Raw genomic sequence first — 57,671 nt, 5'->3', positions numbered from 1 at the left:
GAGAACTACTACTACACCGAGAAGCTCAACGACCCGGCGCTGGTGAAGCTGGCGCTTAACGATATCCCGGCACTGTCGGCCACCGCGACCGACGTGCGTCCGCTGATCCACCGGCTCGGCGCCTACACCTACCAGAACGGCGCGCTCGCGCTGTCGTCCGCGGCCTACTCCGACCGCCTCGAGGTGTCGCGCAAGACGGTGCCGCACGCCATCGCGATGGTGGTGCGCGTGCTCGACCGCGCGGCGGAGCGTCTATCGCCGTGAAGCCGTCTTCGGCGTTGCGATTCATGGCAGGGCTGTCGACCGCCCTGCTCTTCTGCGCCCCGGGGTTCGCTGCTGCCGGCGTGCCGATCGACGGGACCTTGCCGGAACCGCGCAAGGCGCTGCGGGTGAACGACTGGACCCTGTCCACGACCGCACTGGACGCGCTGCTGCGGGTGGTGCGGGAGCACGAGCCCGGCGTCACGCCTTCGCAGGTCGCGATGGCCGCGGCCGAGGATCGCGTGCTGGGCGGTTATGCGCGACGCCGCTACGACGATGCGCAGTTGTTTGCCGGCCAGCGGGTGCGATTTTCCCCGCAGGCATCGGTCGAAGCGTCGTTGGTGACGACCTTGCAGGCGGCGTTTCGCGAGCCCCTGGCGAAGGCGGTCGGGCCGGCCGAAGCGTATGTCGTCAAACGCCATCCGCTTACCCGCGAGCGCCTCGTCGCCCTGCTGGATAGACGCGGCAAGCTGGGTCTCGACGACCGCCTGCCGGCCGCGCGCATAGCGCAGTTGAAAGACCAGCCCTTGATCGACGGCCGCGTCGGTGCGCAGTCGTATCGCATCAGTCTGTACGACGTCTGGGAACGGCAGGATGTGCAGGGGCGCGATGCCTTGTATCGGTTCGATGCCGCATTCGCGATGCAGCAAGCCGGACAGTTGGCCCGCGACCGTTTCGTGCTGGGCTGGGCCGCTCACAACAGCGGCCTGGGCGCTGCCGGCGTGGAGCAACTGCGGCAACTGGTGGCCGACCGTAACCGCCGCAATGCGCTTGCGCGCCTGTTGGGCAGCGGCGAAGACCCGCATTACAGCAGCCCCGAGGTCGAGCGCTTGCACCGCAACGTCGAGCCCGCGTCCATTCGCAAGTACTACGACGACCACCAGGCCGAGTTCACGCGCACCGACAAGGTGCTGATGCGATCGATGCGCTTCGCCGATGAGGCACAGGCGCGGGCTGTCGCCGCCGAGCTGGGCAAGGGCGCGCGCTTCGAGGACGCGATGCGGCGCCGCGGCGCAGGCGACGGCATCGCACGCTGGCTCGACCGCGATGCCGCCCGCCGTTCCTGGATCGCGCAACTCGCCTTCGCGCAACCGCCCGGACCGGCGTCGCCGCCGATCCGCGAGCCGGAAGCGGGAACCGCCGCGCCGGGCTGGGTCATCGTCAAGGTGGACCAACGCGTGACCGGCCTGCATCCACCCGGCAGCGAAACCGTACGCTTCACCGCCAGCGAGGCGATTGCGCGGCAGCGCGCAGCCTCGAACTACGCCGGCCTGAGGGCACGCCTGTTGTCCGAGGCGCGCATCGAGATCAACCCGGCGGCACTGGGTGTCCGCGCTGCTCCGAAGTCGCTGGAGTCGAGACCATGAAATGGCCGTTGGCGGTTGCGGTGCTGCTGCTGGGCGCGGCGGCGTGGCGGCTGACTACATCAGGCGCACCCGGCGCACGCCAGCCCTCGGCGGAGACGCCTGCAGTGGCCGATCCACTGGGGCATGCGCCTGCTGGCGTTACATCGGCTGCGACGGCGGAGCCGGGCCCCTCGCCCGCCGCTTCGACCCCCTCGCAATCGTCTCCGGCCTGGCAGTCGATGGCCGCATCGCGCGAGCACGGCGATGAGCGTGCGCCGCCGATCGAACGTCCCACGGCGGAATCGCAGGCTCCCGCTGCCAGCGCATGGGAACTCAGCGACCCGGTCCGCTATCGCGAGTACGAGTTGCGCGGTCGACGACGGCTGCACCAGGAGTATCTGATCGCCGCGGAACAGGAACTGCCCAAGTGGAAGGCGTTGCTCGAACGAGCCCGCGCCAGTGGCGCTCCGCCCGCGGTGATCGCCGAAGCGCAGGACAAGATCCGTCGCCTGGAAGCGCGGCAGATCGCGCTGCGCCATGGCGAACCCGCGCAAGCGCGAAAGCGATGATCCGGTCGGGAGGGACGGCGGCGGCGTAGCCGCCGGCGAGCGGGTCTCTATGGTTTGGTATCGACGCAGGCACGCAGTTTGTCGCGCGCAGCGAGTCCTCCGGTCCATTCGAGGATGTACAGCACGTTTTCGTGCTTGCGATCGAAGACTTCGAATCGATGCTGGTCGAGCATCCCATCTAGCAGCGCGTCCACGTTGTCGACCGCCATCAACAGCAGGCCGTCGCCGCCGGTGCCCGCCATCGGCAGGTTGAACACCTCGACGGTCTGACGCTCCTCGCCGGTCTGGTGCAATTGGACGGTCAACTTCTGCGCCGACTTGGGTTTCGGAACGCCACGCCCGTACAACGCCAGATAGGCATAGGGAGAGCCGCCGCCCGGGCCAAGAATCATCATGCTGCTGCCCTCGCGATAGAAACGCGCAGCGCAGTACTGCCCGGGCGCGTTATCCGCAGCGGGCCTGAAGTTCCAGAATCCGTCGAAGAACGCCCGGTAGTCGGGATCGCGCGCCATGCGTTGTTGATGCTTGCGCAGGCTCTCGGCTTGCTCGAGTTTGTCCCGGCGCAGCATCTCCTCCAGCTCCGCGGCGGAGAAGTTGGGCTCGTAGCCTTCCCATCGGTCCTCCTCGTCGCCCCCGTAACAACACGGCGGGGTCGCGGCGATGTCGTTCATCGCTCGCGCATGCGCGGCCATTTCTGCTTGATTGGCTTGGGCCGGACTCATTGCGCAGGCAAGCGCCAATGCGCAGACCAGACTCGCAGCGACCTTGTCCATGGATGCTTTCTCCCGGAGTGAGATGTCGGCGCGTTGCGCACCGCCGGCGTCACGATACTTGTCTTTTTCGGGCAAGGCGACGGCGAAAGGCAAATCCCCCCTTCCCCCCCTTTTACAAGGGGGGGAACGACAAGAGCCTGCCTTTCGAGGTGCAAAGCCCCCCGATGGGAGGGCTTTGTTCGGTGGCCGATGCGGGAGCCCTCCCCTCCTCCCGCCATCCTGGCGGGGCCCCAGGTACTCAGCGCTAAGGCGTTGCTCCGACCTTCGCCGCACCGTCCGCGGTTTCCAGTTTTCCGATGACGGCGGCGACCACGTCGCGGGTGGATTGCCAGTTCATGCCGGTGATCAGCCGGCCATCGACTTCCACGTGCGAGGTGTTGCGGGCGCCGTGGCGGAACAGACCCTTGCGGCTTTGCAAGCGCTGTTCGATCGAGAACGGGAAGCTCTTGTAGTAGGCCGCCTTCTTGTCCTCGAAGGCGTCGGGATAGCCGGTCACGCGCTTGCCGCCGACCAGGGCGGTGCCGTCCGACAACGTCAGGCCCACCAGGCCGGCACTGCCGTGGCATACCGCCGAGACGACGCCACCGTGTTGCTCGTAGACGCGGACGGCCAAGGCCTGCAAGGCCGGGTCGTCGGCGACGCCGAACATCGCCGCGCTGCCGCCGATGTACATCAGCGCGGCGTAGGCGCCGGCGTCGACATCGGCGGGCTTGCGCGTGTTGGCCAGGGCCCACATGAAGTCGTGGTCGTACAGCTTGTCCTTATGCTCGGGGTAGCGGGTGTCGATATAGGCCAGCGGCACCGCGCCGCCTTCGGGGCTGACGAACTGCACGCCGTAGCCGGCCGCACGGAACGCGGCATAGGCATGGATGAGTTCGCTGAAGCTGTTGCCGGCGCTGAGCTCGGTGCCGGGCATGGTGGCGACGTTGGACACGGCCAGCAACACCTGCCGGCCATGCGCCGGCGCGGTTTGGCGGGTGGCGGTCTTGCTGACGATTTGCCAGCGACCGCCGATCTTCTTCAGCAGGAACAGATCGACGAAGCGCGCCTGGTCCTTGGCGATCAGGATCTCGGCCTTCGCGGTCGCGACACCGCCGTCGACCTGGGTGCCGAGCAGGCGACCGACACGGCCGTTGAACTGCCCGGGGTTCTTGCCGAACCAGCCGATGTAGTCGGCGATGCTGACCTCGCGCATGCCGTCGGTTCCCTGGTCCAGGTACAGGCGGGCATTGGGATGGAAGGCGCGGCGGAGTCGATCGGCCTGGCTGTAGGAACTGCCCTGCAGATAGTCCTCGACGGCGGCGGCGACCTGGCGCTCGTCGTGGCTCGATTCGGCATGGGCCGGGGCGCCGAACAGCAGCGCCAATGCGGCGGTTCGAAACAGTCGGACGAGGCTGGCGCGCCGCTTGGGCGCGGCGACGGCGGCGGGCTTGGATCGTGTTGCTGACATGGCGGACTCCAGTGGGTGGATCCACCGAATTCTGCGCGATGCCCTTTTGGATCAATATCTTGGAGCGTGTTTCCGTACTCGCGAAACGCGTTTCAGGAGTCGACGTCCGGCCGCAGTTGGGCCTGCCGCCGGGCGACCGGCGTGGTCCCCGCGACTTCCTGAAGCGGCTGTAGAAAGTGGATATGGACAGGAAGCCGGGGGCCTGCGCGACCTGTTCGATCGGCTCCGGGGCCGGCTCACGCAACAAATTTTGCCGGCCGCTTCGACCCGCAGCGAGGTGCAGCTTGAAGGCGGCCTGGCGCAAGACCGGATGAGCTGGCTCGACGGTTCGGGGCTAGCGAGATTGGTCCGCCCGCCTCTTGCTGCTACGGGCAGGCCCGGAACCTAGCTAACTTGTGACTGCCGACACGCTTGTTGGCGGTCCAGCGCGTCCTGTCGAAACACCGCCGCACGTATCCCCTAGAGCGTCGATCAGTGGAGCGCCCCGTGCACGAGCCCGAAAACGAAACCGAGCAGGAGGTCAGCGCGTTGCTCGACAGTGTCAACGGTATCGGCGCCGACACCATCGAGTACGCCAATCTAAAACAGCTGTTCGCCGACTCTGCGCATCTGCAAAGTCAATTGCGCAGGGCCAAAGCCGAGGGTGGGCTGACCGCGATCGTCCTGTTGCCGGAGACATCGACATTGGGCGGACTGTATACCTATACGGACGGGGTGATATCGCTAAGTCGCGAGACCCTGTCGAAGCCTCCTGCCGAAGGCGGCACCGGAGCGGCTTGGATCGTCGGCCATGAACTCGAACATTGCCTCAGGTCCGCCGAGCTTCGTGCACGTGTCGGCCTCGATATCGGATTCGCGAACGTATTTGCGACAGACAGTACTTACGATTACACCGATGTGGTCGGGTCCTATGTGCAAGCAATGCGCGAGAACGAAGCGTATTCGGAGATCGCGGGCTGGAATGCGCATTTGGACGTCCTCAAGAAAAAAAGCGGCAAGGACATGCCCGACGCCACCGACCTAGTTGTGTCGGTTCCGGGTCGAATAGACCACTACTTCCAGTCCAGCGCCGGCAGCCTGGGTTACGAGTTCAAGCCGGAGATCGAGGCGGTTCTGCACTCCGACCGGAGCATGCCGGCCAGCACCGAAGCCATCGCCAGGATATCGCAGTGCTACTTCGACGCACCGCCGGAGCGTTCGCGCCTGGGCCCGTGGGGTAACTGCGACTATCGGCATTACTACGCGGCCATGGCGATCGAGGAAATCCATCAAACCGCCCCCTCGCAGATCCAGGTGCAACTGTCTGCGCTCCATCTCGATAACGCGACCCTATGGGCCAGCGGGGTAAATCTCAGCCCCTTCGGCATTCCGATCTTCAGCGATGCGTCCGTGCCGGAACCGGCGATCGACCCGGTCGAAACCGCAACGTTGCCCGTTCCAGGCCACTCCGAGCCCAGGCCATTGTTTTACGACCCCTTATGGCAGGGCATGTTCGAGCAGCGTATGGGCGACGAACATGCCGCCAGCAGCGATGCTGTCGACCTCAGTGGCAGCTCACTGCTCGAGACGAGGATGTCGGCCAAGTGGAATCCGGAGGATGAAGTGCCGGTCCCGTTCAACACGCCTCCCGGGTCGCCACCGCTGCCGCCCGTGCCGCAGTCGCCCGAACTGTTGGATCTTTGGATCGCCTCGCTGCTCAACGACGATGGCGGGCCGAGCACAAGCACCGGCAGCGTGCTCGGCAAACGCGAGTTCGACGACGAATCGCCAAGGCAAACCCAGGCAAGTCCGAAGATTCCGCGCGTCGATCCGGACTCGACTCCGCCAGAGCAGCATCGGCTGTATCTGCAAGCCTTGAACGCACTGCAAACTCACTCCGACCCGGAGCTTCGCGACCGCGCGCCGGAAACCCTGCAACGCCTCTCCGCGGGGCTGGCTTACGAGGCGCAGAAGTCCGGCTTTAACCGCATCGATCACGTCGTCGCGTCCAAGCAGAATGAGTATCTGTTCGCGATCCAGGGCGGCATACCGAACGATCCCGCCAATCAGCAGGTGCATATCGAACAACATGTCGCCAGCGCCACGCCGCTGGAACGAACGCTGGCGGAACTCGCCGCGATCACACCGCCCGATGCGGCCCATGCCCTGGACGCACCATCGAAAGCGTCGCAGGATCGCCATCCGCCCGCGCATTGATGGTCCGATTCACCCACGCTTCCGCCGTAGACAGAGCGGGCCCGACACGGAAACGCCCAACCGGGGTTGGGCGTTTCCGTGCGCCGCATCGACCGGACTTTTACTTCTTGCTCTGCGCCGTATGATGCTTGAGCGCCTCGGTCAGACCGGGCACGCCGTCGGCGCCGTGCGGTACGGACAAGCTGGAGCCTTGCAGGTCCTGGCCGATAGGCTCGACGCGTCCGCCCAGGCACTTGCCGAGAAACCCTTCGGTCAGCGCGTTGAAGGCCTTGCGGTTTTCCGGCCGCGCGAAACCATGGCCCTCATCCGCGAACAAGGCGTAGCTCACTGGAATCCCACGCTGATTCATCGCCGCGACCAGATTGTCGCTCTCGGCCTGGGTCACGCGCGGATCGTTGGCGCCTTGGCCGACGAGCAAGGGCTTGCTGATCTTGTCGACCCGACCGATCGGTGAACGTTCGAGCAGGTGCTTACGCCCGGACTCCGTGCGCGGATCCCCTACCCGCTTGTACCAGGTGGCCTCAAGGGTCGGAGCGGCATATGCCGGGAACGATTCGATGAGAGTGACCAGGCTGGAGGGGCCGACGATATCGACGCCGCATTTAAAGGCGTCGGGCGTGAAGCTCAACCCGACCAGGGTGGCATAGCCGCCGTAGCTGCCGCCCATGATCGCGACCTGGTCCTTCGTGGTCACGCCCTGCTTCACCGCCCACGCCACCGCATCGATCAAATCGTCGTGCATCTTGCCGGCGAACTCGCCGTCGGCACGGTTGAGGAAGTTTTTACCGAAGCCGGTGGAACCGCGATAGTTGACGTTGAGCACCGCGTATCCGCGGTTGGCCAGCCACTGCGTAATACCGGCATAGCCATAGGAATCGCGCGCCCAGGGGCCGCCGTGCACATTCAGCACCATGGGCACCGGTCGATCTGGCTTGCCGTCGCCATTGGCATCGGCCTGCGGCGGCAGGGTCAGGTAGCTCACCAAGGTCAGGCCGTCGCGCGAGCGGATTTCCTGTGGCCACATCGGCGCCAACGGCAAGCCCTCCAGCTTCGGCCGCGACGAGAACAACTTGGTCAGCTTGCCCGAGCCACCGTGTCCGCCGCGATCGTAGCGGTAGTACACGCTCGGCGTCTCCGGCGCCGAATACAGGACGATCCAACTGCGATTGTCCAGCGTCTGCGATTGCACCGAGGCTTCACCGGGACCGATTTTCTTCAGCGCGGCCAGGTCGGAGGCTACCTGCGGGTCGATCGCGGTCCACTCCTCGCGCAGGTAGTTGGCGCTCGCGGCCAATATCCGGCCGCTGCCCGGGTCGGTCAGAATTCCGGCGATATCGGCTTTGGCGTTCTCCAGCAGTAGGCGGCGTTTGCCGTCGGCACTCTGCGCGAACAACGCGCCGGTGTCGCGGCCGCGCGAATCCAGCCAATATAAGGTTTGGCCGTCGGCGGTATAGCCCAGGGTTCTGGTGGTCAGGCCGTCTTCGACAGGGATGCGGTCCCAGGGACTCCATTGGCCGCTCTCGTCCAGAGCCAGTATCTCGCGGCTGCCGTCCGGGGCGGGCTTATAGCCCAGGCGCACGCGATAATCCTCGTCGGTGAGAAAGCCGCTGAAGCCTTCGTTTTTCTGCACCAAGGTACGCTCGCCGCTGCCAAGGTCGACGCGATAGAGATCGTGGTATTTCGCATCGCGGTCGTTCATGCCGATCGTTACCGACTCGGGATGGCGCGAACTGATGTTGCCGATGCGGGCGCGGATCTTGGGATAGGGCGACAGGTCGCGCTCGTTGCCGCTCACGATGTCCAACGCGAATACGTGATAGTTCTCATCGCCGCCGCTGTCGCGCACGTACAGCAGCGTGCCGGGTCTGTACGCCCACGTATACCCGGTGATGCCGCGGGTCTTGTCGCGGGTCGCGGGCTTGGCTTTATCGAGTTGGTCCGCAGGCGCGACCCACACATTAAGCACGCCATCCAATGGAGCGACCCAGCCCAAGTACTTTCCGTCGGGACTGATCGAAACGTTGGTGCGTTCCGGATTGCTGAACAACAGATCACGCGAAATGAGCGCCGGAGCAGCGTCGGGCGAAGACGCAGGGACGACCTGCGCGGGTAAAAAGGCCAACGCAGTGGTCAGGCCGGCGGAAAGCAAAGTGATCTTCATGAGCATCCTCGAACGATGGGATCGGGCAAATCGACGGCAGAAAGGAAGCCGTTCGCCATGTTGCTGCCTTGCGGTTCCTGAGCGAACAGCTTGGTCGATGCCAAGTTTCGTCGGGAGCAACAAGCAGCACTTCCAAGGATGCTCGAAGAGCGCGGTTGGTCGCAGCAAGTGCGCTGTTTATCGCATTCAACAAGAGAGATTCATTTACTCTTGCAAGGCGGATCGCACTCTGCTTTCAATCGAATTCCGTGACGCTCGGTTCGGCGCCAAGGCGATGATTTCAAGATGAGCGAAGGCTCATGTCGGTAGCGAATTGTTCGGGCCATGGCCAATCCCCCATGGATGCGGAGATGAACACGCATAGGTCACCCGACGGTTCGAGAGCCGCGACCGGCCCTATCGAGTATTTACGCGTCTGCTGTCGACCCCAGGCATCGAAGGCCGAATCCCAACTGTCGCCCTGGCGTACGCCGCTGGTATCCAGGAACGCGGTAAGCGGCATGACCAGATACCAACTTCCGTCCAGCGCCGGCTTCCAGCGGTCGTCGCGAAACTCATTGAGCCAAGAGAAATTCAAGGACTTGTCCTAACGCTTCGATGCCGTCGCAGCACTCGTTCGGAATGCTTCAGCGCAATACTAGGAGTGCGCGAAATGGCGCAAAATTGGGAAAAGTCTTAGACAGCCGGCGAACGCTCGTTGTCCGGGATGCAGGCACGACGGCGTGCGCGACACGCTTGGAAAACGTGCAGGCAGGCAACCGCGTCAAGGCGATGCCGCCGCGACGGCCACGTCGCTGCGAGCGGCACGGCGTCTGGCCCGCCTTGCCGCTTATGCCCTGCGAAGATTCGGCGCGCTGCCCAGAGGATCCTGAAAGCACCGCTGGCCGCAGCCAAACTCCCTGCCCGGCTTTCGATCATCCGCCGCCCCAGGCCGTCATCGGGCGGTGCACGCCTCAGGCATGCACCGCCCCTACCCTCACCAACGAATCCGCACGCCCAGGTTGGCCTGGCGCTGTTTGACGTCGCTGCCTTCCAGGCTTTCGCCGTAGGACAGCACGCCGAACAGGCTGACCGATTCGTTCAACTCGGCCTCCACGCCGACGTCGACGGTCGCCATCAGGCCCAGTTCGTGATTCGGGAAGGCTTGCGGCTGGGCGCCGGAACCGATCGGCACCACCAGCAGGGCGTCGTCCTTTTCGCCTACGGTGTCCTGCAGGCCCAGCGTCGCCCACGGACGGATCCGTGCGCCGCCGGCGGTCTCGAAGCGCTTCTCGGCGCGCACCGCGGCGCGCACCGTACCCAACAGGTCGTCGTCCATCACCAGTTGTTTGCCGCTCGCATCGCGCTGGTCCTGCCACTGCATCGCGCTGGCGCTGAGCTGCAGTTGCGGCTCGACGGTCCAACCGTTGCTCAGCGGGAAGCGATGGCCGAGCTGTGCGCTCGCGGTCACGCTGCTGCCGCCGATGTCCTGGTTGAAACCGTCGGCGACCGCGACGCGGGCCTCCGGCCGCTGCCCGACCAGGGTCATGTCCAGGTAGGTGCCGCCTTGCCAGCTCACGCTGCCGTACATGCCGACCATCGGCGTATCGACGCGCACATGAGCCTGGCCGATGCCCTGCAGGTCGGTCGAATTGGCGCCGTCGGCCCAGTAATTGCCGTGTTGATAGCCGAGGAATACGCCGCCGCGGAAGCTGCGCGTCTCGCGGTCCTGCAACAGCACGTCCACGCCGAGGTACAGGCCGAGCGTGTTGCCGCTGAAGGCGAAACCCGGGTTGGCGCCCATCTCCAGCTCGCTGCCGCTCGCCGCCACCCAAAGGCCGTGGCAATCGCCGCGTAACGAGGCGTAGGCGCGCTGCGCACCCTCCTCCTCTGCGCCGCAGCGCGGGGTATCGCCGCGCACGCCGCTCATGCGTTCGAACAACAGCCGGTTACTGCTCTGGATGTCGGCGAGGCCGATGTCCGGCAACACGGCGTAGCCGCCGATTTCCGGCAGGATGTCGCTGGCTTCGGTGTTGAGATACCAACCGTCGCCCTGGCGGTCGAAGCTCCACGGGAACACGCTGCCGTTCAAGCGCACCACGCCGTCGCTGGCGCCGGCCGCGGTAAAGCCGCCTGCGGTGGCTGCATTGTCGTTCGGTGCCGAGATCACTCGGATCGAGGCCGGCTGTTGCGGGGTCTCGCTGCCGTCGCTGAGGAAGGTCACCGCCGTGGTGCCGGCGACGTCGCCGCCGATGTCCAGACCGCCCGAGCTCTGGCCGCCCGGCGATACCGTCAGGGCCAGGGAGCCGCCACCGGTGTAATTGCCGCTGATGCCGAAGCGGGCGCCGCCGACGCTGATCAGGCCCGAATTGGCCACGCTGCCGGTCAGTGCGGCGCCGCTCAGGCCGATCAGTTCCGAAGTGCCATCGATCGACAACAGGCCGCCTGCGAGGTTCAACGGTCCGCTCAGCGTCAGTCGCGTGCCGGTGAGCAGGTCCACGCGCTCCCAGTTGGACAGTGCGCTTGCCTGGCTTTGGCCCAGGGTCATGCCGTGGAAGTTCACCCGGTCCTCGGTGCCGGCGCCGCCGTCGAAGCGGGTCAGGCCACTGAGCTCGCCGCCGCGGAAATCGGCGGTATCGTTGCCGGCGCCGAAATCGAAGCGGCCGATCACCGTGCCGGCGGAGCTGAAGCTGTCGTTGCCGGCGGTTCCGCTGTAGAGGCCGGTGGCCTTCAGGGTCGAGCCGGCCGCGACCGTGGTGTTTTGCGCGGCCACGCTGCCGCTGGCGGTGACTTCGAGCAGGCCGCCGATTACATCGACGTCGATGAACTCCGACGGCCCGTTGATCTGCAGCGCACCGGCGCCGGACTTCGCCAGCGATTCGAAGCCGAGCATGCTGCCCAGCGGGACATTGAAGCCGCCACTGATATTGGCTTCGAGGGTGTCGTTGCCGAGGCCGCCTTCGACCGTGCCGATCGCCGCGGTGGTTTCGTGGACGATGAAGCGGTCGTCGCCGGCACCGAGCGCGAACGTACCGCTGCCGGTGTCGAGCGTGCCGGCCAAATCGAACACGTCGTTGCCGTCGCCGAGGTCGCCGGAGGCGAGCAGGCTCGCGCCGGCAGCGACTTCCACCGTGTTGCTGCCGGCGCTGCCGGTCAGCACGGTCTGGCCCGCAGCGAGGCCTTGCACGCGGCCGTCGACCGCCAGGGTGGTGCCGTCGGCCATCGCCAAGGTCGGCGTCTGCAAGGTGCCGGCCACGCTCAGGGTGCCGCCGTTGAGCGTGGTGCCGCCGCTGAAGCTCTGGGTGCCGGTCAGCGTGGCTTCGCCGGCGTTGTCCTTCTGCAGAAACTCGAAGTTGATGGTGTTGCCGGCATCGAAGCTGAAGGCGTTGGCGTTGTCGAGCACCACGGTGTCGCCGGTGCCGTGGCCGCCGCCGCTGACGACGGCGTTGAGCACGGCGCCGTCGCCGAGGGTCAGCACGTCTTCGCCGCCGCACAGGTCGATGGTGCCGCTGCCGGACACGGTGCCCGACACGCTCATCGTGTCGTTGGCGGCGCCGCAACCGAAGCTGCCGTCGACGTTCAAGGTCGCGCCGGCTCCGACCACCGTGGCCAATGAACTGCCCGCGGTCGCCACCACGCTGCCGGCCGGGCCGATGTTCAAGGTGCCGCCGAGCACGCTGACTTCCTGCAGGTCGGTCGCGCTCGGGCCGGTGATGTTGAGCACGCCGGTGCCGGTCTTGGTCACGCCTTCGAAATTGACCAGCGCGCCCAGGTCGGCGCTCAGGTCGATGTCGTAGACGCGTGTATCCAGGCCGGCGCCGCCGTCGACGGTGCCGAGCACGGTGGTGCCGTCGTGGACGACGAAGCTGTCGTCGCCGTCGCCCAAGGCGAACGTACCGCCGAGGGTATCGAGGGTGCCGACCACGTCGAGCACGTCCTCGCCCGCGCCGAGATCGCCGCTGGCCAGGGCGGTGCCGTTGACGGTCACGGTGTTGGCGCCGGCGCTGCCGGTGATCGCGGCGGCCGTGCCCGTTCCTGCATCCAGGTTGCCGTCGACGGTCAGTATGGTGTCGTCGCCCATCGCCACGGTCGGCGTGCTCAGCGCGCCGGCGAGCGCGAGCTCGCCGCCGTTGATCGCGGTGCCGCCGCTGAAGCTCTGGGTGCCGGTCAAGGTCGCGGTGCCGGTGTTGGTCTTGGTCAGGAATTCGAAGTTGACGACGCTGCCGGCGCCGAAGCTCAACGCCCCGGCGTTATCGAGCACGACCGTATCGCCGCCGCCCGCGCCGCCGTCGAGCGCGCCGCCGAAGCCAGTCAGGTCGGCGCCGTCGTTGAGGGTCAGGGTGTCGTCGCCGCCGTCGAAGGCGATCGCGCCGCTGCCGGCGATCGCACCGGACACCGTCATCGTGTCGTCGCCGGCCGAGCCGGCGAAGTGGCCGTCGACGTTCAAGGTGGCACCGTTGGCGACCGTGCTGGTGACCACCCCACTGACGCTGCCGGCGACGCCGATGTCGAGCGTGCCGCCGTCGACGTTGACCGTGGTGAAGTCCGATGCGGCCGGGCCGTCGATGTTCAAAGTGCCCGTGTTGGTCTTGGTCAGGGTCTCGAAGTTAGTGGCGCCGCCCAGGGTCGCGGTGCCGGCGAAGTCGGCGGTCAGAGTGTCGATACCGGCACCGCCGTCGATCGGCGTGGCCAGGCCGCTCATGTCGGCGCCGTCTTGCAGGGTCAGTTGGTCGTCGCCGTCGAGCATGTCGATGACGCTCGAGCCGCTGACGTTGCCGGCCACGGTGAAGCTGTCGGCGCCGGTGGTGAAGCCGAAGGCGCCATCGACGATCAGGCTGGCGCCGTTGGCTACGGTGGCAGTGTTGACGCCGCCGATGCTGCCGCCGGTGCCGATATCGAGGGTGCCGCCGTCGACGTTGACGGTGGTGAAATCCGAGGCGGCCGGGCCGTCGACGTGCAGGGTGCCGGTATTGGCCTTGGTCAGGGTTTCGAAGCCGATCGCCCCGCCCAGGGTCGCCGTGCCGGCCAGATCGGCGACGAAGGTATCGTTGCCGGTGCCGCCGTCGACGGCATTGCTCAGTCCTGAAAGATCCGCGCCGTCCTGGATCGTGAACGTGTCGTCGCCGTCGAGCAGATTCACCGCGCCGCCGCCGGCCACCGTGCCGGCGACGGTGAAGCTGTCGTTACCGGCGGTGCCCGAGTAGCTGCCGTCCAGGTTCAAGGCCGCACCGCTGGCGATCGTGGTGTTCTGCGCGACCACGCTGCCGGCGGCGCCGACGTTCAAGCTGCCGGCGAGCACATCGACGGCGACGAAGTCCGAAGCCGCCGGGCCATTGATGTTCAACGTGCCGACGCCGGTCTTGCTGAGCGTCTCGAAGCCCTGCACCGCGCCGAGATCGGCACTGGTGGCGATGTCGGCGTTCAACAAATCGGTGCCGGCACCGGCGGCGACCGTGCCGACGATGTTGGTGCCGTCGTGGATGCCCAGGGTGTCGTCGCCGGCGCCTAGGTCGAGGACGCCGGCACCGGTGTCGAGGCTGCCGGCGACATCGACGACATCGCTGCCGTCGCCCAGGTCGCCGTTGGCCAACAGGCTCGCGCCTGCCGCTATGTTGACGGTGTTGCTGCCGGCGCTGCCGGTGATGGCCGCTGCGCTGCCCCCCGCGCCTTGCACGCTGCCGTCGACATTGAGCGTGGTCGCATCGGCCATCGTCAGGGTCGGCGTGTCCAGGCTGCCGGCAACGCTGAGCGTGCCGCCGTTCAAGGCGGTGCCGCCGACGAAGCTCTGCGTCCCGGTCAGCGTCGCCTCGCCGATATTGTTCTTCTGCAGCACTTCGAAGCCGCTGGTGTCGGCGGCGTCGAGAGTGAAGGCGCCGGCGTTGTTGAGCACCACCGCATCGCCCGCCCCCGCTCCGCCGCTGATCGCATTGGCCAGGGCCGCCCCGTCGTTCAAGGTCAGGGTGTCGTCGCCGTCGCCCAGGTCGATCGTGCCGCTGCCGCTCACGGTGCCCGCGACGGTGAAGGTATCGGCATTGCTGCCGCCGTTGTAGCTGCCGTCGACGTTCAAGGTCGCGCCGCTGGCGACGTTGGTGGCCAGGCTGCCGCCCGGTGCCGGGGTGACGCTGCCCGACGCGGTCACGTTCAAGATACCGGCCTGTACATCGACGGTGGTGAAGTCTGAGCTGAGCGGGCCGTTGAGGTTGAGAACGCCGGCGCCGCTCTTGCTGAGGGTCTCGAAGCCTTGCACCGCGCCGAGGTCGGCGACGGTGGCGATATTGGTGTTGAAGGTGTCGTTGCCCGCGCCGGCTACGACCGTACCGACGATGCTGGTGCCGTCGTGGATGGTCAGGGTGTCGTCGCCGGTGCCGAGGTCGAACACGCCGGTGCCGGTGTCCAGATTGCCGGCCACATCGAGGATGTCGTTGCCGTCGCCGAGGTCGCCGCTCGCCAGTAGATTGCCGCCGGCGCCGACACTGACGGTGTTCGCGCCGGTGCTGCCGCTGATGGTCGTGGTCGTCGCGCCGGCGGCCTGCAACGAGCCATCGACGTTGAGCACGGTGCCGTCGGCCAAGGTGACCACCGGCGTTTCCAGGGAGCCGTCCACGTCCAGCGTGCCGCCGAGGATGGCGGTACCGGCAACGAAACTCGACGCACCGGTCAGGGTCGCCACGCCGGTGTTGTCCTTTTGCAATACTTCGAAGCCGCTCGTGTTGCCGGCATCCAGGCTCAGTGCGCCGGCGTTCTTCAGCACCAGGGTGTCGCCGGTGCCGGTACCGCCGCTGACGATCGTGCTCAACACCGCGCCGTCGTTGAGCGTCAAGGTGTCGTCGCCGCCGCACAAGTCGATGATGCCGCTGCCCGAGACGGTGCCCGACACGGTCATGCTGTCGTTGTCGGCGCCGCAGCCGTAACTTCCGTCGACGTTCAAGGTCGCGCCTGCGCCGACCGTCGTCGTGAGGACATTGCCCGGGGCCGCGGTGACGCTGCCGCCTGCGCCGATGTTCAAGGTGCCGGCCGATACGTCGACCGTGGTGAAGTCGGAACTCATCGGGCCGTTGACGTTGAGTACGCCGGCGCCGGACTTGCTCAAGGTCTCGAAACCCTGCACCGCGCCGAGATCGGCGACGGTGGAGATGTGGGTGTTGAAGGTGTCGTTGCCGGCCCCGGCCACGATCGTGCCGACGATGCTGGTGCCGTCGTGGATGGTCAACGTGTCGTCGCCGGCGCCCAGGTCGAACGTACCCGCGCCCGTGTCCAGGCTGCCGGCCACATCGAGTACATCGCTACCGTCGCCCAGACTGCCGCTGGCCACCAAGGTGCCGCCCGCGGCGACGAGCACGGTATTCGCACCAGCGCTGCCGGTGATCGCCGTGGCCGCCCCGAGCGCTGCCTGCACCGAGCCTTGGACCGACAGCGTCGTGCCATCGGCCAGGGCCACGGTCGGGGTTTCCAGCGCGCCGGCCACGTTCAACGTACCGCCGTCGATGGCGGTGCCGTCGCTGAAGCTCTGGCTGCCGGTCATCGTGGCGGTGCCGGCATTCTGCTTGGACAGCCGTTCGAACCCGGCGGTGGTGCTGCCGTCGAAGGCCAGATCCAGCGCATTGTCGAGCACCAACAGATCGCTGCCGCCGACACCGCCGTCGACGCCTGCACCGCCGATCACCGCGCCGTCGGTCAAGGTGAAGGTGTCGTCGTCGCCGCCCAGGCTCAATGCGCTCGCGCCGGAATTCAAGGTGCCGCCCAGCGTCACCACGTCGCTGCCCGCGCCGAGGTCGCCGTTGCCGTTCAAGGTCGCGCCGGCATTGATCAGGAGGGTATTGACGCCGGCGCTGCCGGCGATCGCCGTCGTAGCGCCGCCCGCGGCCTGCACGGTGCCGTCCACATTCAAGGTGGTGCCGTCGGACATCGCGACGGTCGGCGTATCCAGCACCCCGTCCACATCGAGGGTGCCGCCTTGGATGGCGGTGCCGGCGCTGAAGGCCTGGTTGTCGGTCAGGGTCAGCACGCCGGTGTTTTGCTTGGTCAACTGTTCGAAACCGGCGACGGTGGCGCCGCTGAAGGTCATCGCCGCCGCGTTGTTGATCACCAGGTTGTCGGTGCTGCCGGTGCCGGCATCGACGCCGGCACCGGCGATCACGGCGCCGTCGTTCAAGGTCAGGGTGTCGTCGCCGGCGCCCAGGTTCAGCGTGCCGGCACCGGTATTCAGGGTGCCGGTCAGGTTGACCGCATCGCTGCCGTCGCCAAGGTCGCCGTTGGCCAGCAAGGTGCCGCCAGTATTGACGTTGACCGTGCTCGCGCCGGCATCGCCGCTCAACTGGGTCGACGTAGCGCCGGCCGCCTGCACGGTACCGTCGACATTGAGCGTGGACGTGCCGCTCATCGCGATCGTGGGCGTGGTCAGGCCACCGTTGATATCGAGCGTGCCGGCGCTGATGGTGGTGGCCCCGACGCTGTTGTTGGCGGAGGTCAAGGTCGCCGTGCCGGTGCCGATCTGCGCCAGGGTGCCGGGGCCGCTCAGCGTACCGGTGAAATTAAAGGTGTCGCTGCGGTTGATCGACAAGGTCGAAGTCGGCGAGTCGATGATCACGTTGCCGGTGCCGGCATTGCCGGTGGTGCCGCCGTTGCCGATCATCAGGTTGCCGTCGTTGATGACGGTATTGCCCGAATAAGTATTGTTTCCGGTCAGGACCCAGGTGCCGCTGTCGTTCTTGGCCAGCGTGGTGGCGCCGGTGCCGTTGTCGCCGATCGCACCGCCCATCGTGTTGTTGCCGGTGTTGGTGCCGCCCAGGGCGATGGTGCGCGGGGTATTGGTGCCGGACAGCGTCACCGCGCCGGTGTTGGAGAAGTTGATCGCCCCCGTGCCGGAAGATTCGATATAGGTGACGCCGGGTGCGAGCGTGAACAGACGGTTGGTACTGTCGCCCGCGCCGGTGTAGCGCAAGGTCGAACCGTTGCCGATCACCAGATTGGAAGCGGCATTGGAGGAGGCACCGATGCTGCTGGCCACGCCACCGTTCGCCAGCTGATCGACGCTGAGCACGCCGCCGCTGATGGTGGTGATGCCGGTGTAGGTGCTGTTGTTGTTGGTCAGGCGCCAGGTGCCGGTGCCGGTCTTGGTCAGCGAGGTGATGCCCGCGCCGTTATTGTTCAGTTGCGCGGACAAGACGTTGTCGCCGGTGTTGGTACCCGTCAAGGTCAGCGTACGGGCGGTGTTTGCGCCGGCCAGGGTCACCAGACCGGTGGAGGTGAACTCCACGATGCCGCTGCCGGAGGCATCGAGCGCGCCGCCGTTGGTGCCGAGGGTGAACTGCCGATCGGAACTGCCGCCCGCGCCGACGTAACGCAGGGTACCGCCGTTGAGCACCAGGTTGGTGGCGCTGGAGGTAGAAGCGCCGAGCGAGCTGTTGACGCCGCCGTTCTGCAGGCAGTCGACCGCCAGCACGCCGGCGTTGATCGTGGTCGTGCCGGTGTAGTTGCTGTTGCAGCCGGACAGCGTCTGGGTGCCGGCGCCGTTCTTGACCAGGTTGCCGCTGCCGCTGATGGCGCCCGCGTACGTCTGGCTGAAGCCGTCCCTGATCGTCAGGGTGCCCGTGCCCAACGCGATGTTCCCGCCCACGGCGCCGCCACCGATAAGGGCGCCCGCATTGGCGTTGAAATTGTTCAGGTCCAGCAAGGCGCCGGCGGTGTTGGCCATGATGAAGGCGTTGGTGGTGCCGAACGCCGTGTTCGAACCTGCACGCAGCGTGCCGCCTCTGACTTGGGTGTTGTTGGTGTAGGTGTTGTTGCCGGACAACACCAGCGTACCGGCGTTGTCTTTGTACAACTCGCCTCCACCGACGACCGGGCCGCTGAAGCCGAGCGTCGTGCCGTTGACCACGTCGATGACGCCGTAGCCGGTAAGAGTGAACCCGCGATCGGTGCTGACGGTGCCGCCGGTGTAGTTGAGGTTGCCGTTAATGAAGACGAGATTGCTGGAAGCGCTGCTGGATGCGCCAATGCCGCTGGCCGCGCCGCCATTGGCCAGGCAGTCGACGCTCAGGGTCGCGCCCTCCAGGGTGGTGGCACCGGTGTAGGTGTTATTGCAGCCAGTGAAAGTCTGGATGCCGCCGTTGGTGCGCCAGACGCCGCCGGTGCCGCTGATCGTGCCCGCATAGGTGCCGTTGCCCCCGCCGATGCGCAGCCTGGCCGAGCCGAGGGTGACGTTGCCGCCGTTGGCGCCGCCGCCGACCAACGGCCCGACGAAGTTATCGAAATTGTTCAGGTCCAGAGTGACGCCGGCGGTATTGGCCAGCGTCATGGTGTTGGCGGTGTTGTATGCGCCGAACGCCTGGGTCGAACCGGCGCGCAATACACCGGCATTGACGGTGTTGCCGCCCACGTAGGTGTTGGTGCCGGACAGCACCAGCGTGCCGGCCCCTTCCTTGATCAGTTTGGTCGTGCCAGAGCCGGCGGCGGTGCCGCTGACGGTCAGGGTCGTGGCGGCATTGCCGACATCGATGGTGCCTTGGGCGGTGCCCAGGGTGAAGCCACGATCGATCGCGGTGGTGGCACCGGTGTACTGCAAACCGCCGCCGTTGAGCACCAGATTGGCCGATGCGCTGTCGGCGGCGCCGATGCCGCTGGCCAGGCCGCCGTTGGTCAAGGTGTCCACCGACAGCCTGCCGCCACTGACGGTGGTGACACCGGTGTAGTCGTTGCCGTCGTTGCTCAAGGTCAGGGTGCCGGCGCCGGCCTTGGTGAAACTGGCGCCGTCGCTGCTGGTGACCAATCCGCTGAAGCTCAGGTTGGCCGCGGCGTTGGTTACTTCGACCCCGCTGCCGAGGATCGCGCCGGATTTGGCGATGGTGAAACCGCGGTCGCTGCTGGTGCTGGTGCCGGTGTAGCGCAAGGTGCTGCCTTCCAGCACCAAGTTCGACGACGCCGCCGACGAGGCGCCGATGCTGCTCGCCACGCCGCCATTGCCGATGTTGTTTACCGACAACATGCCTTGCGCCACCGTAGTGCCGCCGGTGTAACTGTTGGCGGCATTGGTGAGCGTGACCAGGCCGGTGCCGGCCTTGGTGAAGCCCATCGCTGGGCTGTTATCGACAATCTGGGAACCGATGGTGAAGTTGCCGGTGCTGTTCTGCTGGATCGTCAGGTCGCCGCCGTTGGGGCCGGTCAGGCTGCCGCCGGTGATCGTCTGGTTGGTGTTGAGCACCGAGGGCGCGACGATGATCGTGCCGTCCACGCCGAGCGTATTGCCGGCCGACACGGTTACCGTGGTCGACACCGGTCGCGTGTAACGCAGGCCGCCGAGCTGTTTGGTGCCGCTCAGCGTACCGAAGAAGCCGTTGATGTCGGTGATGAACTCGTTGTCCAGCCAGGTGGCCGCGTTGTCTTTGTTGGTGTAGTCGGCAAGAGTGAAAGCGGTGATGTTGCCGCCGACGACCTTGGCGTAGTCGGTGCCGTTGACCGTGGCCCAGCCGCCCAATACGGTGTTGGTGGTGGTGATGTTGCCGCTGGCCGGCAGATTGAAATTGATCAAACCGCCGGTGCGGGTGATGGCGCCCAGGTTGACCGTCATGCTGCCGCCGCTGCCGGAGGTAGCAGTGAGGGTATTGTTGCTGGCGCTGACGTTCAGGCCATTGAAGGTCTGGGTATTGGCCTCGCCTGCCGCGCCGGTGACGTTGAGCGTACCGCCCATCATGTTGAGCGTGGAGGCGCTGGAGATGATGTTGCCGACCGGGCCGCCGGCGGCGCTGAAATTCAGATTGAGCGTGCCGCCGCCGATCGCGGTGGCACCGGTAAAGGTATTGGCGCCGGTCAGCGTCTGGGTGCTGCCGCCCAGCTTGGTCAAGCCGCCGCTGCCGGCGATGTTGCCGGCGTAGGTGGCGGTGGTACCGGTCGGTGCATCCAGGGTCAACATGGCGCTGCCCAGGTTCACGGTGCCGCCGGTGCCGGACAGGGTGCTGAAGGTCCGGCTGAAGCCGTTGAGGTCCAGGGTGCCGCCGTTGACCTGGGCGGTGGTGGACGCGCCGAAGGCCGTGGCGGTGCCTGCGCGCAGTACGCCTTTGTCGACGATGGTGCTGCCGGTGTAGGTATTGGCGCCGGTCAGCACCCAGGTGGCGTTGCCGCCGCTGCGCAGGTTGCCAGTGCCGGAAATGACGCCGGTGGCGATGTTGTCTGCGCCGGTATAGCTGCCGCCCAGGGTCGCGGTGAGCCCACTAGTGAGGGCCATGGCCCCGCTCAAGGTCAGGGCGCCGCTGCCATCGTTATTGAGGGTGCCGCCGTCTATCTGCCAATCGCGATTACTGCCGGCGCCGGTGCCGGTATAACTCAGGGTGCCGCTTGCACTGAGGTTGACGATGCTGCCGGTCCCCAGCGAACTGGCGACGCCACTGTCGGCGATAGTGCCAGCCTCCACCCGTCCCGCGCCGCGGATTACGGCGCGACCGGTGAAGGTGTTGGCGTTGCCGAGGCGGACGGTCCGCCCGGCGCTGGGTACAAACCAGGCGTCGCGGCCGTTGTTGCTGCTGATCACGCCCAGCAGTTCCATGTCGGCGTTGACCGCGTCGAATTCAGCGCGATTCCCCGAACCTCCACCCAATGCGATATTGCCGGTCAGGGTCAGGGTGCCGGTACCCCAATTGCGCAGATACGCTGCCTCGCCGCTTGGCCCCGCAGGCGGATTTATCTGCCAATTGCGGTTGGAGGTATCGCCATCGCCCACATAGTCAAGAACGGCGTTGGTCTGGCCGGAAGAGCCGATAGTGATCGTGCCATTTGCGACGGTGGTGGGCGCTCCCAAAGAGCTGGCCATGCCCAAGTCGGCGATGGAGGTGAAGCTGGAGGCCGCTCCGCCAAAGAAGGTGGTCGGGCCGGTGTAGTTGTTGAGGTTGTTGCTTACCGCCACCCCGCTAAAAGTAGGGTTGCCGCTGCCGGTAAAGAAGCCGCTGCCGACACCGGCGCCGAAGAGGCTGACAGTGCCGGTGAGCGACACCGTCCGCCCTGCCAGGCCGCCGCCGGTCGAGCCGACATCCAGTCGGGTGCCGTTCGCCATATTGACGGTATTGGCGATGTTGCCGAGGGCCGCGTTGCCGTTGACGGCCAGCCTGCCGGCGTTGACGTTGACGGCTCCGGTAAAGGTGTTGACGCCGTTAAGGAACAGGTTGCCGGTGCTCGCCTTGGTCAGCCCCGCCGAGCCGGCGATGACCGAATTGATCGTCGCCGACACGCCGGTGCCGCCATTGACCGTAATGGTCGGCGTGGCCCCCGCCAGGGTCAGGGTGCTGCTATTGAGGATGTAGCCGTTGACGTCGAAAGTGAGGTTGTGCGCGGTGATCGGTACGCCCAAGGTCACCGTGCCGGCGGTGCCGCCGAAGAAGGCGTCGTCCAGTGCGGCGTTGTTCCAGGCGCTGTAGGGGCCGCTGACCCCGTCGCCGTTCGGGCTCCAGAACGCGCTGCTGGTGTTCCAGGTGCCGGTGCCGCCGCGGTTGACCGCAGTACCGTTGGGGTCCCAGAACCGGTTCGCCGCCTGCGCCGGCGCGTATAGCGACAGCAGCGCCAGGAACATGCCCACTTGCAGCAGGCCCACTTGCAGCAGACCCAACTGCAGCGGCCGGCTGTGCACGGGCGGAGAGCCTTCGACCTGGTCGCGGTCGAGCGGCAGCGCGAGTACGCGCCGGCGCTTGTCGACCCCTCCCCCGCTCTTGCCGCGGGACGCGGCGAGTTCGGAAACGACTACCCACGCGTTCAACGCCTGCGACCAGAGAATGCGGAAGATGCGGTTCATGTGTTTCTCCGTGTGAGTCGCGCGTGCGTGACGGACGAGGCTCCGTCGGCTACGTCGGTGACCGTCTTTCAGATACGAATAAATCGATGGCTGGATGAAGCTGGCACGGTTGCGTGCAGGAAATCGGCGAAGTACGGCCAAGTACGACTGGCTATTGCGATGCGCTGGAGAACGCCTTCGCAAAACGAACACGACAGCGGCTTGAGCGGGAAAGGTTGCGAAGAAAGGCGCGGATCGCGGCATCGCAACGGCGCTGGCCTCCCCGGCCACGCGCTATCGACTGATGTCGTCGCGATTTTCTACACCCGCAAATAGCGAAGCCGCAAGCGAATTCCCCGGGTCGTGCCGCACTTGATCAACGACGATCGGAAAAAGCGAAGCCGATCGCCGAATGCCCACCGTGCGAGCCGATCGTCGCAGTGAGAAAGCGTTACTTTCGGTGAGCGTCGGATAGCGACACGTCCGACGCTGCAACGAGATCGTGCAGAACTGCGATTCGTGCCGCTTCCCTCATCTCGCTCCATGCCCGATGAAGCCGCGATGCGGTTTCAATGCTCGAAATCTTCGGTGTGGCTCAACAGCGTAGCGATGACCGGCCGATGCCGGGAATACGCAGCGACGAAGCGTTCGCCCGCGACCTGGCGCAGTTCCGCGGCGACGTTTGCGCCGTCGTGTTCGGACAACTGCAGGCAGACGGTCTGGATGCGCTGCGACAACTCGCTGACGACCTGCCATTCGTTGGCGGCGGCGGCACCCTCCAGCCGCCGCAGATCGGCGGCGACGCCGCGATAGAACACCCGCGCGACCCTCCGGACCTTGTCCGGGTCGTGCTCCAGCAATTCGCAGAATTCGGAAATCTGTGCGGACATCCCTACCCCCGACGCGATCAAATTCGTGCTTTCGATCACATTCTAGGCAAGCGGTCGACGACCTCGGAATAGGGAAAAGTCTTAGAGCCGGGGTCTCGGACCCGTCGGAAAAAAGCTGGCGCGGCGCCATCGAAGACACCCACCTCGCCCGGCCTTGCCCTGATCGCCGCGGACGGCGCCGGCACCGGCAAAAATCGAACGCATCGGGTTCGCTGCCCCGCCCGCCGCGGCGCCTTAGCCAGCCGGGGTTCTACGGACGCGGGTCAGTGCCTGACGGTGCCGACCCCGGTCGAATCGGGCGGCGACTTCCGCTCGGCGATGCCGCGTCCGACGAATTCCTCCGCGCGGTCCAGGGTCTGCACGATCCGCGGTCGCCATTGGCGATAAGCATCGGCGAAGCACTCGCCCGCAGTGCGGGTCAGGCCGGCCGCGGCTTCCGCCGCATCGTGCTCGCCTACCTGCAGGCAGCTGACCTGAATTCGCCATGCCAGTGCGCGAACGGTCGACCACTCGTTCGCGGCCGCCGCCTGCTCCAGGCGGTGCAGATCCTTGATCGCCGACCGATAGAACTCCCAGATCACCCGCCGCACTTTGTGCTGGTCGTTCTTCAGCAATCGGGCGAGCTCGGGAAAATGGACAGTCATCGCCTGCTCCTGAGGGACATGAGTGGGCCTGCGTTCGCTGCCGTAGAGCCTGGTGGCCCGGACGAGTCCTTCGTCCGGCCGGCCAGGCACCCGAAGCATGATGAATGCAGGGCCCGGCGGCGGGAATTAGGAAAAATCTTAGTGCCGCGCAATGCCGGGCAGTCGCGCACGGACTTCAAGAACGTACGACGCGGCCACACGGCATCGGCGCTGGCGTTGCGCGAGTTCCGGCCGATCGCGGCCATCTCTATGACCGGGCGATTTCTATAACAGGTAGTCGAGCCCGTGTTGCTCGAGATAGTGGCCGAGCTCGTCCTTGGATCTCAAGCCCAGCTTGCGCAACGCGTTGTACTTGTGCGTCGTCACGGTTTTGTAGCTGCGATTGCTGTCGATGGCGATGGCCTGCAGGTTCTCGCCCCGCGCCAGGGCGATCATCACCGTGCGCTCCCCCGAGGTGAGCTGGTGCCAAGGATGCTTACGCGCGGCATCGAGATCGACCAGTGGATCGACGTAACTGTTTCCCGCCACGACCGCGCCGATGGCGTCGATCGCCACTTGCGGGCCGCTGGCCTTGGAAACGAAGGCGCGGGCGCCGAGATCCAGCAGCGCCTGGGCCAAGCAGGGATGCTCCTCTCCGGTGTAGATCACCACTTGCAGCGAAGGCTGTGCGGCCAGGATCGCCTGCAACAGCGGAGCGCTGTTCAATCGACCGGGCATGCGCAGGTCCAGGACCAGATATTCCCAGGACTCGGCCTGCAAGCGGGAAAGCAGGCTGTCGCTGTCGGTGACCGAATCGACCAGAACGCGGCTCTGGCCGAGCGCGGTCTTCAGCATCTCCGCAAGCGCGACGATGATGATCGGGTGATCGTCGGCGATCAGTATCCTTGCCGGCAACGTATTCGCATTCATTCTTCACCCGCCTCATGCCGATGCGTCAGGTACGCGAGGACGCGCATCATCACCCCATCCAGTTCGTCCCGCGTGGCTGCGAATGTCTGTGCGAGGGTGTCGCCCGGAGAGCCGGCGGACAGTTCCCTTTCGATAGCGGCCAGCCCCTCCGCCGCCGACTTCTCGCCGATCTGCAGGCAGCCGGACTTCATCTTGTGCGCCAGCGCCCCGAGCGTCGCCCAGTCGCGGCTCGCCCAGGCCTGGTCCAACTGCTGCAGATCCTCCCGGGTGCAGCGAGCGAAAACATCCAGCACCCTGCGCACCCGCGCGGCATCGCCTCGCAACAGACGGCTCAAGGGCTCGAAATCGGAGGTCTTCATCGAGGTCCGAATCCGCCTCCCGCCCAGGTTGAGAACGGTGCATGATATAGGCAAGTCGTCCGTTCTTTGATCGCTGCGCGCATATGCTGGCGTTCTAAGACAACTCGTCGCGATTGTCCATGACGGAGACCACGTTTGCCCAACTCGCCGTACCCGGTCGGATTGAGGACGCTGGTCGTCGACGACGATCCGGTGATGCTGGAGGTCATCTCGGCGTTGCTCAGCGACGCCGGACTGCGGCCTCCAGAAACCGCGGACAAGGGCGAACTGGCCCTCGAACGGCTGGCCGCCCGCCCCTTCGACCTGCTGGTATGCGACCTCAACATGCCGGGCATGGACGGGATCCGTTTGCTGAGCCATGTCGCGGCACTGTCCCGCCACCCCGCGGTCATCCTGCTCAGCGGCGAGGATTCCCGCGTGCTGGACGTCAGCCGGCAGTTCGCCGAAGCCAAGGGCCTGACCATACTCGGGGTGCTGGGAAAACCGGTGGATCTGCAATCCCTGACCGCGGTGCTGGCGCGGTATCGCCCGGCGCAAGACCGGTCGTTGCAGGACGCGCCCGACGTGGCGATCGACGGCGACGGTATCCGCGGCGGCATCGACAGCGGCGCGCTGCACCTGGCCTACCAACCCAAGCTCGAACTGGCCAAGCGCTCGTTCGTCGGTGCCGAAGCGCTGTTGCGCTGGCAAGACCCGCAACTCGGTGCGGTCCCGCCCTCGGACGTGGTGCGGGCCGCGGAGAACGCCGGCCTGGTCGATCTGCTCACCCTGGCCGTCCTTACCCAGGCCGTGGCCGATCGCGCCACATTGATGCGCAACGGCATCGACATCAATCTCGCCTTCAACGTATCGATGCACAACCTGCACAACCTGTCCATCATCGACCGGATGTCGGCGATCGTCGCCGCCGCCGACGATCGGCCGGATCGCTACACCCTGGAAGTGACCGAGACGCACCTCATGAAGGAACCGGTGCACGTGATCGAGGCCTTGATCCGCTCCCGCCTGCGCGGCTTCAAGGTCGCCATCGACGATTACGGCACCGGCGCGGCGACGATGCAGTTCCTGATGCAGTTGCCGAGCACCGAGCTGAAGATCGATCGCAGCTTCGTCGCCGCCGGGCCGCGCAGCGAGCATGGGCGCGTCCTGCTGCAATCGGCGATCGAACTGGGCCTCAGCCTCGGTCAAACCGTTACCGTCGAAGGCGTGGAGACCGATCGGGAGGACAGTCTGGCGCGCGAGCTCGGCGGCCATCTCGGCCAAGGTTACTTGTATGGGCGTCCGATGGAGCTGGGCGAACTGATCGCATGGGCATGCACGCATCCGGTCGGCGTTCCTGCGAGCCCGGGCTAGGTCTTGGCACCGCCCGCGCCTGGATCGATGAGGGTATCTGCGCAGACTTGAGCGAGACGGAACGGGGCGTCCATACGGACATCACCCGCCCGTCTGCTCACCGAGCGTCATCACGACGGGCGCTGGCCACGCACGAATCCTTCGACGCAGCCAGTGCACTCGATGCCTGCAGAGGAGTCCGAATCAGGAGCAGTCGTCGCCGGGGGCATGGCAAGGACTGCTCATCGAGTGCGGGGCCAGTCTAGGTGGCGATCGCAGCCGCAGATAGCCCTGCATCGACAACATCGGGTTGACGATTCGCGAACGCTCGCCGCATGCAAACGTGTTCGCGCCGAACGAGCGACCGGCTCGGTCTTGCGATCGATTGCGGTGTTTCGCCGCGCTTGCGCTATGCGCACGCGATCGGCTCGCGAACGAAGCCGTGGTGGGCGATCCGCTCGCTGAGAAACCCGATCAGCGCTTGCACCTTTCGCGACGATCGTCTGCTGGAGGGATACACCAACGACACCGGGCCGGCGGGCGGCGCACAGTCGGCCATGACGAGCTTCAATTGGCCGCTGGCGATCGCATCGGCGATCACGTAGTCGGGCAGCAAAGCCAAACCCAGGCCGGAACGCGCGGCCTGCAAGAGTTGGAAACAACAGGCGCTGCGGATGCGTTCGCGAACGCGGGCCGTCCTCAGCTCGCCATCGACCAACAACGGCCATCCCGCGGGCGTCCCGTTGCCCGAATTGACCAGGCAGTCGTGATGGGCCAGTTCGCCGGGGCGTGTCGGGGTGCCTCTGGCGGCCAGGTACTCGGGGCTGGCGCATATCCACGAGCGCGTCGCGCCCAAGCGCTTGGCGAGCAGGCTGGAGTTCGCGAGGTGACCGATGCGTACCGACAGGTCGTAGTTCGTGTCGTTGCTGCCCGCGTCGCACTCTTCAAGGCCCAGATCGATCCTGAGGCCGGGATACATATTGGCGAATTCGTTGAACAGCGGCGCCAACACCTGCGCGCCATAGAAATGAGGCACCGAGATCCGCAGGGTGCCGTGGATGCCTCCGTTGAAGCCGGCGGCCAGATCGTTGGCGGCCTCCACCGATTCGATGATCGATACGCAACGCTCGTAGTAGGCATTGCCGACGTCGGTAACGCTGATCCTGCTGCCGCTGCGGTCGATCAGTTGGGTGCCGAGCTGCAGCTCGATCTCGCTGATGCGGCGGCTGATCACGGATTTCGAAGTGCCGAGCTGGCGCGCAGCGCCGGTGAAGCTGGTTGCGTTCACGACCGCGACGAACGCGAGCATCTCGGAGAAGCTGATCAGCGCAGGGTTTCTGCGGGGGGGGATCTCGTAGTTCACGTTCATTGCAGCATCCATCGAATGAGCGCAAGCCGTTGCAGCCCTGCCCGGCCTTTCGCTGCGGCGATGCTTCTCGTTCTTTACAGAAGCAGCAGGCAGAGCGGAACGCTCGCGCACGAACGACGAATCGTCGCGACCGACTCCAATCGGATCGAGTGCCCCGCATCGCCTTCAACGGTGGCGGCGGTCGGCTTCAGTCCGATCCGTCTCTCACCGAATTCTTAACTCGCTCGGATAGTAATGCGATGAGGATCACGATTTGAATTGGGAAAGTTCTTAGGCGATCCCTGCCGCCCATGCCGTCGATGCGCCTGCGCTTGGCCGCGCCGAGGTTGCGAATTCGGCAACCGGGTGTTCGCGGTTTTTGGCTATGCAGCTCCCGATCGGTATCGCAGCGTAGACCCCGGCCCAGGGGCAAACCGGCTTTAAGCAAACAAACCGGCTTTAAGCAGACCGGCTTTAGACAAGACTCGCTTTAGACAAGACCGGCGTTGGACAGACCGTTCCCAACTCTTCCGCAGTCGCATCGGCGCTCCCGGCTCGCATCGTTCCGGCCCCGTCCGGACAGACCGATTCATGCAGTCCCATCGGTGTATCCACGCAGAGGATTACTCGCATGTCCATCGTGAACCGCCGGCGCCCGCGCGCCCACCTCCTGGCCGTCGCTACCGCGATGGCGTTGTCCGCCACCGCAGCCCCGGCATTCGCGGGCAAGGTGAGTATCGCAGGCCTGACGGCACCGGAAGGCTACGACGGCTTTATCGTCAAGTACCGCGAAGGTTCGGCGGAGCGTCGCGATGCCGTCAACGTCAAGGGTTCGCTCAATCGCGTGGCCAAGGCAGGGATCGCCGGCAAGGCCCGCGCCCTCGGCCATGTCCGCCGCCTCGCGATCGGTTCGGACCTGGTCAGCGCCGGCAAGCTGGACCGCATCGAAGCCGAAACGATCATGCGCGAACTCGCCGCCGATCCGAACGTGGAATACGTCGAGGTGAACCGTCGGATGATGCCGACCCTGACGCCCAACGACACCCGTTACAACGAGCAGTGGCACTACTTCGGCGCCAACGGCCTGCGCGCGAACACCGCCTGGGACCGGTCGACCGGAGCCGGCACCGTGGTGGCGGTGCTGGATACCGGCATCACACCGCACACCGAACTCAATGCCAACGTGCTGCCGGGTTACGACTTCATCAGCAATGCCGCCAGTGCGCGCGACAACGATGGGCGCGACAACAATCCCAACGACCAGGGCGATTGGTACCTCGCGGGCGAATGCGGCCAACCCCGCGCCTCCAATTCCAGTTGGCACGGCAGCCATGTCGCCGGCACCGTCGCGGCGGTGACCAACAACGCCGCCGGCGTGGCCGGCGTAGCCTACGGCGCCCGCATCGTTCCGGTGCGCGTACTCGGCAAATGCGGTGGCACGACCGCCGACATCGCCGACGCGATCGTATGGGCGTCCGGCGGCGCGGTGGCGGGGGTTCCGGCCAATGCGAACCCCGCCGAAGTGATCAACATGAGTCTGGGCGGCGACGGCGCATGTTCCGCGACCTACCAGAATGCGATCAATGCCGCGGTCAATCGGGGCACCACGGTAGTGATCGCGGCCGGCAACGACAACGACGATGTAGCGAATCATACGCCGGGCAACTGCAACAACGTGGTCTCGGTTGCGGCCTCGGACGACAACGACGATCGCGCTTTCTACTCCAACTACGGCGCGAGGATCGACGTGGCCGCTCCGGGCGGCGAGACCTGTTCGCCGAACCTTCGCTTCCTGGCGCTGGGCGAAGAGCCCTACTGCGACGTCAACCATGCCGCGCGAGGCATCCTTTCGACCGTGAACACCGGCGCTCAGGCGCAAGTCGCGCAAGGCTACAAATTCAGCCAGGGCACCTCGATGGCCACGCCGCACGTGGCCGGCGTGGTGGCGCTGATGCAGTCGGCGGTCGCGGCTCCATTGACGCCGGCGCAGGTGGAGCAGGCGCTCAAGGACTCCGCGCGCGCCTTCGCCGCCGGCGCCTGCCCGGGCGGCTGCGGCAGCGGCATGGTCGACGCCGACGCAGCGGTCGTCGAGGCGATCCGTGTCGCCGGCGGCGATGGAGGGGGCGGAGGCGGTGTCGACAATGCCGTGAAGGCCTACAGCAACACCACCGACGTCGCGATCAACGACCTGTACTACAGCTACAGCTCGATCGCGGTCGCCGGACGCACCGGCAATGCGCCGAGCAATGCATCGGTATCCGTCGACATCGTCCACTCCTACCGCGGCGACTTGTCGGTCGCGCTGATCGCGCCGGACGGCTCGATGTACATGCTGAAGAACTACAACGGCCAGGACGGCGCGGCCAACGTCAAGGCGACCTATACCGTCAATCTGTCGGGCGAGGCCCTGGACGGTACCTGGAAGTTGCGTGTGGGCGACCACTACCAGGGCGATACCGGCTACATCAACAGTTGGAGCGTCACTTTCTGATCGTGTCGTCCGGCAAAGGCCGGCACGACGAGCGCTGACGCAATCCCGGCTCCGGCCGGGGTTGCTGCTTGCGGGTGCGAATGGGCGATCGTCGCCCCGGCCGTGCACTCAGGTGCGACCGCCCTGCCGGCCGATCCAGTCGGCCAACAGGTCCAGCAATTCGTCGGGATCGATCGGTTTGGCGACGAAGTCGTCCATGCCCGCATCGGCGCAGCGTTTGCGGTCTTCCTGCATCACATTGGCCGTCATCGCCAGGATCGGGACTCGCGGCACCGGCATCAGCCGGCGGATTTCCCGGGTTGCCGTCAGCCCATCCATCACCGGCATCTGCATGTCCATCAGAATGATGTCGTAAACCTGTGCCTGAGCCATGGCGACCGCGATGGCGCCGTCGTCGGCCACGTCGACCTGCAATCCGGCGTCGCTCAGGACCGCTCGCGCCACTTCCTGGTTGAAATCGTTGTCTTCGACCAGCAGCACGCGCTTGCCGATGAGCGCGCCGTGGCCGCCCTGCTCTGGCGTCGGACTCGCGAGAGGCGCTTCGGAAGCTCCGATCATGCCGATCACCGAATCGACCATTTTCGAAGGTTCGATCGGTTTGACCAGCCGTACGCCGCCCACGTCTCCCGCCTGCGCTATCGACTCCATGCGCTTGGCGCTCGCGACCGCGATGAGACGGATCTCCCGCGACGGTGCGTACGCTCTGATGCGCTCCACCACCGATGGCCCGTCCAGGCGCGGGATATCCAGATCCAGGACCACCACATCGAACGGCCTTTCGGATTCCAGCGACGACTTGAACGCGGCCAGTACGCTCCTGCCGTCGCAGACGGTCGCGACCGTGAACCCCATGCCGGTCAGCATCCTCGACAGTTCGCCGTGGCATTCGGCGACCAGGATGCGCCGGCCCCGCACTGTGGCAGGCAGGTCCTCGGCGTTGAGCTGCAACTCGCCGCGGCCGAGTCGGGCCGTGAACCAGAAGGTGCTGCCGCGGCCGAGCTCGCTGTCGACCCCGACCTCGCCGCCCATCAGCTCCACCAGGCTCTTGCAGATCGCCAGGCCCAATCCGGCCCCCTCGTACTTGCGCGTGGTGGAGCTGTCGCCCTGCTGAAACGCTTCGAATATCAAGCCGGCCTGGTCGAGATCGAGGCCGATGCCGGTATCGCGCACGGTGAAGCGCAGCACCATGTCGCGCTCATCGCGCTGATCGACTCCGACCGAAATCCGGATCCCGCCACGGTCGGTGAATTTGACCGCGTTGGTGGCGTAGTTGATCAATACCTGGCCCAGGCGCAAGCGGTCGCCCATCAGCGCCGCAGGCACGTCCGACGCGACATCGAACTGGATCTGCAGGCCCTTTTCTTCGACTTTGTCCCCGACCACGCTGGCGACGTCGCCCAACAGCTGCGAGAGCGTGAAGTACGATTGCTCGATGGTCAGCTTGCCGGCCTCGACCTTGGAGATATCCAGGATGTCGCTGATGATGCTGAGCAGGTGTTGGCCGGCACGCTGGATCTTGTCGAGGTAGGCGCGCTGCGCCGGGTCGGCGCTGTCTTTCAGCGCGAGATGCGACATGCCCAGAATGGCGTTCATGGGCGTGCGGATCTCGTGGCTCATGTTGGCGAGGAACTGGCTCTTGGCCGCATTGGCCGCATCGGCCATGGCCTTGGCCTGACTCAGATCCTCCTTCGCCTGCATCAGCGCGGTGACATCCTGGGTAGTGCCGCTGACATGCAGAGGAATGCCATCGGCGTCGAAATAGAGGCGCCCGCGCGTTGCCAGCCAGCGCGTCTCGCCATTCGGCAAGAACACCCGATACTCGGCCGAGAGCCGCCCCGTCCGCCTGGCTTCCTGGACCGCGGCTTCCCAGTGCGCACGGTCTTTACGGTGCACCAGTTTGTAGAATCCCTCGATCGAAATAGGCGAATCGCCGGGAATGCCGAACATTGCGAAGTTACGATCCGAACCGATCAACTTCGCGGTCTTCATATCGTACCGCCAGGTCGCCAGATCGCCACCCTCGATGGCAAGGCTCAGACGCTCCTCGCTCTCGCGCAGCGCAGCTTCGGCACGCCGGCTCTCGGTGATGTCGTCCAGCGTAAACTGCAGTATCTGTCTGCCACGGTGGCTGAAGGCCATCAGGTGGACCATCGCATCCCAGGTCTCGCCGTTCGGCCGCCGGTGCCGCCACTGGAAGCTCTCCATCCCCTTCGCTAACGCGTCCTGGTCGTGGCGCTTCATCGCAGTCGGAGAGTCGGTGCCGTCGTACTGGACCGGCGCCGAAACGTCGAGCGGCGTCTTGCCCAGGACTTCTTCGCGGCTGGCATAGCCGTACACCCTCAACGCGGCCTCGTTGCAATCGATGAAACCCGCGCCTTCGGGGTCGTAGACCACCATGGCCCGGTGCGAGCCCTGAAACAGCAGCTTGTTGAAGGCCTCGCTCTCTTTCAGCGAATCTTCGGCGAGTTTTCGCCGGGTTACGTCGCGCACGATCGCCAACACGCCGTCCTGATTGCGCAGTTGGATTCCGTGCATCACGATTTCGGCGAAGAACGGCGTCCTGCCGCCGCGCAGATGCTGCCATTGCACGTGCACCACATCGCCTTCGACGTGCGCGGTCAGCCCTTCCGGCAGCGGTGGATCGCCCCCGCCCACCAGCCGCCCCAACACGAAGGCTCGCGTCCTGTTGCCCAACTCGATGCTGTCCTGTCCGCCCGGCTGGGTCGCTGGCGTGATCAACGGATCCGACAGGCGACGACCGATCAGGTCCGCCTTCGACGACACGCCGTACAATTTCACCGCCGCTTCGTTCGCATCGACGATGCCTTCGTGGGTGATGAACAGATAGCAGTCGGGCGACCGGTCCCATAGCGCGCGCAATTGCTCGGTGGCTTTATCGGCGCACTTCTCGGCTTCGCGGCGATCGGTAATGTCGACCGCGATGCCGCAGATCGAATGAGGGATTCCCGCATCGTCGGCCAGCGGAAACTTGGTGCTCTGGAAGATGCGCAGCCCCTCCGCCCCGAGCACTTCTTCCTCGACTTCCTTGACCTGGCCGGTCGACAGCACTTCGGCGTCGTTGGCGCGCACCCGCAGGGCGGCGTCGTGCGGAATGATATCGAAGTCGGTCTTCCCGAGCGCCGCGCCACGAGCAAGGGCGAAGAATCGTTCATAGGCGCGGTTGGTGAGGATCAAGCGGCCGAGCGTGTCCTTGACGAAGACGATGGCCGGATACTCGTCGATCACCCCCTGGATCAGGCGCTGCGAAAGGCGTTGCTTGCGCAAGGCTCGCATCAGCAGCCACGACAGCATCATGCCGACCAACAGACACGCGAGGATCGAGATCGTAATGACCGCGACGACTACGGCGAAGTCCTGCTGCGCCGCCTGTTGCTGTTGCTTGGCGACCCGCGGTTGCAGCTCGATCAAACGATGCAGGTCGGCGATGAGCGCATCCAGGGGTGCACCGAACCTGGTCGTTTCGGAGTCCGGCTCGCTTGGTCGGGGCTCGCTTGGTCCCGGCTTGCTTCCTCCGGGCTCGCTTGGTCCGGGCTCGCCCCGCCGCTGGCCGGCAAGGACGACTGCGCCGGCGTTCTGCACCAACACGGCGACGTGCCGATCGGCCTGATCGGCCAGTCCGCGCTCTTCCGCGGTCATGCGGGTCGCCATATAGGAACGCCAACGTCCGCTGGGCAAACCGAAGGAGGCCCCCGCCTTCGAGGAGGACTCGAATGCGGGCAGCTCGCCGTGGAGGTGCACCCTCAGCGCCTGGGCGCTTTCCAGCACCGCGGACAGGTGCCCCAGGGCCAGCGTCCGGTCTTCGTAGACGGTGTCCAGGCGCTGCATCACGCTGCGCAGCCCCAAGATGCCCGCGGCGCCCGCGACCATGACGAACAGACACGAGACCGCGACCAGCAACCTGAGCCTTGTGTCGATCTTCAACTGATTCAAGCGACCCCCTTGGTCGGGACATCGTCGCGCCCGCTCGCGATCGGGGGCATCGGCACCCTACTTGGTTCAGGTAGCGGTAGCCCAGCACCTACCGTCCCCTCATATGGCAAACCATCGCAATTGTCCAGGCTGGATGCCCCACGGCGGTTCGCTTCGCCGGCGCCGGCCCGGCACCGCAGCGGCCATGAATCGCTCGCGCTTTGCCAGGGGCGGTATCGACACGACCGCTATGGCGAGGTTGTCGAGCGGCCCATGGCCCGAAGCGGGTGCTGCCCGACGATCCGCGCCGGCGGCCTGTAGTAGCCTAACGCGATGCGCCTGCTCGTCCTCGAAGATCAAGCCGATTTGCGCCGGGCCGTCGCTGCCCGGCTGCGCTCGCACGGGCATGCGGCGGGATCCGGCGCTCGCGTCGGGCGAGCGTCGCTCATTCTTCCATTGTAGGAGCGGCGTGAGTCACGACCGCGGGACGCGCAGAGGCGATAACGCCGACGTCGCTCATCGAAGCGGCGTATTTCCGCGGGGTAGGAGCGACGCAAGTCGCGACCGCGCTGCGATGGTCTTGCGACGCATCGCTCAATCAAGCGAGATCAAGATCAAACGCCAAAAGCTTCCGCCACTAAAGCGGCGGGTTACTTTCTTTTGTCTAAAGCAACAAAAGAAAGGTAACCAAAGAAGTTGCTTTGCTTTGCATCACAGGCCCGCGCGAGCGAAGCCGACGCAGGGATATACATACGGGACATCCCTGTCCCGATGAAAAACGGCGCGCATCCCTGCGCCGCCCTTCGGGTCTTCAATCGCCTTCGCGAGTGCGACAGTGCGCACAGCAACAGCAAGATCCTTGCCTCAACCGCACTCCCTCGGCATGCCGCTTCTGGGTAGGAGCGGCGCAAGCCGCGACCGCGCTGCAACAGCCTCGCGGCGGCCCTGCCATTGCCGATATCCCTGGCTTTCCGCCTTTCCGCTTGCCGGTCAAATGAAGACCCGTAGGGCGGCCCGCAGGGATGCGGGCCGTGCGCAAGCAGGCCATGGATGGCCTGTCTGGAGCATCCCTGCGTCGGCTTCGATCGTGCGGGCTTGTGCCCTTGCAAGGAGAGCCCTTTTCTTTGGTTAGCTTTGACCGAAGGAACTCCCTGTGGGACTTTTGGGCTTAGCAAAAGAAAGTAACCCGGCCGCGTCAGCGGACGGAAGCTTTGCTCTTGCTTGAGGCAAGATCTCCACGGCAGAAACAACAGCAGCAGCCCCCTCGGAGTCCGGCGCCCTGAGTCCAGGGTTCGCACAGACTGCGGTCGGGACCTCCAAGGAGTCGCCCAGCGCACCGGGCGACTCCAACTCTCCTGGATACTTCCCCGTGTATGCCGCCGCTTACATCACGCAGCCGGCATACACCTTGGACTTGTTGGTGACCACGCCCCAACCCGGATCGCCGCAGCTGGCGGGCTGGCGTATGCCGACGACCGTGCCGGCATCGTTGTAGTAGACGACCGAACAGAAGCAACCGGCGGAACTGCTGGCGGTACCGGCCGACATCGCCAACAAGGTTCCCAATACGATCAACTTGAAACGATGCATCGCGATCCTCCCTTTGAGCTTTGCGGCAGGTTGCCGCGCTCGGAAGATACAACGCGGCAAGCGCACGGCGATTGCGGACCACGCCAAGGCCCGATTACGCGATTGTCGACGCACCTGAATTGTGAGCGCGATCATGAAGCCGCACGATGCGCTGCAGCAACGGTTTACCCACTCTCGTCTCGTTGGCCGATAGCCGGGCTTTCGCGTCGGCCCATCGAGGACGAACGCCCTGCCCCGACCGCCGCAGAGTGGTCAGCCCTTGCGTTGCAGATACAACTGGACCGGCGTGTCCGGCGCCCGCTGGATGACGCCCTTGGCTTCGAGGTCGAGCTGCACCGCCTTGAGCCACCAGCCCGCGGTCTTGCCTTGTGGGAACAACTCGTCGGGCAACTGCGGCAGCAGCGCCTGCTTCGCGTCCGCGACCTTCAGGCCGGGCGGCTTGCTCGGCAATACGGCCAGCAGCGCCTTGCGCATGGCCAGGTATTTGGCGCGATCGACCCGGGTGGTGCGACCGGGGCTGGCGATGTTCTCGATTTCGATCTTGTCGTCAGGCATCGAGCTTCTCCTTCACTTCGATCTTCGGGTTGCGCAATCCCATCGCGATCCAGGCGCCGAACAGCTTGGCGTAGAAGGACAGCGACTGGCTGTTCAAGTTCGCAATGTCGTCCGGCAGATACGAGGCATCGGCCAGGTCGCCGACCATCGTGCGCATCTGCGCTTTGGGCCGCGTCTGCTGCGGCCACAGATGCAGGTACATGCTGAGCCAGTGCGCGCCCTTGAGTTCGAGGAACACCGGCGTGTTGCAGCAGGTGGCGACGACGCGGCGGGTGCCCGCATCGGGGGACAGGCGGAACTCGGCGAGATGCTCGGTACCGGACACGAACCGGACCCGGTCCTTGCGGTATTCCGCGCACGCGGTCGCGCCATGCGCGGTGCGGATATCGCGGGCGCCTGGCAGCGCGGCGAGGCGCTTCGCCGCGGCTTTGCAAGAGTCGCACAGGCACTCCGACACCAGGATCGGCGCACCGACCGCTTCGAGCCGGGTGCGTCCGCAGGCGCATCCGATCGCCGCGCTGCCTGGCGTGGTCGCTGTCGTGGTTGCGCTCATAAGGGCGGTTCCTGGGTGAGGCGAAACAGATGTCGGATATAGCGGTCGAGATGGTCGAGGCTTTCGCGCGCGAGCCGCGGGTCGTTGCCCGCCTTGGCGAGGACGAATCCGCCCTGGATGACGGTCTGGGTATGCCGCGCGAGGCTCGCCGCGGTCCAGTCGTCGGCGATGCCGCGATCGCGCCGCGCGGTTTCGATGTCGGCCTCAAGCGTGGCCGCATGGCCGAAGATGCTGCGGCCGCAGGCATCGCGGATGTCCGGCGAAGTCGCGTGGACCTCCTGGGCCATGGTGCCGACCAGGCAACTGAATTCGTCGATCTCGCCCACGATGATCGCCTTGCGGAAGGCGACGTAGGCCAGGACCCGTTGCAGTGCGTCGGCCGGCTGGTGGTACGGCGCAGCGGCGAAGAATTCGCTGGTGGTCTCGGCCCAGAATTCGGCCGCGGCGAGGCCCAGCGCGTCCTTGCTGGCGAAGTGATGGAAGAACGCGCCCTTGGTGACGTCGGCCGCCCGGCAGATGTCGTCCACGGTGGTGGCGGCGAAACCCTTCGTACGGATCACGTCGCGGGCCGCCTCCAGCAGGCGGGTCCGGGCGTTGCCGCGTTCGGGCGATTGTTTGGTCGGCCTGGCCATAGCACGAACATACCATATGGTCGGTATGTGTCAACCGGGACCTTCCAGCCCCCGTAATTCAGCGCTAAATCCCCCACTTGGGAACCTAGAAGCTCGCGCTGAGATTGAAGCCCAGAGTGATGTCGGCGGTCGGATAGCCGCGCGGCTTGGAGATAGGTGCACCGGCGAACAGGTCGTAGCTCAAACGCTTCCAACCGCCGCGTGCGCCGACCACGCCGCCGGCGAGGTCGCGGCCGATCAGCTCGGCGACCGAGCGGCCGCCGACGCGTCCGTAATCGATACCGACATACAGTTCGGTGCCGCCCTGCCCCGGGACCCAGCCGAGGTCGTTGCGGATCAGCCAGCCGCGGTCGCTGACCAGGCTGGTTTCGCCGTCGAAGCCGCGCACCGAATAGCGCCCGCCGATCGCGAACCGATCCTGCGGGGTCAGCGGCGTGCGGTTCCATTGCGCACGTACCAAGCCGACATAGCGTAGCCGGCGCTCGCTGCCGGCGAGCTTGAGCTTGAACGGTGCGGTGAGGCTGACTTCGGCGGTGTATAGCTTCATGCGCGACGTGCCTTCGCCGAAGCTCTGTTCGGGAGAGACGATGGAACCGAAGGCGCCGGTGCCGCGCTTGTGGGCGACGGTGGCTTCCAGAGTCGCGCTGCCGACGAACTCCTTGTGGTTGAGGCTCAGCTCCCAGCCCCCGACCACGCGGTGCTGCACTTCGATCTCGGTGTCGTCGACGAAGTTGCGCGAGGATCGACGAAAGGCCTTGAGCGCCATCGCGGTCTTGCGGTGCTGGTCGCGGTACAGCAGACGCGAGAGCTTGATCTCGCCGTTGCCGCTCTCGCCCGAATAGACATAGGCCTGGTTGAGGCCGGCGACTCGCTGGTGGTATTCGCTCTGCGATGCGGTCAGGGCCAGCGCCCAATAGCCGTACGGCAAGGAGTAATGCGCGGTCTGGCTCTCGTTGCCCTTGGCGGCGCCGTGGAACAAGGGGCTGGCGACGCCGTGGTTGGCGCTGACGTAGAACAGGTCGTTGAGCCCGAAGGGATTGTCCAGCGACAAGGTCGCGCCGCCCTGGTTGCGGCCGGTCGAATCGGTGCCGCTGTCGTCGAGGTTCAGGCTCACCCGCCAGTGACGCGGTTGCACGTACTTGACCACCAGGTCGCTGTCGCCGGGCTTGGCGTCCTTGGCGCTGGACGGCTCGATCTTGATGTCGGCGTCGGCGGTGGGCGCGCGCTTGAGGTTCTCCAGGCCCTGTTCGATGTCGCGCAGATTCAGCAGATCGCCGACGCGGGCCGGAATCGCGCCGAGCAACAGCGCCGAACTGCCGAGCAGCGGCGACACCGAGTCGGCGCCGAGCCGGATCGCAGCGATGCGCCCGGGCAGCAAGGTCAATGTCAGCGTCCCTTTCGACAGGTCCTGCGGCGCGGCGAGCACGCGCGTAGTCACCCAGCCCTTGGCGATCACCGCGGCCTGGACGCGTTCCATGACCACGTTGACGCCGTCGGTGCCGAGGCAACGGCCCAGCGCCGGGTCGTCGCCGTCCGGGCCGTCGAGACGATCGAGCGCCCACTGGAAGGACTCGGCGCGATCGCCGACCAGCACTACCCGGTCGATGCGGAAACACGGCGACTCGGAGGCGGGAATGCGCTGGGTCGGCGCCGCCACCGCGGTCGGCAGGCGCTCGTCGATGCTGCGCTCGTTCTGCTCGCGCAGGGCCCGCTCGCGCTCCTGTTGGCGCTGCTGCTCGATGATCGGCTGCGGGGTGGTGGCGACCTGGGCCGAGGCGAGCGTCGGCACCGACACCGCGCAGGCCATGAGCGTCGCGCGGGTGGTGGCTCGCATCGAGCCGCGAATGAATCCGTTCAAGAACTTCTCCTGACCGCCCGCGAGCAGTGCAGCCGGGTGTGCGATGGATGAACTGGCTGGCAGCGAGCGCGAGCTAGGCCTGGGCGATGTCCAGGGCACGCCGGAGCGCCGAGGCCAGTTCGAGGTCGGAGGCATCGGGCGCGACCTGCAACGGCGGCGGGTCCTTGATCCACGGCGCGTCCGCCACGGTGTTGTCGCCGGAGCGAAACTCGATGCGGTCGGCATAGACATCGACCGATACGATCCGGGTGCCTTTGAAGAAGGCCTTGTCCGACTCGACCCCGCGGTCCTTGCGGTACTCGGCCATGACCGCCTGGAAGGCTTCCTTCTCCCGATGCATATGCGGGTGATGAAAGCCCGGCTTCCTGTCTTCGAGGCGCGCCCGCAGCGCGGCGCCGAGCGCCTCGTCGGTGGCGTCGACCTGCAGCTTGGCGAATGTTCCGTGCCCGCCGAGCAAGCCGTTGGAGGCGCGCGACTGCGCCAGTATCAGCAACTGCCCGCTGCGCCGCAGATACACCGCGGCGCCTTGTTCACATCGTTCCATGGTTCATTTTGCCCTGAAGACTCGGATCACCACACCATTGTCGCGCCCGTACTGCAAGGCCCGGTTGATAGCGGCCATCTGCTGCGGCGTGCCGCCCTCGGAGGGCAGGACGAGCTCGAACGCCTTGCGCTTGATGTCGGTGGCTTCGATCTTGAAGGCCTTGTTGCCGACCAGCCCTTTGCTTCCGGTGCCTTCGTAGTCGATCAACTGCTGGATCTGCCCCTTGATCGTCGACTCGGCGGCGTTCGGGTTGTTGATGCGCGAGGCGGTATTCCAATCATAGCTTTTGATGCTGACCGCATCGCCCAGGATCTCGTCGAAGACGTCGACCACCCGCTCGTTGTTGTGCAGGCCCATGCCGCGTTCGTTGCGATCCAGCACTTCTTCGGCCAGCGCGCCGCGCTTTTTGTTGTCCGGCGACCAGATGCTGCCGTCCTTGTGCGACAGGACCGGCGCATCGCGAACCGTATCGCCGGTCCGCTGGGTAGGCAGGTTCCACTGCAGGTCCTTCGACGAGGGGATGTGCCCGGCGGCGATTTCGTTGCCTGCGGCATCCTTGTAGGTCGTGGCGGTATAGGTCTTGATGGATCCGCTGTAGTTCGGCAGATCGTTCAAGGTTTCCTTGACCGTCTTGATCTCGCCCGCGCCCGGCAGCGATTCGACGATCTCCTGGACCTTCTTGGCGCTGCCGGCACCGGCGCCGGCTCCCAACAACGGCCCCACGCTGGCGACATCGCCCAGGCTGGTGCCTACCGGGTTGCGCGGCGGCTGGCCGGTGCCCCAGGCGTTGGCGATGTCGTTGCCGGACCTGACGCTGTCGTATTGCTTGAAGATCGCCCAGTACAGGTTGTCGCTGTCGCCGCGCGACAGTTGGTAAGCCCAATCGGCGACCGGCGCGGCGATATCGCGGACTTCGAGATTGCTCTTGTCGATGTAGTCCTTGTAGTCCTTGCCGGTGATCAAACCGTTGATGTAGGCGTTGCGCATCGCCGACTGCTGCTCTTGGATCTGCTCGTAGGCGGCGGTGGCCTCGCCGATCTTGGAGCGGCACTGCGGCGAATCGGGCGAAGCGCAGGCGACGTTCAGCTCAGCCTGGCGGCCGGCGTCGAGCTTGTTGAGGTCGTCGCGCGCCCGGCATGCGGCGGCATCGCCGGTCTTGCAGGCGTTGTTGCTCTTGATCCACTGCTGGATCTCGGGGTGCTTGAGGTAATTGTTCGAGGTCGCCGCATTGGCCACGTTCGCGCCCAGGGCGGTATCGCCGCCGGAGGCACCGATGGCGGCGCCGAGCATGGTCGAGCCGGCGAGCAACAGGTCGTCGTACTCGGCCTTGATGCGCTTCTTGTCGGCTTCGCTGAGCCCGGCGGCGTTGTAGTCGTAGCCGTTTTCCTTGAGGAACTTGGCCATCACCGGCAACAGCGCTTCATTGACGGCACCGGCCGCGGCACCGATGGCCGCGTTACCGTCGCCGAGCTTGGCCCGCACCAGGCCGGCCAGACCGTGCAGCACGATCTTCTGCGGGCTGCCCTCCTTCCATTCGTACTTGCTGGCGACATCGCCGATCACGCTGGTGATCACGCCGCCGACCATCTCGGCGATGCGCTGCCGGTCCTTGACCTCCTGCTGCCGCTTCGGAATCTCCTCAGCCTGCTGCAGGGTCAGGGTATTGACCAGGGCCCCGTTGGCGGTTTCCGGGTCGCGGACGGTCAAGGTGGCGACGTTGTCGCGGCTCTTGTCGTCGATCTCGGCATTGCCGGTGCCGGTGATCTTGATGGTGCCGGGGCTGATGACGCTGAGGGTCTGGCTGGTCTCGTCGTTCTTGGCCGGCAGGCCGGCACCGCCGTTGATGTTCGCCAACGCCGTGCTCATCACGCTGGAGCGGACGTTGCTGGCCAGGCTGGTGCCCTGCGAATACGCGTTAGCCCCCGAGCTGAAACTCATGTTCAGACTGGAACTGGACGAGTTGGTCTGCTGCTGGTTGGTCAGGTCGCTGGTGGTCAGGCTGGCGGTGGTCAGGCTGTTTTTGTCCGGCGCCGCGGTGCTGGTGATGGCGCCGCCCTTGAGGTCGGTGTTGCCGCGCACGACGATGTCGTAGCCGCCCTTGCCGGCGCTGATGCCGCTTTGGCCGGTCGCGCTCTGGTAGAGGTGGTTGACGCGATCGCTCGAGGCGTTGACCGAACCCGACACGTACTCGCCGTAGCAGATCGGCGGGATGCACAGGCTGAGGCTGAAACCGCTGCTGCTTTCGCGGCTGACGTAACTGGTGACGTCCTGCAGGGTCTCGATGTTGAGATTACGGCCGACGTTCATCTCGACGCTGTCGCCGGCCAACTGCGCGCCGCGCAGATTGGTGTCGCGGCCGCTCTTGACCTTGAGCGAGTCGGTCGCGGTGACCAGGGTGTTGTCGTGGCTGACCTCGAAACCGGTCTGGCGGCCCGACTTGGCGCCCGCCTCGACCTGGATACTGAAGCCGTTCTGCGAGCCGAAACCGAAGGTGACGCCGCCGCCCAGGTTGCTGCCCGAACTCGTGCCGAGGGTCGCGGCGGTGTTGCGCGCGGCGTACAGGTTGATGTCGCGCTTGGCGTCCAGGACGATGTCGCGCGCCTGCAGCTTGCCGCCTTCGATGTTGATGTCGGATTCGCGGGCGGTGATGTCGATGCTGCCGGCCTGGATGTTGGTGCCGCGCTGGCTGGTGCTGACCTTGGCCGTGTCGGAACGCTCGCGGGTGCGGCTTTCGCTGACCGCGATGCCGAACGCCGCGCCGGACGGGTTGTTGGCCAGGGCGGCCTCGCTGCTGCCGGCGGCGACCGCGGAGGCGACCTTGCTCGGGTCCTGGCCCTGGCCGAAGCTGTTGACCCCGTTGGCGATCTTGTCGCCGCTGGCCAGCTTGTAGGCGTCGTAGCCGGACTTCAGCACCAACGCGCCGCGCAGGCGGTCGTCGCTGGTGGTGCGCGCCGATTCGACCCGCTTGTACAGGCTGGTGATGGCGCCGCCGACATAGCCGGTGAGTTCGGCGCCGATGGTGTGGCCGCTGCTCTCCTTGTGCTTCTTGCTGACCTCACTCGAAGTCGCGGCCATCAGGTTGACCGCGTTGCCGGAAATGCTGACCCGGTTCCTGGCCAGCAGGTTGGCGCCCTCGGTGGTCACATTGCCCTGCCCGGTGCCCGCGTACTTGGGGTCGGCGCCGGCATACAGGCTCAGGTTGCCGTTGTTGGCGCTGATCAGGCTGGTGACCGCGGTGCTGGACTGGCCGGTGCCGTCCTCGCCCTTGCGGGTGCGGCTGTACAAGGTCTGCTTGGGCGCGTAGCCGACCCGCAGATTGAGGGTGCGGTCGTTCTTGTCGCTGGCCGAGATCGTGTTGCTGGTGTCCTGCGCGGCGAGGATGTCGATGTTGCGGCCGGCAGTGATGCCGACGTTGCGGTCGGCGATGACGTTGCTGGCGATGATCTGGGCATCGCGGCCGGCTTCGATGCTGACGTTGCCGCCGCTGATGCTGCTGCCGACCTGTTCGGTACTGCTGCCGATCTCGAACTCGCTGCGCGAGCTCTTGTTGTAGGTCAGGCCGTCGGTCAGGTTGCGCTTGAAGCCGCTGTTCTTGCTGGAGGCGAAGCTCGCCGACTGCGAATGCTCCTGTGCGCTTTCGATGCGCACGTCGCGTCCGGCGCTGAGCACCGCCTGGTTGACGGCGGCGACCTCGCTGCCGCGCACGACCAGGTCGTTGCCGGCCGACATCACCACGTTGTCGCCGCTGAAGCTGCTGCCGATGACCCGGGTTTCGTTTTCGCCGTCGAGCTTGTCGCTGCTGCTGCGCGAGAGCAGCTTCTTGCTCGAGCTGTGGCTGACCGCGAGCATCGCGCTCGCGGACTGGCCGGCGTCGATGCGGATGTCGTTCTCGGCGCTGACCGCGAGAGTGCCGCCGGCCGCTACCTGGGCCGCACGCGCCTGCACGTCGTGGCCGGCGCTGATCGCGACGCTGCCGCCGCCGATGATTTGCGAACCGACTTCGCGGCTGTGCGCGGCGATGCCGCTGGCGGTGGTGTCGCCGCTGCCGCCGCTGACATGGGCCGAGGTGGACAGCGCGACCGTGCCGAGATTGACGTCGCGGCCGGCGTGGGCCAAGGTGCGGCTGCCCTGGCCGACGTTGGCCAGGATCGCGCCGGTCAGGTTGAGGTCGCGTTCGGCCGAGGCCAGCAGCACGCCGCCCGGGTCGGTGACATAGACGCCGGCGACGCGGTCGATGTTGCTGCCGGTCAGCAGACCGGTCGAGTTCTGGGTGGTGGTGCGGATGTTGATGTCGCGGCCGGCGGTCAGCACCGCCGAGTCGCGTGCGGTGATGCTGCCGCCGAGGTTGTTGAGGTCGTTGCGCGCGTCGATCGCCACGTTGGCGCCGGCGATGCGGCCGCCGAGATTGTTGACGTTTTCGGCGGTGATCGACACCAGCGCGCGGCCGGCGATGGTGCCGGTGTTGACCACGTCGCCGGCGCTGCCGATGCGCACCGCATTGCCGGCGAGCAAGGCACCGGAGCCGTCGATGTCGCCGGGACGCACGCGCACGTACACCTGCGGCACCAGCACGCGCTGGCTGCCGCCGTCGGGCAGACTGACGGTCTGTTCGACCAGCCAGACGATGTCGCTGGTCAACTGCGCCATCTGCGCCGCGGTCAGGGCCACGCCCGGGCGCAGGCCGAATTGCTGGGCGAAGGTCGCACCGGCGTTCATCAGCGCGGTGTATTGGCTTTCGTCGCTGCCGAAACCGTCGAGATAGCGATAGCCGGTGAGCTGGGCGACCTGCTCGCGGATCAGTTTTTGTTCGTAGAAGCCGTCGCCGAGGCGCTTGAGCAGGTGCTCGGGCTGGAAGCCCATGCGGCTCAACAGATAGTCGCTGCTCAACCATTGGCGATGATTGGCGAAGCGCGGATCGGTCTCGATCAGATAACGGCTGCCGGCATCCGGACGCAGGCCGAACAGGCTGGCGCGCGGCACTGTCGCATTGGGCAGGCTGGTGCGCACGACCATCGGGATGTTCTCGTTGCGTCCGGTGCCGTCGGCGCCATTCGCACCGCCGGCGGTGCCGGCGCTGGCGCCCGAGGCGCGGATTACCGCACCGACCTGGGCCGGTACCTCGACCACTGCGCCCGGACCGGCGCCGCCGTTGACTCCGCCAGCCCCGCCGCCGCGTGCGTCGACGTTGGCCGTACCGGCCGCGCCCGGGTTGTAGCCCTGCACCGCGTTGACGTTCTGCAGCGGGGTGTACTTCTCCAGGTCGATGGTTTCGTTGATGTCGGGGTGGCTGACGCTGCCCTGGAACTCGCCCTTGTGGTTCATGACGATCGTCGAGCTGACGATGCGGCGGTTGCCGGTCAAACCTTCGTTGGTGACGTCGCTGGCGGTCAGGGTGCCGCCGGCGATGATCTTGCTGCTCTTGTTGTGCACGGCGCCGGACAGCGCCATGTCGCCGCCGGCGACGATGCGCGAGGGGTAGACGTCGGTCGCAGTGTCTTCGGTGACCGCATACGAGGTCGTCCACAGGCCGAAGCCTTCAACCGTCAGCAATTGCCCCGCAGTGCCATCGGGGTTGCGCAGATACACGATCGGCGAGCCCATGACGAAGATGACCTGGTCGAGGGTGTAGAAGCCACTGCCGCCGATCGGCGCGAGCAGTACCGTCGGCGCCTTCGCCGGCGTTGCCTGCGGGCCCTTGCGGATATGCACGTCCCAGTTGTTGATCCGTCCCATCGCGATCGACAGGTCGCCGAGGGACTCGATGTCGGCACTGAAGTTGTTGAGCGTGCCGCCCTGCCCGGTCGCCTCGCGCTCGCCGTTGAGCGCGCCGCCGATGAACAGGTCGCCGCCGCTGAAGATCAGCGCGTGCTCGCGGTTGTTGACGGTGCCCGCGCCGATGTCGAGGCTGTTGCGCGCGGCGATGGTGCCGGCCTTGATCGTGCCGCCGACGCTTTCGGCATCGTTGTTGACGGTGCCGGCGCCGATCGAAACCACGTCGCCGTAGATGCGGCCGGTGCCGATGTTGCTGACGGTGCCGGCGTCGAGGCGGGTGTCGTGGCCGTCGATCAGGCCGCGGTTGCTCAGGGTGTCGGCGGCGCGGACGATGGTGGTCTGGCCGGCGATCTCGGCGCCGGCGTTGTTGGCGACGTTGCGGCCGGCCACGGTCAGGGTCGCACCGGCAACGAGCTTGCCGTTGTTGGTGAAGTCGCCGGTGGTGGTGTAACTGACGTTGCCGTTGGCGCCGACCTCGCCGTGGTTCACCACGTCCTGGGTCAGGGCGATGCTGAGGTCCTTGCCGGACACCGCACGGCCATCGCCGCTGAAGCGCGCGGCGTCGATCTTGAGCAATTTGTCGGCGACCAGGGTGCCGTTGCCGTTGATCAGGTTGAGCGTCTTCGCCGCCGGGTTGGCGGCGTTGGGATCGACGATCGCGACGGTATCGCCGGCCGAGATCAGCCCGCCGCGATTGTCGACAGTGCTGCCGCTGGCGATGGTGACGTTGGCATCGGCGCGGATCGCACCGGAAGTGTTGTCGAGGCCGCCGCTGTTGATCGCGACGTTGCGGCCTTCGATGCCCTGGTTCGCGCCCGAGCTGCCGGCGTTGATCAGATTCCCGCTGTTGAGCGTGGTCGTGCCGAGCGAACGGATCAGCGCGCCGATGTTGTCGATCGCGCCGGCGCTGAGGGTCAGATCGCCCTTGGCCTGGGTCTGGCCGCCGCGGTTGTCGTAGGTCGCGCCATGGGTGTCGATGCGGATGCTGCTTTCGCCCAGCACCGTGCCGCCGCTGTTGCCGACCGCGCCGGTGTTCGCGACCAGCGCCTGCTTGGCGCCGATGAAGCCGGCGTTGTTGTTCACCGCGCCGGCGTTGAGGGTCAGAGTGTCGGCGCTGCTGATGCCGCCCCGGCCGTTGCTGGCGCCGGCAGCGTTGGTGTTGATCAGGGCCTGGCCGCCGGTGTCGATGCTCATCGCCTTGCCGGACTGGATCACGCCGCTGTCGTTGTTCAAGGCGCCGGATTTCAGCGCGACGGTGTTGGTCGCCGCGAGCGCCCCCTTGCCGCTGTTGTCGAGCGCGTTGCCGCGGGTGTCGACCGACAGGCTGTCGCCGAACACCTTGCCGCCGCGATTGCTCAAGCCGCCGTTGGCGAGCGTGGTGCTGGCGCCGGCCTGCAGGCTGCCGCCGTCGTTGCGGGTCAGGCCGGCAGTGGCGATGTCGAGATGGCCGCGCACCGCGGCGACGGTGCCGCCGCTGTTGTCGAGGCTGGCGGCCTGGAGGCGGGTGTTGCCGTTGCCGGCGATGGTGCCGCCGAGATTGGTGGCGGCGCCGTTGCGCGCATCGACGGCGACATCGCCGACCGAAGTGATGCGGCCGCTGTCGTTGTTCAAACCTCCCGCCTGCACGTCGACCTTGCCACCGGCGCCGATCTCGCCCTTGAGGCTGTTGTCGAGCAAGCCGTCGACGCTGAGGCTGAGCGCCGAGCCTTCGGCCGCACGCAGAGTGCCGGCCCGGTTGTTGAGGCTACCGGCGGCGACTAGGGTCTGGCCGTTGCTGGCGAGGATGCCGCCGCTGTTGTCGAGCGCGCCGCGCACGCCGATGTGGGTCGTGCCGGTGCCGGTCTGGACGATCTGCCCGCCGCGATTGCTCAGCGCGCCGGCGTCGATGACGATCTGCTTGGCGCTGGTCTTGCCGCCGTCCTGATTGAAGGCGCCGGCCAGCTCGATGAGCAAGCCGCCGTTGCCGGTGATCTGCCCATTGTCGCCGTCGAAACGGCCGCCGGCGATCTTCAGCGCGCCGCTGCCGGCGTGTTCGATCTTGCCGCCGCGATTGCTGATGGCTGCGCCCTGCAGCGCCAGATCCTGCCCGTTGCTGGCGATGCGGCCGCCGTCGTTGTTCAGCGTGCCGCTCACCGCGAGCGTGCTGGCCGCTGTACCGGTCTGGACGATCTCGCCGCCCTGGGTGTTGGCGATATTGGCGGCGCGGAGGTCGAGTTCGCCGGCATGGAGCTTGCCGGCTTGGTTGATCACGGTTTGCGCAGCGTTGGCGTTGGCGACGACGCTCAAGCGGCCGGCGGTGGCGACGGTGGCGCGGCTGGTGTCGACGTTGCCTTGAGTAGCGGTCAGCGCGATCTCGGCGGCACTGGTCTGGCCCGCGGAAACATCGACGCTCGCGCCCTGCAGGCTCGCCTTGCCGGCGGCGAGCTGGGTGCCGTGGGCGACCAGGGCGCCGCGGGTGGTGACCTGCAATTCGCCGGCGCCGGCGAGTTTGCCGTCGGCCTGGATGCCGGCGCCGAGCACGCCGGTGCTTCCGCCTTGCAGACTGCCGGCGGCGACGCTGGCGTTGCGGCCGGCGGTGAGGCTGCCGTCGTTATTGAAGACGCCGCCGCTGACCACGGTGACGTCGCGGGCACCGCGCAGGCTGCCGCTGTTGGCCAGGCTGCCGGCCTGCAACTGCAGGTCGCCGGCCGCGCCGATCTGGCCCTGGGCGTTGCTCAGGGCACCGACCACGTTCAAGCGCGTGTCCGCCTGCGCCGACTGGATGCTGCCCTTGGTGTTGTCGAGCGCGGCGGCGCTCAGGCCGATATCGCGATTGGCGATCAAGGTGCCCGCGTTGTTGATCGCCGCGCCGGTCACCGCTGCGCTCAGCGCGCCGGTCGCGGCGATGGTGCCGCCGCTGTTGTCGAGTGTTCCGCCGACCGAGAGCTGGGCGTCGCTGGCGCTGGTCAGCGTGCCGTCGCGATTGAGCAAGTCGCCGCTCGCGGCGATGTTCAAGCGGCCGGCATTGAGCTTGCCGCCGCTGTTGTCGAATTGCTCGACCTGGGCGTTGAAGACGTTGCTGATGTTGAGCGTGCCGCCGCGGTTGTCGAAACGCGGCTGGCTGATCGTCATGTCGGCCAGACTGAGAGTGCCGCCCTGGTTGTCCAGGTTTGCGCTCTGCAGCGAGATCGCACCGCCGGCATGGATGCGCCCGCCGTCGTTGCGCAAGGTGCCGGCCGTGGCGATCACCCCCGGCGACGGCGGCTGGTACGGCGGCGGCACGACGCCACCGCCCTCACCGGTGCCAGGAGTACCGCCACCGTTGCCGGGTGTGGTCGGCGGCGTACCGCCGCCATGGCCAGGCCCGGTGCCCGGCGTGGGTGTCTGTGCGATCGGTTCCAGGCCGATGCTGCCGCCGCGGTTGCTCAGGCTCGGCGCATTCAAGGCCAATGCCGCAGCGCTGGTCTGGCGCAAGGTGCCGCCGCGGTTATCGAGATCGCCCGCGCTGTTCAACTCCAGACGCGAGCCTTCGAGCGTGCCGCCCCGCTCGCCGATGCGGTTGTTGAGGGCGCCCTGGGTCGCAATCTTGAGGTTCGCGCCGCTGGACACGCGGCCACTGTTGTCGAACGTCGATGCGCTCAGGCTCGCGTCGGTCGTGGCCTGCAGGCTGCCGATGTTTTCCAGGCGTCCGGCGCTGGTGACGACGAGTTGGCCGGCGCCGGCGAGTGGCGTCGCCGAGGTCGAGGCCGCCTGCACGGTGCCGGCGTTGCGCACGCCGAGTCCGGCTTCGGTGCCGACCAGCACGATCTTGCCGGCGTACATGCCGCCCAACGCGGCGACGTCCAAGGCATAGGTCGGCGCGTTGCCGGAGGTGTCCGCCGCGGCGATCTGGGCGTGATCGGCGGAGATCCGATTCGCGCCGGTAACGAGCTTGAGCTCGCTGGCCCAGATGCCGGCATTGGCCTGCACCGCGCGGGCGAGGATCGCGGCGTAGTCGGTCTTGCTGGCGTCCAGGCCCTTGCCGTCGATGGTGATGGTGCCGCCGCGGACCAGGAAGCTGTCGAGGCCGCCGAACGAGTTGAACTGCGGTGTGCCGGTAGTCAGGGTGGCGCGGCTGGCGTTGATGAAACCGCCGCCGTCGACGGCGATGCCGGCCGGGTTGGCGATGATCACCTCAGCGCGCTGGCCGCCGACTTCGAGATAGCCGCGCAGGCGGCTCGCATCGCCGCCGTTGACCTCGTTGAGGATGATCCGCGCCGGCCCGGTGGCGAGGTTGGGATTGCCCTGCACCCAGCCGCCGAGTTGGGTCTGCACATTGCCGCGGCTGTTATTGAGGATCGCGCCTTCGGGGCCGACATTGAACTGCTGGTAGACGTTGCGGCTGACACCGGCCGCCGACGGTGTCTGGATGTTGACCAGGGGCACGCCGTTGGGTGCGGTCAGCAACACCGGGCGCTGTGTCGCGGGCGCTTCCGGCGCCGCGATGATTTGTCCCTGGCTCGGCGAAGCCGAAAGTGCGGCCACCAGTACCACCGCCGCGGTCAACGGCGCGGTGGCGCGGTGCGCGCACGCGCCCTCGCCGTCCTTGGCGAGTGCCGGCTTCGTCCCGGAAGCCGACGCGTTCGGTTGCGTGCCGTGAGCACGCGCACGGGCGATGCGAGGCGGAAGGCGGGTCATGGTCTGTCGTCCTTGAAAGAATGGCGCTCGTCGCCGTCGGCATCGCACCCCGCAGGGCATGAGCTAGCGTTCCTCTATAGAGACGAGGCAGCAGCGCCGATCCCTACCCCGTCCGCTGCAATCGTCCCGACAAGTGACGCAGGTCACCTTTACGGGCGGTAACGGCGTGACGCCGCGGGCCGGTCGCCCTGCCTTTCCAGTCTTGCGGTCGGCTTGAGCCAGCCGTGCGAGCGCCATCGCGACCCGACGACTGTGCCGTTATCCGCATCCGGAGCGCGTAAGCGACACAAGCCGCGTCGGCGCGCGGGTCCGACCATGGCCCGGTCGTGTCGGGAGGCGCCATGTCCGTCGAAATCGAAAGCCGTTTGCCCTCGCGTTTGCCATCGCTGGCCGGGGCGTCGTCATGAACCGTCCGAGCCTCGAGGTCGCGGTACTTTGGACGGCCCTGGCCTTGCTCGCATTGGCCTATGCCTGGCGTTGGTACGGTCTGGAACGCGACCGCCGCAAGCGCGACCCGGCAGCCGGCGAATCGCCGCGGCCCCGACCCGGCGATTGGTCGACCGGCCTGGTCGCGAACTTCTTCGACACCCTCGGCATCGGTTCCTTCGCCACCACCACCGCGATCTTCAAACTGCGCGGCCGGGTCGCCGACGATCGCATTCCCGGCACCTTGAACGTCGGCCATGCCTTGCCGACCATCGCCCAGGCCCTGATCTTCATCGCCGTGGTCAGCGTCGACTTCGTCACTCTGGCCGGGATGATCGCTGCCGCGGTGTTGGGCGCCTGGGCCGGCGTGCGGGTGGTGGCGCGGCTGCCGAAGCGCGCGATCCAGATCGGCATGGGCATCGCCCTACTGGTCTCGGCGTTGTTGTTTCTCGCCACCAACCTGCAATGGCTGCCCGGCGGCGGCGAAGCGCTGGGCCTGTCCGGCGCGACGCTCGCTTTCGCCATCGCCGCGAGCTTCGTCTTGGGTGCCTTGATGATGCTCGGCATCGGCCTGTACGCGCCGTGCCTGATCCTGGTCAGCCTGCTGGGCATGAACCCGCTTGCGGCCTTCCCGATCATGATGGGCGCCTGCGCCTTCCTGATGCCGGTGGGCGGCGCGGCCTTCGTGCGCAGCGGCCGTTACGATCTGCGCGCCGCCTTGGGCCTGGCCCTGGGCGGCATCCCCGGGGTGTTGATCGCCGCGTTCCTGGTCAAGTCGTTGCCGCTGGAATGGCTGCGCTGGCTGGTGCTGGCAGTGACCTTGTACGCCGCCGCGCAGATGCTGATCTCGGCGCGGCGGGCGCGCACGAACCCGACCGCTGCATTGGAAGCCGATCGCGCCTGAGTCGCGGCCTGAGTCGCAGACGGCTTCACTCGCCCGGCTCGGCCCACGGCGCCTTCTCGAATTTGCGCGCCAGGTAATCGATCAGGACCTGCACGCGCGTCGGGCGCATGCGGCCCGGCGGCGTGACCACGTGCAAGGCGATCGGCGGCGGCGCCCACTCCGGCATCACCACTTCGAGCTTGCCGTTGCGCAGTTCGCGCCAGACCAGGAACTCGGGCTGCAGCGCCAGGCCCTGCCCTGCCAGCAGCGCGGGATTCAATGCCTCGGCGTTGTTCACGCGCAGCGGCGTCGCCACGCTGATCGAGAAATCGCCGTGGCGCTTGTGGTTGAAACGCCAGGCATTACCGAAGCGCGAATAGGTATAGAACAACGCGTCGTGATCGGCCAGTTGCCGCGGATGTTTCGGCCGCCCGCGTCGCTGCAGATACGCCGGCGAAGCGACCAACAGAATGCGCACGCCGCACAAGCGCCGCGCCAACAGGCTCGAATCGGCCAGGGTCGAGATCCGCAGAGCCAGGTCGTAGCCGCCGCCGATGAGGTCGGTGACGCCGTCGTCGAACACGATTTCCAGGGCGATGTCGGGATAGCGCGCCATGAACTCCGGCAGCAAGGGCGACAGATGGGCGATGCCGAACGACATCGGCGCGGCGATCCGCACCTGGCCGCGCGGGCTCGCGGCCTGGGCGGTGATCTCGGCCTCCACCGCCTCGCCCTCGGCGAGGATGCGGCTGGCGCGTTCGAGCGCGCCGCGGCCGCTCTCGGTCAGCGACATCTTGCGCGAGGTGCGGTGGAACAACACCGTCTTCAGGCGCGTTTCCAGGCGCGTGACCGCCTTGGACACGGTCGCCTGCGCCAGGCCGAACTCGGCGGCGGTGCGGGCGAAGGATCCGGTTTCGGCGACCTTGGCGAAGATCGCCCAGGCTTCCAGGTCGGGCAGTTTCTGCATCGCGAGTGTCCATGTCTTTTTTGGAAAGAATGACTTTCCATCGGTTCCATTCTAAACCTGATCGCATCGGCCTATCGTTCTCCTCAAGCCGCACGGCATCCACTCCACGAGGACACGGACATGATCGAACTTCGCCCCTTTGATAGCCTCGGCGGCGCCGACCACGGTTGGCTCGACGCCAAGCATCACTTCTCGTTCTCCGGTTACCGCGATCCCGAGCGCATGGGCTGGGGCGCGCTGCGGGTCTGGAACGACGACACCATCCAGGCCAATACCGGCTTTCCGCCGCATTCGCACGCCGACATGGAGATCATCACCTACGTCCGCGACGGCGCCATCACCCACCAGGACAACCTCGGCAACCGCGGCCGCACCGAAGCCGGCGACGTGCAGGTCATGAGCGCAGGCACCGGCATCCAGCACGCCGAGTACAACCTCGAATCCGGCACCACCCGGATCTTCCAGATCTGGATCATTCCCGATCAGCGCGGCGGCGCGCCGACCTGGGGCAGCAAGCCCTTTCCGAAGGGCGACCGCGCCGGTCATTTCGTCATCCTGGCCAGCGGCATCGAAGGCGACGAAGACAGCTTGCCGATCCGCGCCGATGCGCGCGTGCTCGGCCTGACCCTCGCCGCCGGCGAATCGGCGGAATACGTCTTCGCCGGCGAGCGCTACGGCTATCTGGTGCCGGCCAAAGGCAGCGTCGAAGTCAACGGCGTGCGCCTGCAGGTTCGCGACGGTGCGGCGATCCGCAACGAAGGCGCGATCCGCGTCGTCGCGATCGACGATGCCGAACTGGTGCTCGTCGATACCGCGCCCTGATTTCATCTTTCGCAGTTGACGCTACGAGTTCAAAGCGAGTCCCTGCGACGCCGGTCAACGCCGGTGTCGCCCGCATCGACCACACTTCCCTATTCCCCACCGCACAGGAGCGACACCATGGGCACTTTCACCACCAAAGACGGCGTGCAGATCTATTACAAGGACTGGGGCCCGCGCGACGGCGAGCCGGTGGTCTTCAGCCACGGCTGGCCGCTGAGCGCCGACAGTTGGGAAGCGCAGATGCTGTTTCTCGCCGATCACGGCTATCGCACCATCGCCCATGACCGTCGCGGCCACGGCCGCTCCAGCCAGCCCTGGGACGGCAACGACATGGACCACTACGCCGACGACCTGGCCCAGTTGCTCGAACATCTCGACATCCAGGGTGCGACCCTGTTCGGCTTCTCCACCGGCGGCGGCGAAGTCGCGCGCTACATCGGCCGTCACGGCACCCAGCGGGTCAAGAAGGCCGGCCTGATCTCGGCGGTGCCGCCGCTGATGCTCAAGACCGACGCCAACCCCGGCGGCCTGCCGAAGGAAGTGTTCGACGGCCTGCGCGCAGGCTCCATCGCCGACCGCTCGCAGTTGTACCAGGACCTCGCCGGCGGCCCGTTCTTCGGCTTCAACCGTCCCGGCGCGAAGCAATCGCAGGGCATGATCGATTCGTTCTGGGTCCAGGGCATGCAGGGCGGCCACAAGAACACCTACGACAGCATCAAGGCGTTCTCGGAAACCGACTTCACCGAAGACCTGAAGAAGTTCGACGTGCCGACCCTGATCCTGCACGGCGACGACGACCAGGTCGTGCCGATCGATGCGGCCGCACGCGCCTCGGCCAAACTGGTCAAGAACAGCAAACTGGTGGTCTACCCCGGCGCTCCGCACGGCCTGACCGACACCCACAAGGAAAAACTCAACCAGGACTTGCTGGAGTTCCTGAAGTCCTGATCGTATGCGCCGCACCGGAGTCCGGTGCGGCGCGGGCCGATTCGATACAGGCGGGGCATCGGCACGGCCTCAACGGATAGGCCCGGCTTCCTGGCCGGGCCTATCCGGTTGTTCAAGCGTCGTCGGACTGCGAATCGAGCCCTAAACCGCCATGCGGCCGATGCCACTGGCATCGATGTACGCCAGGCTGTTGGCTTGCCACATGCCGGCCGATGCCGTCTGCACATCCTTGACGGGCGCGATGGATCCGGCGCCATTGCCATAGCTGCCCATCGCCGCGATCAGTGCCTGCAGCTCCGAACGGGTCGTCGCCCCGCTCTGCGGCGAACGAGTCGACGGCGACGCCGGGCCGGACGGCAAAACACCAGTGGAACGATGTTCGGACAAATCCGAGCGCGGCGGTGCGTCCTGCGCCGCGATCGACGGCGAAATCTCGGCCGATCGCACGAAATCGGTCGGTACCGGCGGCTCGCTCGGCAGCATCGCCAAGACCGCTTGCACATCCCAGACCGTGCCGTCGGCGAAGCGGATTTCCTCGACCCGTCCGTCCCAATCCGAACTCGACGGATCGTCGGCGAAGTACCCGACGATCTGCAGAATATCGTCGGTGCCGACGATACCGATATGCAGGTCGTTGAAGGAGCGCTGCAGACTGACGTCGCTGGTCGCGATGCCTTCGCCCAGTTGCACCGCATCGACGGTCTCCGGGACGTCCTCGGTGAACTCGGCGGTCCGGGAGAGTTCAACGATCGCCTCGGGAGTGGGGCCGGTCGGTCCGATCGGTCGGCCCAGCTCGTAGATCGCATCGCTTCCGTCGCCTCGGCCGAAGCGGTAGATGTCCCCGCCCGTGCCGCCGGACAACACGTCGCTGCCGCCTCGTCCATGCAGGATGTCGTTGCCGCCGGCGCCGACGATCTCGTCGTCGCCGTCCCCGCCCAGCAGGAGGTCGTCGCCTTCCATGCCCGACAAGAACTGCGGCGCACCGGGCGTCAGAGCGAACACGTCCTCGGCGCTGAGCGAAGTGCCGTCGGCAAACTCGAAGCGATCGACTTCGAACCCAGCGCTGGCCGATCCCGCGAAGAAGTTGAAGACCTGCGCAATACGATTGCCCTGCGTGTCGCTGATGTCCAGGTGCTTGCCGTCGGCCGAGAACGCAACGTCCGGGCGCTGCCAGGCTGCGCCGAACTTGATCACGTCCGTCTCAGAAAGATTGTCGTTGCGAGTGTCGAAAATCGTCCGGCCCGATGCCAATCCGCTCAACACGTAGATGTCGTCGCCGGCGCCGCCGCTGAGAATGTCGTCGCCGCCGTTCGCACCCACGCGGTCGGCACCGTCGCCGCCGAATATCGCTTCCGCTCCGGCGCTGCCGTCGAGCACATCGTTGCCAACGAAGCCGATATGACGGACACGGTTACCGATGAGGACCTGGCTCAGGAAATCGTCGTCCTGTCCGTAAAGCAGGGGCTCGTCGATCGTCCACGACGAGCCGTCGGCCAGTTCGACTCGATAGTTCCCGCCGCCGTCGAACCGGATCGAATCGTTGCTGCCGGCGACATGCAGGGTGCTCAGCCGACCAATCTGTCCGCCTTCGCCATCGTCTTCGCCGGGCTGCACCACCAGATACAGGCTGCTCGGGTCGGTCAAGTGCGCGAAACGCAAAGTGGACGTGGTGAAGCCGTTGCCGGTAGCGAAACGGTCGTTGCCGAACTGCGCGTCGAAACGGTAGACACCACTGCTTTGGTGCAGCACATCGTCGCCAAGCCCACCTTCGATCAGGCTTCCGCCGAAAATGGTGTCGTTGCCGTCGCCGCCGATGGCAGTATCGCCGTAGGCAGCCTCCAAGGTGTCGTCTCCGATGCCCCCGTCCAAGGTAACTCCCGAACCGTTGCTCCAGAGCCGGTCGTCGCCACTACCGCCGAACAGTCGGTCCTCACCATTGCCCGAGAGGATGTCGTTGCCGTCGCCGCCGTAAAGCTTGTCGACGCCGTCCACATCGGCAGCGGAATAAAGTACGTCATCGCCTGCTTCGCCATGCAACTCGTCCGAGCCATTCTGACCATCGAGCCAATCGCGTCCGCTACCGCCTCGAATAATGTCGTCGCCGCTGCCGCCGGCGATCCGGTCGTTGCCGTCCGCCCCGTCGATGATTTCCGACTCGTTGCCGCCGATGCGGTAGATATTGACCGGGACTTCGTACTGGCTGCCATCAGCGAACTGTATCTGACGGATACTGAAATTCGAGTTGAAGTAGTCGTGAAGGGTCAGCACATCGTCGGTTCCGATGCTCAAGACCAGGTTATCGCCGACGCGCTCGGCGACGATATCCTCCTTGCGGATTCCGGCGCCAAAGCGAACGGTATCCAACTGCTCGTAGTCTTCGGCGGCGCTGCTCCAGATCTGGTCGCGCCCGAAACCTTGCTCGAATACATAGATGTCGGCGCCGGACGATCCCATCAGGCTGTCGTTACCGCTTCCGCCATCCAGCCAGTCGTCGCCGCCATCGCCCTGTAACACATCGTTGCCGACGCCTCCCTGCAAACGGTCGTGCCCCGCGCCGCCGGCAAGACTGTCGCCGCCTTCGCCGCCATCGAGTTGGTCGTTACCCCATTCCCCTTCGAGCAGATCCGTACCCGCCCCACCGAGCAAGCGATCGATACCGTCGCCGCCCTTCAATTGATCGTTGCCGTCCTCACCGAGCAAGGTATCGTCGCCGCCACCGCCCAGAACGGTATCGTTGCCCGATCCGCCGAGGATGATGTCGTTGCCGGACTGAAACCAGTTCCCACCGAATCGCCAGTACTCGCCATCGCCGCTCAAGATGTCGTCGCCGCCATAGCCATAAAGGATGTCGTCGCCGGCACCTCCGTACACCTGGTCGCGACCGTCGCCACCGCCGATCAGGTCGTTGCCTTCGGTGCCCAGCACGTCGGTTCCGGTGGAAGGAACGTTTTCAGGCATGGAAACGTGGGCCAGGATGTCCGCCGCATTCCATTGGGAGCCATCGGAGAAACGGAACTGGTGCTGCCCCGGTGCCGTGTAGTAGCCGCGCAAGGTGACGCGGTCGCTGCTGCCGG

29 protein-coding genes (2 of these 29 cut by a window edge) are annotated in these 57,671 nt (G+C 66.3%); 9 read left to right on the top strand and 20 right to left on the bottom strand.

What is annotated here, in order from left to right:
* The 3 genes in view from ACTOWK_RS04415 to ACTOWK_RS04405 are tightly spaced (at most 23 nt apart) and all read left to right on the top strand, a layout consistent with a single transcriptional unit that may run on beyond the window.
* Positions 1 to 264, top strand: the final stretch of a protein-coding gene (locus tag ACTOWK_RS04415) for a hypothetical protein (RefSeq protein WP_441328977.1). Its footprint begins 780 nt before the window's first position; 264 of the gene's 1,044 nt are visible here — the last part of the coding sequence; its start codon lies beyond the left edge, outside the window; it ends in the stop codon at positions 262 to 264.
* Positions 265 to 287: 23 nt separating this feature from the next.
* Positions 288 to 1,628: a peptidyl-prolyl cis-trans isomerase gene (locus tag ACTOWK_RS04410; RefSeq protein WP_441328976.1), complete on the top strand. Its 1,341-nt coding sequence runs from the start codon at positions 288 to 290 to the stop codon at positions 1,626 to 1,628.
* Positions 1,625 to 2,176 (top strand): hypothetical protein, encoded by a 552-nt coding sequence (locus ACTOWK_RS04405; RefSeq protein WP_441328975.1) that lies wholly within the window; start codon positions 1,625 to 1,627, stop codon positions 2,174 to 2,176. Before ACTOWK_RS04410 ends, ACTOWK_RS04405 begins: the two co-directional genes overlap by 4 nt.
* Positions 2,177 to 2,223: 47 nt before the next feature.
* Here the strand turns inward: ACTOWK_RS04405 and ACTOWK_RS04400 are convergent, their stop codons facing one another.
* Together ACTOWK_RS04400 and ACTOWK_RS04395 are read right to left on the bottom strand one after the other, a co-directional pair.
* Entirely contained in the window at positions 2,224 to 3,042 is an 819-nt protein-coding gene (locus ACTOWK_RS04400; protein ID WP_441328974.1) for a hypothetical protein, read from the bottom strand.
* Positions 3,043 to 3,193: 151 nt separating this feature from the next.
* On the bottom strand, positions 3,194 to 4,399 hold the full coding sequence (locus tag ACTOWK_RS04395; protein ID WP_441328973.1) for a nuclear transport factor 2 family protein: 1,206 nt from the start codon (positions 4,397 to 4,399) through the stop codon (positions 3,194 to 3,196).
* A gap of 486 nt (positions 4,400 to 4,885) precedes the next feature.
* On the opposite strand from ACTOWK_RS04395, the gene ACTOWK_RS04390 reads away from it, so the two are divergent.
* On the top strand, positions 4,886 to 6,595 hold the full coding sequence (locus tag ACTOWK_RS04390; RefSeq protein WP_441328972.1) for an XVIPCD domain-containing protein: 1,710 nt from the start codon (positions 4,886 to 4,888) through the stop codon (positions 6,593 to 6,595).
* A 100-nt stretch (positions 6,596 to 6,695) separates the two neighbouring features.
* On the opposite strand, the gene ACTOWK_RS04385 is transcribed toward ACTOWK_RS04390, so the two are convergent.
* The 7 genes from ACTOWK_RS04385 to ACTOWK_RS04355 all read right to left on the bottom strand — a co-directional run bounded on the left by ACTOWK_RS04385 (position 6,696) and on the right by ACTOWK_RS04355 (position 25,290).
* Positions 6,696 to 8,762: a prolyl oligopeptidase family serine peptidase gene (locus ACTOWK_RS04385; protein ID WP_441329118.1), complete on the bottom strand. Its 2,067-nt coding sequence runs from the start codon at positions 8,760 to 8,762 to the stop codon at positions 6,696 to 6,698.
* A 274-nt stretch (positions 8,763 to 9,036) separates the two neighbouring features.
* A complete protein-coding gene (locus ACTOWK_RS04380; protein WP_441328971.1) occupies positions 9,037 to 9,333 on the bottom strand; it encodes a hypothetical protein in 297 nt (98 codons plus the stop codon).
* Positions 9,334 to 9,732: 399 nt separating this feature from the next.
* Positions 9,733 to 22,509 carry an autotransporter-associated beta strand repeat-containing protein gene (locus ACTOWK_RS04375; protein WP_441328970.1) on the bottom strand — a complete coding sequence of 4,259 codons (12,777 nt, stop codon included), beginning with the start codon at positions 22,507 to 22,509 and terminating at the stop codon, positions 9,733 to 9,735.
* Between the two features lie 548 nt (positions 22,510 to 23,057).
* Positions 23,058 to 23,378 carry a hypothetical protein gene (locus ACTOWK_RS04370; protein ID WP_441328969.1) on the bottom strand — a complete coding sequence of 107 codons (321 nt, stop codon included), beginning with the start codon at positions 23,376 to 23,378 and terminating at the stop codon, positions 23,058 to 23,060.
* 263 nt (positions 23,379 to 23,641) lie between these two features.
* Positions 23,642 to 24,022, bottom strand: coding sequence for a hypothetical protein (locus tag ACTOWK_RS04365; protein WP_441328968.1), 381 nt, complete (start codon positions 24,020 to 24,022; stop codon positions 23,642 to 23,644).
* A gap of 264 nt (positions 24,023 to 24,286) precedes the next feature.
* On the bottom strand, positions 24,287 to 24,931 hold the full coding sequence (locus ACTOWK_RS04360; RefSeq protein WP_441328967.1) for a response regulator: 645 nt from the start codon (positions 24,929 to 24,931) through the stop codon (positions 24,287 to 24,289).
* Positions 24,928 to 25,290 (bottom strand): Hpt domain-containing protein, encoded by a 363-nt coding sequence (locus ACTOWK_RS04355; RefSeq protein WP_441328966.1) that lies wholly within the window; start codon positions 25,288 to 25,290, stop codon positions 24,928 to 24,930. Before ACTOWK_RS04355 ends, ACTOWK_RS04360 begins: the two co-directional genes overlap by 4 nt.
* Before the next feature lie 135 nt (positions 25,291 to 25,425).
* Between ACTOWK_RS04355 and ACTOWK_RS04350 the strand changes: the two genes are divergently transcribed.
* Positions 25,426 to 26,643 carry an EAL domain-containing response regulator gene (locus tag ACTOWK_RS04350; RefSeq protein WP_441328965.1) on the top strand — a complete coding sequence of 406 codons (1,218 nt, stop codon included), beginning with the start codon at positions 25,426 to 25,428 and terminating at the stop codon, positions 26,641 to 26,643.
* A gap of 388 nt (positions 26,644 to 27,031) precedes the next feature.
* Here ACTOWK_RS04350 and ACTOWK_RS04345 read toward each other — a convergent pair whose 3' ends face one another.
* Positions 27,032 to 28,102: a LysR family transcriptional regulator gene (locus ACTOWK_RS04345; protein ID WP_441328964.1), complete on the bottom strand. Its 1,071-nt coding sequence runs from the start codon at positions 28,100 to 28,102 to the stop codon at positions 27,032 to 27,034.
* A 499-nt stretch (positions 28,103 to 28,601) separates the two neighbouring features.
* On the opposite strand from ACTOWK_RS04345, the gene ACTOWK_RS04340 reads away from it, so the two are divergent.
* On the top strand, positions 28,602 to 30,461 hold the full coding sequence (locus ACTOWK_RS04340; protein WP_441328963.1) for a S8 family peptidase: 1,860 nt from the start codon (positions 28,602 to 28,604) through the stop codon (positions 30,459 to 30,461).
* Positions 30,462 to 30,569: 108 nt separating this feature from the next.
* Here ACTOWK_RS04340 and ACTOWK_RS04335 read toward each other — a convergent pair whose 3' ends face one another.
* The 8 genes from ACTOWK_RS04335 to ACTOWK_RS04300 form a co-directional block, all read right to left on the bottom strand.
* Positions 30,570 to 34,412, bottom strand: a complete 3,843-nt coding sequence (locus ACTOWK_RS04335; RefSeq protein ID WP_441328962.1) for a response regulator — start codon at positions 34,410 to 34,412, stop codon at positions 30,570 to 30,572.
* Between the two features lie 1,362 nt (positions 34,413 to 35,774).
* Complete coding sequence (locus ACTOWK_RS04330) at positions 35,775 to 35,981, bottom strand: DUF6289 family protein (protein WP_441328961.1); 207 nt, start codon at positions 35,979 to 35,981, stop codon at positions 35,775 to 35,777.
* 252 nt (positions 35,982 to 36,233) lie between these two features.
* Entirely contained in the window at positions 36,234 to 36,536 is a 303-nt protein-coding gene (locus ACTOWK_RS04325) for a DUF6958 family protein (protein ID WP_441328960.1), read from the bottom strand.
* Positions 36,529 to 37,089 carry a GFA family protein gene (locus ACTOWK_RS04320; RefSeq protein WP_441328959.1) on the bottom strand — a complete coding sequence of 187 codons (561 nt, stop codon included), beginning with the start codon at positions 37,087 to 37,089 and terminating at the stop codon, positions 36,529 to 36,531. Before ACTOWK_RS04320 ends, ACTOWK_RS04325 begins: the two co-directional genes overlap by 8 nt.
* Entirely contained in the window at positions 37,086 to 37,721 is a 636-nt protein-coding gene (locus ACTOWK_RS04315) for a TetR/AcrR family transcriptional regulator (protein ID WP_441328958.1), read from the bottom strand. Before ACTOWK_RS04315 ends, ACTOWK_RS04320 begins: the two co-directional genes overlap by 4 nt.
* Positions 37,722 to 37,806: 85 nt before the next feature.
* Positions 37,807 to 39,579: a ShlB/FhaC/HecB family hemolysin secretion/activation protein gene (locus ACTOWK_RS04310; protein WP_441328957.1), complete on the bottom strand. Its 1,773-nt coding sequence runs from the start codon at positions 39,577 to 39,579 to the stop codon at positions 37,807 to 37,809.
* A gap of 73 nt (positions 39,580 to 39,652) precedes the next feature.
* The gene (locus tag ACTOWK_RS04305; protein WP_441328956.1) at positions 39,653 to 40,123 is read right to left on the bottom strand and encodes a hypothetical protein; all 471 of its coding nucleotides are present in this window, start codon (positions 40,121 to 40,123) and stop codon (positions 39,653 to 39,655) included.
* A 3-nt stretch (positions 40,124 to 40,126) separates the two neighbouring features.
* Positions 40,127 to 50,551, bottom strand: a complete 10,425-nt coding sequence (locus ACTOWK_RS04300; protein WP_441328955.1) for a hemagglutinin repeat-containing protein — start codon at positions 50,549 to 50,551, stop codon at positions 40,127 to 40,129.
* 235 nt (positions 50,552 to 50,786) lie between these two features.
* Here ACTOWK_RS04300 and ACTOWK_RS04295 point away from each other — a divergent pair, with 235 nt between their 5' ends.
* Positions 50,787 to 51,881, top strand: coding sequence for a sulfite exporter TauE/SafE family protein (locus ACTOWK_RS04295; RefSeq protein ID WP_441329117.1), 1,095 nt, complete (start codon positions 50,787 to 50,789; stop codon positions 51,879 to 51,881).
* A gap of 25 nt (positions 51,882 to 51,906) precedes the next feature.
* Here the strand turns inward: ACTOWK_RS04295 and ACTOWK_RS04290 are convergent, their stop codons facing one another.
* Positions 51,907 to 52,827 (bottom strand): LysR substrate-binding domain-containing protein, encoded by a 921-nt coding sequence (locus tag ACTOWK_RS04290; protein ID WP_441328954.1) that lies wholly within the window; start codon positions 52,825 to 52,827, stop codon positions 51,907 to 51,909.
* A 120-nt stretch (positions 52,828 to 52,947) separates the two neighbouring features.
* Here ACTOWK_RS04290 and ACTOWK_RS04285 point away from each other — a divergent pair, with 120 nt between their 5' ends.
* Both ACTOWK_RS04285 and ACTOWK_RS04280 read left to right on the top strand, forming a co-directional pair.
* A complete protein-coding gene (locus ACTOWK_RS04285) occupies positions 52,948 to 53,649 on the top strand; it encodes a pirin family protein (protein ID WP_441328953.1) in 702 nt (233 codons plus the stop codon).
* A gap of 117 nt (positions 53,650 to 53,766) precedes the next feature.
* Positions 53,767 to 54,597, top strand: a complete 831-nt coding sequence (locus ACTOWK_RS04280) for an alpha/beta fold hydrolase (protein ID WP_441328952.1) — start codon at positions 53,767 to 53,769, stop codon at positions 54,595 to 54,597.
* A 141-nt stretch (positions 54,598 to 54,738) separates the two neighbouring features.
* Here the strand turns inward: ACTOWK_RS04280 and ACTOWK_RS04275 are convergent, their stop codons facing one another.
* A protein-coding gene (locus tag ACTOWK_RS04275) for a calcium-binding protein (protein WP_441328951.1) crosses the window boundary here: on the bottom strand, positions 54,739 to 57,671 show its end. It continues 3,289 nt past the right edge of the window; only the last 2,933 of its 6,222 coding nucleotides appear in the window; its start codon lies off the right edge, out of view; it ends in the stop codon at positions 54,739 to 54,741.

The organism is Lysobacter sp. CA196 (assembly GCF_052078695.1).
In the GTDB taxonomy this organism is placed as follows: domain Bacteria; phylum Pseudomonadota; class Gammaproteobacteria; order Xanthomonadales; family Xanthomonadaceae; genus Lysobacter.
Note: the sequence above shows the minus strand (reverse complement) of the source record. Positions and strands in the feature narration are given on the sequence as shown.

Excerpts from the sequence above, each read along its gene's own strand:
- ACTOWK_RS04410 (WP_441328976.1), top strand. The coding sequence starts at position 288 with ATGGCAGGGCTGTCGACCGCCCTGCTCTTCTGCGCCCCGGGGTTCGCT.
- ACTOWK_RS04405 (WP_441328975.1), top strand. The coding sequence starts at position 1,625 with ATGAAATGGCCGTTGGCGGTTGCGGTGCTGCTGCTGGGCGCGGCGGCG.
- ACTOWK_RS04395 (WP_441328973.1), bottom strand. The coding sequence starts at position 4,399 with ATGTCAGCAACACGATCCAAGCCCGCCGCCGTCGCCGCGCCCAAGCGG.
- ACTOWK_RS04385 (WP_441329118.1), bottom strand. The coding sequence starts at position 8,762 with ATGCTCATGAAGATCACTTTGCTTTCCGCCGGCCTGACCACTGCGTTG.
- ACTOWK_RS04375 (WP_441328970.1), bottom strand. The coding sequence starts at position 22,509 with ATGAACCGCATCTTCCGCATTCTCTGGTCGCAGGCGTTGAACGCGTGG.
- ACTOWK_RS04370 (WP_441328969.1), bottom strand. The coding sequence starts at position 23,378 with ATGTCCGCACAGATTTCCGAATTCTGCGAATTGCTGGAGCACGACCCG.
- ACTOWK_RS04365 (WP_441328968.1), bottom strand. The coding sequence starts at position 24,022 with ATGACTGTCCATTTTCCCGAGCTCGCCCGATTGCTGAAGAACGACCAG.
- ACTOWK_RS04360 (WP_441328967.1), bottom strand. The coding sequence starts at position 24,931 with ATGAATGCGAATACGTTGCCGGCAAGGATACTGATCGCCGACGATCAC.
- ACTOWK_RS04355 (WP_441328966.1), bottom strand. The coding sequence starts at position 25,290 with ATGAAGACCTCCGATTTCGAGCCCTTGAGCCGTCTGTTGCGAGGCGAT.
- ACTOWK_RS04340 (WP_441328963.1), top strand. The coding sequence starts at position 28,602 with ATGTCCATCGTGAACCGCCGGCGCCCGCGCGCCCACCTCCTGGCCGTC.
- ACTOWK_RS04330 (WP_441328961.1), bottom strand. The coding sequence starts at position 35,981 with ATGCATCGTTTCAAGTTGATCGTATTGGGAACCTTGTTGGCGATGTCG.
- ACTOWK_RS04325 (WP_441328960.1), bottom strand. The coding sequence starts at position 36,536 with ATGCCTGACGACAAGATCGAAATCGAGAACATCGCCAGCCCCGGTCGC.
- ACTOWK_RS04320 (WP_441328959.1), bottom strand. The coding sequence starts at position 37,089 with ATGAGCGCAACCACGACAGCGACCACGCCAGGCAGCGCGGCGATCGGA.
- ACTOWK_RS04315 (WP_441328958.1), bottom strand. The coding sequence starts at position 37,721 with ATGGCCAGGCCGACCAAACAATCGCCCGAACGCGGCAACGCCCGGACC.
- ACTOWK_RS04305 (WP_441328956.1), bottom strand. The coding sequence starts at position 40,123 with ATGGAACGATGTGAACAAGGCGCCGCGGTGTATCTGCGGCGCAGCGGG.
- ACTOWK_RS04300 (WP_441328955.1), bottom strand. The coding sequence starts at position 50,551 with ATGACCCGCCTTCCGCCTCGCATCGCCCGTGCGCGTGCTCACGGCACG.
- ACTOWK_RS04290 (WP_441328954.1), bottom strand. The coding sequence starts at position 52,827 with ATGCAGAAACTGCCCGACCTGGAAGCCTGGGCGATCTTCGCCAAGGTC.
- ACTOWK_RS04285 (WP_441328953.1), top strand. The coding sequence starts at position 52,948 with ATGATCGAACTTCGCCCCTTTGATAGCCTCGGCGGCGCCGACCACGGT.
- ACTOWK_RS04280 (WP_441328952.1), top strand. The coding sequence starts at position 53,767 with ATGGGCACTTTCACCACCAAAGACGGCGTGCAGATCTATTACAAGGAC.